This is a genomic window from Pseudomonas sp. HT11 (assembly GCF_044875395.1).
Classification (GTDB): Bacteria; Pseudomonadota; Gammaproteobacteria; order Pseudomonadales; family Pseudomonadaceae; genus Aquipseudomonas.
The window spans coordinates 3,770,937-3,827,643 of sequence record NZ_CP173217.1 but is presented as its reverse complement, the minus strand read 5'-3'; the positions used below and the strand labels follow the sequence as shown (position 1 = coordinate 3,827,643).

Genomic DNA, 56,707 nt, shown 5'->3' with positions numbered 1-56,707 from the left:
TTGGCGAGCTGTACCGGCGCAACGGCCAGTCCCAGCGCGCGCTGGTGATGCTGCTGATCGCCGTCAGCGTCGCGCCACAAGACGGCGTGTTGCTGCGCTCGCTGGTGCTCGCGTTCACCGACAGCGGCGACGCCGGCCGTGCCCTGGGCGCCCTCGATCGTCTGGTGGCGCTGGAAGGCGAGTCCGCCAGCCTGTTGCTGCTGCGCGCCCGCGCGCTGTGGTACGGCGAGCGCAAAGACGAAGCGCGCCAGTGCTTTAAACGCTACCTGGCTGCGCGCAGGGCCGGCGCATGAGTGCCCTCAACCGCCTGAACAACCTGGCGCGCATGGCGGCGCAGCGCACCGACGTGATCATCGTCGCATTCATGCTGATGGCGATTGTGATGATGATCATCCCGCTGCCCACCTACCTGGTGGACATGCTGATCGGCCTCAACATTGCCCTGAGCATCCTGATCCTGATCGTTGCGTTCTACATCGGCCATTCCGTGGAATTCTCCGCGCTGCCGCCGCTGATTCTGCTCAGCACCCTGTTTCGCTTGTCCTTGTCGATCACCACCACCCGCTTGATCCTGCTGCACGGCGACGCCGGCCATATCGTCAAGGCCTTCGGTGACTTTGTGATCGCCGGCCAGGTCGTGGTCGGCATGGTGGTGTTTTTGATCATCACCGTGGCGCAGTTCGTGGTGATCACCAAAGGCGCCGAACGCGTAGCGGAAGTGGCCGCGCGCTTCACCCTGGACGCGATGCCCGGCAAGCAGATGAGCATCGACAACGACCTGCGCAATGGCGACATCGACCAGGCCGAAGCGCGTCGTCGGCGTTCGCGCCTGGAGCGCGAAAGCCAGATGTTCGGCGCGATGGACGGCGCGATGAAATTCGTCAAAGGCGACGCCATCGCCGGCCTGGTGATTCTGGCGGTCAACCTGCTCGGCGGCATGCTGATCGGCATGATCGAACGCGACATGCCGTTTGGTGTGGCGGTGCACACCTACTCGCTGCTGACCGTGGGTGACGGCCTGATCGCACAGATCCCGGCGCTGCTGATTTCGGTGGCGGCGGGCACGGTGGTCACGCGGGTCAACAGCGACGGTGAAGCCGGCGACCTGGGCAGCGAGATCATCAAGCAGCTGGGCGCCAGCTACCGGGCACTGGGCCTGACGGCATTGATCATGATCGGTGTGGGCCTGTTGCCCGGTTTTCCGACCTGGGTATTCCTCGGCTTGTCCGCAGCCTTTGGCGGCGCAGCGTTCGTGATGTACCGTCGGCACACCCGCCAGCCCCAGGGCGAGCTGGAAGCCTTGGCCGAAACCCCGGAGCCGGTGGTCGAGGCGCAGGCCGAACTGGATGACAACCTGCTGCCCGATACTCGCGTGCTGCTCACCCTGGGCAGCGGCGTGTCCCAGAGCGCGCCGCGCCAGTTGCTGCGCCAGCGTGTCGAAGCGCTGTGTCACGACATCCGTACTGACCTGGGCGTGGATGTGCCGGTGCCGGGCATCTACATGGAGGCCAAGGCCACGCCGGGCAGTTTCCGCGTGTCGCTGGAAGGCGTGCCGGTAAGCGAAGGCGAACTGCCGATCAATTGTTTGCTTGTGCAGGACGACCCGGTGCATGTGCAACTGCTGGACATCGCCACCGTGCAAGCCGACTCGCCGCTCAACGGCCGTAATGCCCACTGGGTCGAGCGCCAGCATGAAGAGACCCTGCGCAACGCCGGCATCGGTTTCCTGCTGCCCGCCGAAGTCTTGCGCGGCGTGCTGGAACGCAGCCTGCGCCGCTATGCCGCCGACTTCCTCGGCATCCAGGAAACCCGCCTGCTGCTCGAACGCACCGAAGCCACGTACGGCGAACTGGTCAAGGAAGCCTTGCGCCTGGTCCCCTTGCAGCGCGTTGCCGAGACCTTGCGCCTGTTGGTCGGCGAAGGCGTGTCGATCCGCAATCAGCGCGCCTTGCTCGAAGCCATGGTGGAGTGGGGCGCCCGCGAGACCGATGCCGGGCGGCTGGCCGAACATTTGCGCGCGGCATTGGCGCGCCAGATCAGCCATCAGTACGCCGACCGTAACCGGGTAATCGGTGCACTGGTGCTGGCGCCGGGCCTGGAAGACCAGTTGCGCGCGTCCCTGCGTCGCCAGGAACCGCAGCGCGAATTGATCCCCGAAGACGTCAGCCGCGCCTTGCTCGCGCAACTGCGCCAGGCCTGTGAAAACACCCGCGAGGTCAACAGCGCGGTATTGCTGGTGCACCCGGAGCTGCGGCGCAGCCTGCGCCGTCTGGTGCTGCGCGGTGAACTGGAGCTGGCGGTGCTGTCGTTCCGCGAGCTGGCCACCGAGTACAACCTGCAAGCGCTGGTGACCATCAGCCTCACCGATATTTCCAACCGCCGCGCGCCTGCCGCGGCTTCCGTCACCTCCCTGGCGTCTGCCTCATGATGCGTTTTTGTATGTTGTTGCTGGCTCTGGTCGCCACTGCAAGTCAGGCTCAGGACATTGCCAACGGGGCCTCAGGTTCGATCAACCTGGCGTCCGGTGAAGGGCGCATTCTGCATTTTGTGGCGCCGGTGGATTCGGTACTGGTCGCCGAGCCGAACGTGGCCGACCTGCAGGTGGTGTCGCCGGGCACGATTTATATTTTCGGCAAGGCGCCAGGCACTACCAGCCTGATTGCCCTAGGCAATGACGGCAAACAACTGGCCAGCCTGACCTTGTCGGTCAGCAGCGGTACGGCCGCGGTGACCACGCCGATGCAGGCCTTGCACCCCGGCAATGGCGCGCAGATCAGCGGCGCCGGCAACCGCCTGATTGCCAAGGGCACCGTCGGTTCGGTGGCCGAAGCGACGGACCTTAACGCGCTGCTCAACCCGCAGGGCCAGGGCTTCCAGAGCGCAATCAACACCACCGAATACGCAGGCGCGGCCCAGGTGAACCTGCGCGTACGGTTTGCCGAAGTCTCGCGCTCCGAATTGCTGCACTACGGCGTGAACTGGAACGCGATGTTCAGCAACGGCACCTTCTCCTTCGGCCTGATCACTGGCGGCGGCCTGGCAGCGGCAACGGCCGGTGGCCTGGCAACGGCAGGCACCGGCTCGGGCAATGTGAACATCGACGGCATGCTCGACGCGCTGCAGGCCAACGGCATTTTGCAGATATTGGCCGAGCCGAATATCACCGCCATGACCGGCCAGACCGCCAGCTTCCTCGCCGGTGGCGAAGTGGCGATCCCGGTGCCGGTCAACCGTGACCTGGTGGGCATCGAATACAAGTCGTTCGGCGTGTCGCTGCTGTTCAACCCGACGCTGTTGCCCAACGGTCGCATCGCCCTGCAAGTACGCCCGGAAGTCAGCAGCGTGGTCAGTGGCGGCACCGTGGATTTTGGCAACTTCCATGTGCCGTCCTTCAGCGTGCGCCGCGCCGACACGCGGGTGGAAGTCGGCAGCGGGCAGACCTTTGCGATTGCCGGCCTGTTTCAACGTGAAAGCAGCCAGGACATCGAGAAGCTGCCGCTGCTTGGCGACTTGCCGATCCTGGGCAACCTGTTTCGCTCCAAGCGTTTCCAGCGCAATGAAACCGAACTGGTGATCCTGATTACCCCGTACCTGGTCGAGCCGGTGCGCAGTCGCACGCTCGCCACGCCGCTGGACGCACAACCGGCGACCGCCGCAGCCAGCGGCCCGCGCAGCGGCGGCGCGTTCGGTTTTTACATGAATTGATGAGGGGGCCTGCGATGACTGCTTTGCGTGTGTTGATGCTCTTGCCCCTGGCGCTGATGGGCTGCCAGACCCACTTGGCGCCGGTGTACTACGCGCCGGAGTTTCGCGCGGATGGCTTGCCGAGCCAGTGCCAGCAGCCAGCGGCCAAGGACGCAATCGGGCTGGACGAAGACTTCAAACCGACGCTGCCGCTGGGCTGCGCGAACAATTTGAATTTGATGCAGATGGTCGAGCGCAGACAGGACCTGACCCAAGGCCGCACCACCGGCCCGGCGATGGCCGCCCCCGTTGGCCGCGCCGCGCAGGTCTACATCGAAGGCTTCGACCGCGAGCAGCTGCAACGCCGCAAGGACCAACAAGAAGCCAAAGCCGGCGCCACCGGAGGCCAACAATGACTGTTGAGGGCCACGTTTCCTGTGTTCTGACGAAGTCCTGTGGCGAGCGCGCTTCCTCTGGCAAGCGGACTTCCTGTGGCGAGCGGGCTTGCCCCGCGTTGGGCTGCGAAGCAGCCCCAAAACCAGGCCCTGAGTGCTATCTGAAAGAACGCGGCGAGACTGCAAGGGGCCGCTTCGCAGCCCAACGCGGGGCAAGCCCGCTCGCCACAACAAGCCCACTTGCCACAGCAACCCCGTTCACCTCAACCAGCCCGTTCACCACAACACCCTTAATCACCACGGGATCAACGCGGGTCCACCAACCCCAATTCCTTGGCCTGCGCCACCGGATCACTGATCGCCTTGATCCGCTTGGCCTCCACCACCAATCGCGCACGTTCTGCGGCAGGGATGTCGTCAAGGGGAAGGCTGGCCACCCGCTGCTCATACCCGGCCAACACCATCACCAACAGCTCGTTGCGCTGATGCCGTGGCAATGCGCGCGGCGATTGGGTGACGGGCGCAATGGTATCCAGCGCCTGCTGCGGCTGCCCGCCCAGCGCATAAGCCAGGGCCAGGTTGCACCGGCTGTCGAGGTCGTCGGGCTGCAGGCTCAGGCTTTTGGCGAAGGCGGTTTGTGCGGCACTGGCCTGACCATTCAGTACGTGGGCAATGCCCAGGCGGGTGTAGGCCACCGGCAAGTGATTGATCTCGGCAGCCTGCTCCAACGCCGTGACGGCGCGTTGGGTCTTGCCCAATTGCAGCTGCGCAGTGCCAAGGCCGAGCAGGGCGTCGGCGTTGTGGGCATCAAACCCCAGCGCCTGCTGGAAGGCGCGTTCGGCGCCCAGCGCGTCCTTTGCGTCGAGCCGGGCCTGGCCGAGCTTGAGCCACAGCTCAATGCCGGCACCCGGTTGCTGGGTGGCGCGCTCGTACAACGCAGCCGCGCTGCTGTAGTCGCCGCGCTTGCTCAGGTCGTTGGCCAGTTGCAGGGATTTGTCGGTATCGGTCGCAGGTTTGCTGGAGCAGGCAGCCAGCAGCAAGGTGCTGGCGAGCAGAAATTTGTGGGTCATCGTCACAACTCGTCGGGCGAAGGCGCAGGCCATGTAAGCATATTTTTGATGGCGCTCCTATGCCTGTTCGGTGCGGGTTTTGCCAACGCGGCCGAGGAGCCCGCGTGGTTCTCGCAGCCCTACGCCTACGTGCTGGTCGATCAGGACGTTCGCAGCGCGTTGGAAGAATTCGGTCACAACCTCGACGTGCCGCTGGTGCTTTCCGACAAGGTGCGCGGCAAGGCGCGCAGCACCATCCGCGCGGCCACCGCCGGTGAGTTCCTGCAGACCTTGTGCAGCACCAACGGCCTGACCTGGTACTTCGACGGCAACCTGTTGTACCTCAATGCCAGCGATGAAATCAGCACCAAGCTGTTCAAGGCCAGCGCCCTGAACCTGGACCAGTTGCAGGCCTACCTGAACACCCTCGACGTGTTCGGCCAGCAACTCTCCATGCGCAACGGCCCCGAGGGCGATGAAGTGTTTGTTTCCGGCCCGCCGCCGTACCTGGCGCTGGTGCAACAGCATGTCGACCACCTGCAACCCACGGTCGTGGCCGCCCCGGTGGCGCGCGAGCGCGGGGTGCGGGTGTTCCGTGGCGCGCAAGTCAGTACCGAAACCCCAACCCAGTAAAGGAGCAGCACCATGTCCGTAACGGCCGTAGACAGCAACCTCGCCCCCGGTGGCGCCAGCCCTGAAGCCAAGTTCAACGCCGCGGTGGATAACGCCAAGGCCGCCGAAAAACCGTCGGAGACCAGCGACGCCGAATTCAACGACGCGTTGATCACCCAGGCCGTCACCATCGGCGGTCAGTTCATCATCATGCCGAAGATGCAGGAACTGCTGAACGACGCCATGTCCGATGACGACGAAGAGTAGGGAGCCCCTATGACTATCAGTCTCGCCGCCGGCGCCACGGCCTTGCCGCCGTCCGCCGGTGCGGGGCCCGCCGGGGCCTCGCAGAACCTGTTCGAGCACATGGCCAATACCGCCAAGGGCATGCCCGAAGGCGCCAGCCCGCACCAGATCGGCTCGGGCCTGATGGAGCGCATGAACAGTTTCATCGACCGTACGCGCGCGTTTTCCGAACGCGCCGACGTGCTCACCAATAACCCGTCGGCGCCGCCGCCGGCCTCGGTGGACATCCGCACGGCAAGTGCTTCGCCGCAGGGCGAGCCGGGCAAAAAAGTCGGCGAGCAACAGGTCGACCAGATCGTGCACTCCCTGGGCAAGATGTTCGATTACTCCATCGAAACCCAGATGGTGGTGCGCGGTGCGACGCAGATTTCCGGGTCCGCCAACACGTTGCTCAAGGGTCAATAACGCCATGCCAAGCCCAAACCGCGCGCTGCGCCTGCTGCTGATCGGCCTGCTCGCCAGCCTCTTGCAGGCGTGCAACACCGACCTCTATACCAACCTCAGCGAGCGCGATGCCAACGCCATGGTCGCGGTGCTGCTGCGCGGTGGCATCCCGGCAGAGCGCAAGACCCAGGACAACGGCCAGCTCAAAGTGGTGGTGGACGAGGAGCGCTTTGCCGAGGCCATGACGCTGCTCGACAACGCCGGCCTGCCGCAACAGAGCTTTTCCAACATGGGCGAGGTGTTCAAGGGCAATGGCCTGGTGTCGTCGCCGGTGCAGGAACGCGCGCAGATGATCTATGCGCTGAGCGAAGAACTGTCGCACTCGGTGTCGCAGATCGACGGCATCGTCGCCGCCCGCGTGCACGTGGTGTTGCCCGACAACGACTTGCTCAAGCGCGTGATCTCACCGTCGTCGGCCTCGGTGCTGGTGCGCTACGACCCGGGCACCGACATCAATACGCTGATCCCGCAGATCAAGACCCTGGTCGCCAACGGCATTTCCGGCCTGAGCTACGACGGCGTCTCGGTGACGGCGATCAAGGCCGCCGTCGCCATCAGCCAGAACCCGGCGCAACCGCGGTTGGCGCGCTTCATGGGGCTGTGGTTGCTGGAAGACAACCTGGCGCAGGCACGCGTGATGTTTGGCGGCTTGCTGCTGATTGCCCTCGGCGCGCTTGGGGTATTGGCTCGCCAACACTGGGCGCGGCGTCAGTCCCAGGCGATGTACGTGCTCAAGGAGGGTGAATGAGCCTGGTTGAGCGCTGGCAGGGGCTGCTCGCCGAGCCGCTGCAGTTTGTGCGCGGGCCGAGCCTGGGCGCCTGTTTCGCCGATGAGTTGCCCGATGAAGTGCTGCAGGCCCTGCAAGGCCAGCCGCGTTTTCGTCAGCGTCTGGAGCAGTTGCTGGTCAACCATTATCAGTTGGCGCCGATTGCGCACCTGGTGACGCCGTCCGCCGCCGACCTGGCGGTGTTGCTGTTGTCACCTGCGCAGTTTTCACGCCTGCCACGGTTGTGCGGTGCCATCTGGCATGCCTCGACCCTGAGCCGCGAGATCCGCCGTGAGGTGGTCAACGAACTGCGCGAGGGACTCGGTGCCGAGGTGTTCAGCCAGGCGTTGGCGCAGCGCCAACTTGGCGGCGCCGCAGACCTGCTGCGCGAGCCATCGGAGCTGATTGAGGCCATCGACCGCGACGGCCAAGGCTGTGTTGCCGCCTGGCTGCACGCCCAGCACGCCGATTTGCAGGGCTGGCTGCGCCTGCGCTTCACCTTCCCACAGGGGCACAGCGCACGCTTGCCCCGCGACCTGGAAATCGTTCAAGCCGCTGCTGCGAGCCTTGCGGCCGAGGACAACGCCCATGAGTGAATTACCGAGCCGGCCCACTGCGCGCATCCTGCGTGCTGAAGAAGCAGCGCTGTGGACCGATGGGTTTGCCTTTCTGCAAGCCGCGAAGGAACAGGCCGAACAGATCAAGGCCGACAGCGACCAGTGGCTGCACGCCGCCCGCGCCGAGGGTTTTGAAAGCGCGCGCCAGGCAGGCGCCGAACAAGTCGCGCAGTTGCTGGTGCAGACCCAATCCCAGGTGCAGCACTACTTGAGCAGCCTGGAAGCGTCGCTGGCCGACCTGGCCCTGGGTATTGTGCGCGAGGTGTTGGGTGAGCTGGACAACGCCGACCGCGTCGTGCGTTGCACCCGCCAGGCCCTGAGTGCATTTCGCCAGGACCAGGCACTGACCCTGTGGGTGCCGCCGACCGACGTCGAGGCCTTGCGCCAACGCCTCAAGCACGAAGGCCTGGCGATTGCCGTGGACGCCGATGAGCAGCTGAGCGCCGGTCAGGCGCGCCTCAACAGCCCAGCCGGGTCCGTCGAACTGGGCCTGGAAGCGCAGTTGCAAACCCTGCGCCGCAGCCTGCTGCCCTTTGCCGAAGAAGGTGTGGCATGAACCTGCAACAGCTGCTGCCACGCCTGACTGAACGGTTGGCGCAGGCCCGCCCACGGCCGATGCACGGCACCGTGTTGAGCATTCGCGGTGTATTGCTGCGCGCCAGTGTGGCCGGTGCGAGCATCGGTGAACTGTGTCAACTGCGCGACCCCGGCAGTGGCCGCAGCTTGAGCGCCGAGGTGATCGGCTTTGATGGCGACGAGGCGATTCTGTCGCCGATCGGCTCCATGGAAGGCCTGTCGACCCGCACGCAAATCACGGCGACCGGCGAAACCCTGGGCGTTGCCGTGGGCGATGCGCAACTGGGCCGGGTGATCAGCCCCATGGGCGATTTTCTCGACGGCGATGGCGTCCCGCCGACCCTGGCCTTGCAGCGTTACCCCCTGCATGCCGAGCCGCCCGCACCGTTTTCGCGGCAACTGATCGTGCGTTCGATGGCGCTGGGTATTCGCTCCATCGACGGCCTGCTGACCCTGGCCCAGGGCCAACGCATGGGCATTTTTGGTGAGCCGGGCGTGGGCAAGTCGTCGTTGCTCGCCAGCATCATCCGCAACAGCGAAGCCGATGTGATTGTGATCGGCCTGATCGGCGAGCGAGGCAGGGAAGTGCGCGAACTGCTCGACGTGCAACTCGACGCCCAGGCCCGCGCGCGCACCGTGGCAGTGGTTGCGACTTCGGATCGTCCGGCGGCCGAGCGCGTGCGTGCGGCGTTTGTCGCCACCACGCTGGCCGAGTACCACCGCGACCAGGGCCGCAATGTATTGCTGCTGATGGACAGCCTGACGCGCTTTGCCCGCGCCCAGCGCGAAATCGGCCTGGCCGTGGGCGAACCGCCCACCCGTCGCGGTTATCCGCCGTCGTTTTTCTCGGCCTTGCCGCGCCTGCTCGAACGCGCCGGCCCCGGCCCCACCGGCAGCATCACCGCGCTGTACACCGTGTTGACGGAAGGGGATGCGGCCAGTGACCCGGTGGCCGAAGAAGCCCGTTCAATCCTCGACGGGCATATCGCCCTCAGCGCGGAATTGGCCCAGCGCAACTACTTCCCGGCGGTGGACGTGTTACGCAGCCGCAGCCGCTTGATGGAGCAGGTCGCCGGTGAAGAACACAAACGCCTGGCCATGCGCATACGTGAGCTGATGGCGCGCTACGGCGAAATCGAAATGCTCATCCGCGTCGGCGAGTACTCCGCCGGCAGCGACCCGCTGGCCGACGAAGCCATCAACCGCCATGCGGCCATCGAAGCGTTCCTGCGCCAGAACGCCGACGAGCCGAGCAGCCTGGACCAGACCCTGATCCGCATGCGCCAGGTGTTGGCATGAGATCAATGAACAACAGTGAACTTCAGACCCATGCAAAACCCTGTGGGAGCTGGCTTGCCTGCGATAGCGGTATATCAGCAACACAAGGGCAAGCTGACCCACCGCCATCGCAGGCAAGCCAGCTCCCACCTTTGATTTTCATGGATTTACAGATTGCTGTGCTGGCATCAGAAAGGAGCAACCCCAATGAAAACCGACCAACTGCGCACCCTGCAAACCCTGCGGGTGCTGCGTGAACAACGCGCCGCCAACCAACTGGCCGCCCAACAGCAACGCTGCGCGCAGACCCACGACGTGTTGACCGACGCCAAGGAGCAACTGCGCCTGCACCGTGAAGCGATTGCGGAGGAAGCCCGTCAGGTTTATGCAGCCTTGACTGAGGGCCTGTCGGTGGCCAGCTGGCAGGCGGCTCAGGAGCGTTTGCGCGGCCTGTCGGATGACCAGCAGTTGCTCGAGAACGACGTACGCCACGTGTCCACCACCCTGCAAAGCCAGGAGCGCGAGCGTGACCTGTTTCGCCAGGAACGCCTGAGCCGTCAACGCCAGTCCGAAGCCTGGCAAAGCCTGCTGCAAGGGCGTGAAAGTGATGAACGCCGTGTCGGTGAGTTGCGCGAAGAAGGCACCGGCACATGATCACCGCCCTTGCCGGCCCATTGGCACCCTGGCTGACGCAGTACGACCCGGCGCTGTTGGCGCTGCATAACCAGTTGCACCGTCGCCGTCGCGCCTGGCAGGGCCGATGCGCCGGGCAAGCGTTGCGCGTGAGCTGGGCCGCCCAAGTACAAGGCCTGGGCAATTCGCGCGATGTGTTTTTGCTGCTGGGTCGCGCCCCGGTGCGCCTGCGTCTGTCGTCGGCCGCGCTGGAGCAAGTACTGGTGCCGCTGGCGTTGCAGTTCGATGCGCAATTGCTGCCATCGTTGCCACGCTCGTTGCTGCTGGAACTGGCGGTGCTCGACCTGATCGAGACCCTGGAACCGGTGCTCGGCCACCCGGTGCAGTTAGTCGAGGCCACTGACGATCAGCGCGCGTATGCCGTGCACCTGGCGCTCGAATTGACCTTTGGCAACCAGCCGGCCATGAGCGCGCAACTGGACCTGAGCGAAGGCGCTGCCGTGCTGGTGGCGCAGCTGCTGGCGCAATACGGCCAGATCGAACCCGACCCGCTGCCCGCCCTGCGCCAGACCCTGGCGGTGGTGGCCGGGCGGCAGTGGCTGACCCTGGGCGAATTGCGCAGCCTGCGGCCCGGCGATGTGCTGATGCTGGAGCAGGGCTCGGGCTTGTTGCTCGACCTGGACGGGCGCTTGCAGGCCCGCTGCCAATACCAGGGTGACGAATTGCGGTTGCAGGAAGAACTACAAGCACCCCCTTTGCACATGGAGAACACAATGACTGATGTTGATGCCGCTGCGGCCCTGGATGACTTGCCGCTCAAACTGGTGTGCCAGGTCGGTAGCCTGGAACTGACCCTGGCGCAATTGCGAGAACTGGGTGCGGGCAGCCTGTTGCAGCTCAACACGCCGGGCGTGGATAGCGTTGACCTGATGGTCAACGGGCGTCGGGTCGGCCAGGGCCAACTGGTAAAAATCGGTGACGGCCTGGGCGTGCGCTTGCTGAGTTTTGCCACCCCATGACCGGTTATCAGCCGAACCTGATCGAGATCATCCTGGTCGTTGCGACGATCGGGCTGATCCCGTTGGCAGTGGTCACGCTCACCGGGTTCATGAAGATTTCGGTGGTGCTGTTCCTGATCCGCAACGCCCTTGGGGTGCAGCAGACGCCGCCTAACCTGGTGCTGTACGGCATCGCGCTGATTCTGTCGGTGTACGTGACCACGCCGTTGATTGGCGACATGTACCGCCAGGTCGAGGGGCGCGACCTCAATATCGAGCATGTCGAGCAACTCAAGGACTTGGGCGATGCGCTGCGCCCGCCGCTGCAGGCGCATTTGAAGCGTTTTGCGAATGAGTCCGAGCGCGGTTTTTTTGTGCAGGCCACCGAGACCATCTGGTCACCGGAAGCCCGCGCCGACCTGCGCGACGATGACCTGGTGGTGCTGATTCCGGCGTTTGTCAGCTCAGAGCTGACCCGCGCCTTCGAGATCGGCTTTCTGCTCTACATCCCGTTCCTGGTGGTGGACTTGCTGGTGTCCAACGTGCTGATGGCGATGGGCATGTCGATGGTCTCGCCGAACCTGATTTCGATCCCGCTGAAGATCTTTTTATTCGTGTCACTGAGTGGCTGGTCGCGCTTGATGCACGGTTTGATTCTGAGTTACGGCTGAGGCACGACCCATGGGCCAGGACGTTTTCCTGTCATTGATGAAACAGGCACTGATGACCGTGCTGATGCTCTCGGCACCGGCGCTGGGCGTGGCGATTATCGTGGGCTTGAGCGTGGGACTGTTCCAGGCGCTGACGCAGATTCAGGACCAGACCTTGCCGCAGGTGGTAAAGCTGGTGGCGGTGCTGTTGACCATCGTGTTTCTCGGCCCGGTACTCGCAGGCCAAGTCGCGGAGCTGGGCAGCCAGGTGCTGGATAACTTCCCGCTGTGGACGCGCTGACCGCCCATGGATGCCAGCCTTACCGCGCAGTTTCTGGAGGTTGCCTACCCGGTGATCAGCGCCGCCTCGCTGGCCGCCTGCCGCGCCATGGGGGTGGTGGTGATCACCCCGGCGTTCAACCGCCTGGGCCTGACCGGCATGATTCGCGGCTGTGTGGCGGTGGCCATTTCGATCCCGATGTTCTTTCCGGTGTTCGACGCGCTGACCCGAATGCCCGAGCACGGCAGCGTGTTCATCGCCGGGTTGCTGATCAAGGAGTTCCTGATCGGCATCCTCATCGGCCTGTTGTTCGGCATTCCGTTCTGGGCCGCGGAAGTGGCGGGCGAGTTGATCGACCTGCAACGCGGCTCGACCATGGCGCAGCTGGTGGACCCGTTGTCATCCGGTGAATCCAGAGTGATGGCGACCTTGCTCACGGTGATGTTGATCACGCTGTTCTTCATGTCCGGCGGCTTTATCCTGATGGTCGACGGCTATTACCACAGCTACCAGTTATGGCCGGTGACTTCATTCACGCCGGTGTTTGCCAGCTCGGCGTTGCTGGCGGTGCTGTCGATTCTCGACCAGATCATGCGCGTCGGCGTGCTGATGGTTTCGCCCTTGCTGATCTCGTTGCTGATCACCGACCTGATGCTTGCCTACCTGTCGCGGATGGCGCCGAACCTGCATATGTTCGACTTGTCGCTGCCGGTGAAAAACCTGTTTTTCTCGATCCTGATGGTGATCTACATCGGCTTTCTGATTCCGTTGATGCTCGACCAATTGGCGGAATTTCGCGGCACTGTCGAATTGCTCAAGACCCTGGCCGGTATGGAGTAGCCGATGGCCGATACCAGCGAAGAAAAATCCCAGCCGGCCACGGACAAGAAGCTCAAAGACGCACGCCAGAAAGGCCAGGTCGCCAAGAGCCAGGACCTGGTGTCGGGCATGGTCATCCTGTTTTGCACGCTGTGCATCTCGATCCTGGCGCCGCGTGCCAAGGCCCAGGTCACGGCGCTGATCGACCTCACCGCGCAAATCTACATCGAGCCCTTCGCCACGGTATGGCCGCGGGTGCTCGACCATGCCGAGCAACTGGTCATCGGTATTACCTTGCCGGTGATGGCGGTGACCACCGGCGTGGTGATCCTGACCAATATCATCACCATGCGCGGCTTTGTGTTCTCGGTGGACCCGATCAAGCCCGAGTTCAAACGCATCAACCCGGCCGAGGGTTTGAAGAAAATTTTTGCCTTGCGCAACCTGGTGGAGTTCATCAAGGGGCTGATCAAGGTGCATGTGCTGGCGATCGCGTTTTATGTGATCGGCAAGCATGCATTGCAGGCGCTGATGGAGTCGTCACGCTGTGGCGCGGAGTGCATGGAATCGACGTTTTTCCTAGTGCTCAAGCCGCTGGTGTTCACCGTGTTGTGCGCGTTCATCCTGGTCGGTGCGGTGGACGTGATCATGCAGCGCTGGCTGTTCGGTCGCGACATGAAAATGACCCGCAGCGAAACCAAGCGCGAACGCAAGGACATCGACGGCGACCCGCTGATCAAGAGCGAGCGGCGGCGCCAGCGCAATGAAATGCAGGCGTTGGCGACCAAGCTGGGGCTGGGCAGGGCGTCGATGATGATCGGCACCACCGATGGTTGGGTGATTGGCGTGCGTTATGTGCGCGGTGAGACGCCAGTGCCGGTGATCGTGTGCCGGGCCTCACCGGAGGAGGCGTTGCTGATGTTGCAGGAGGCTTACGACCTGGGTATTCCGCACGCGCCGGACAAGAACCTGGCGGCTGAGATCGCGCGCAAGACTGTGCCCGGTGATCCGGTGCCGGATGCTTCGTTCCAGGCGGTAGCGGATTGGCTGGTCGCGGCGCGGTTGATTTAATCGTCGCGCGGACTACGCTTGTCTGGCGCTTTGGTACGGAGGGAGTATCTGCTCAGCAGGAGCTGAAGGTGTATCTGTCACGGGCGATGGACGCAGGCGTCAACCAATTGGGTGGCACTGCACTGTTCCAACTTTCCCAGGAGATTCACCATGACAGATCAACACCGTGCATTGATCCAGGAGTGGGCCGACAGCTGGTCTACCGCCGACAAAGAGCGGTTTCTCGCGATCTTTTCCGAGGCGACCGTCTATGAAGACAAGGCCGCAGGGCAAATCATGCGAGGGCGCCCGGCGCTGGGCGACTTTTTCGACCTGATCAGAAAGGCATTGCCCGATTTCGAGGTTATCCGCGACTTGATCAGCCTTGGCGAGCGCGGCGGGACGATCCAGTGGCATATGACGGGCACCCATGAGGGCGAGCTGTTCGGCTATCAGGCGACTCACCGCAAGATCAATGTCGACGGCACCTGCGTGATCAGGATCGAGGCCAACAAGATTGTCGAATGCACCGATTACTACGACATGAAAACGCTGTACCGCCAGTTGGGTTTCGACACCAACTGAATGCACCCTGCGAATGGGCCTCCATCCGATGGGGGCCTCATCCGACATGCCTCAGGGCTTGTCTACATCGTGATACTCACCGCCATACCCGTCGCCCACGCGCCAGATGATGTCGTGGTTGACGGGGCCTGTCAGATCAAAATCAAAAGCAAAGCACTGAGTGGTAGAAACAAAAGCGGATCAAAAGCACAGCAACACATTTCTATCTGAAGCACAGAGATCCAAATGTGGGAGCGGGCTTGCTCGCGAATGCGGTGGTTCAGTCAGCGCATGTGTCACTGGCACACCGCCTTCGCGAGCAAGCCCGCTCCCACAAGTTGACCGAGTTCAGCCTTCACCACTGCACTGCTTTTGCTCTTCTGTGGGAGCTGGCTTGCCTGCGATGCAGACAACTCGGTCTGTCAGGTACACCGGGTTGATGCCATCGCAGGCAAGCCAGCTCCCACATTGAATTGGGTTTAGCTTCAAGGATCAGGTCGGCTGTCAGGCCGCCGTGCTTTGCTTTTGATTTTGATCTTAGGCGCCCCGTTAAACCACGCTGCAAAGCCTGCGTGAGGGCACACCGAGCCTAGGCGAGGTGCCGAGTGGTGGGGCAAGAGCCCTTTGGTTACTTTGGGCTTTCCAAAGTGACCCGCCGTAAGGGCGCAACCCAAAGCGGCCATCACCCAAATACCGGCTATGCCCTCAGCGATGCTGAAACCTGGGCAGAGAAGCAATGCGTGACTTGGGCTCCTGCAACCGCGCCAGGTCCGTGGCAATCTGCGCCCGCCAGAAGTGCGCACCGGCCAGCTGTGCATCCACCCACGCCTGGCGCAGCAGCACCGTGGCCTTGTCCACCGACCCGTAGTTGCCTTGGCGCAGTGTCAGTTGGGCCTTGATCCGCAGCATCTGCGGCACAAACCAGCGCTCATGGCGGCCGATAGCCAATTGCAGCGTCTCCTCCAACACCTCCAGCGCGAGTTTTTCCAGGCCCAGGCGCGCCAACCCCAAAGCGTATTCACAACGAAACAGGCTGTAGAGCTGACCATCGCCCTGGCCCTGCAGGTGCTGCAGGGCTTGGCCTAGTTGCGGCACGCCTTCTTCCGGCGAGCCCTGGCGGATCAGCAGGATGCTCTCGAAACACAGGCGAAATTGCCGCCAGATATGCAAGTCCTGGCGGGTGGTGCTGTCTTGCAGCAGGCCCAGGTAATAACGCATTTTCGGCAGGTTGGACGCCAGCAGCGCCAGAGGGATCGCCCCCAGGCACAGGGTGTACCAGAGGGTCGCCGGGTGATCGAGTGACACAGCTTCATCGACGCAGGTGCCGATCAGCCGCAGGGCCGGGTCGACGTCGCCTTCCATCAGTTGCACTTTCGCCTTGAGGCAGCGTGCGGCGATGCGCTGATCAAACAGCGCGTCGATGATGTGCGAGCGCGGGGCCGACGGTGAACCCAGGGCTTCGTCGATATTTTGTCGGGCGCCCGCCAGGTCGCCCATGTGAAACAGCACCACCGCCCGCATGCGTTTGCCCAGCAGTTGCTGGTTCCCGCTGTTGTTCAACGCAATGTAGCGCTCGGCCAACTCCAGCGCTTCGGCGTACTGGTTACACGCGCAACGGTCACCCCAGAGCCCCCACAGCGCGCGAAGTTTGTGCTCGGCATCGCCGAGTTCGCGGCCGTCCTCGCGCACCTGGCGCCACGCTTCCCGCAACGGGCCGCCCGTGCCGTCGGTGAGCATCAGCGCGCTGGCCAGCGCGGTGTTCAGCAGCATGCGTTGGCGCGCCGGCAACGGGGTGCTGGCGTCGCTGGCCAGGCCCAGGTCAACCCAGCTGCGGCATTCACTGACCAGCGACAGGCGCAGCCATAACGGTACGCCGCCCAACGTCAGTTCAATCCCCAATGGCAGGTTGCCGGTCGTTGAGTAGGCCCAGTCGAGTGCCGAGCGCACCGTGTTGATCTCGGGGCCATACAGCGCGACCCAGGTTTGCGGTGACAGGCCATCCAGGGTCTGCCCGGCTTCCTGCAACACCCCAAGGGCATAGCGCGCATGGCGTTCGGCGGTGGCGTTGGTTTCGCCCTGTTCGGCGAGCTTTTCCAGGGCATAGGCGCGGGTGGTCTCCAGCAGGCGATAACGTTTGAGCAACTGCGATTCGCCGGCGAGCAGCAGTGACTTGTCCATCAGGCTTTCGAGCAAGGGCAGAGCATTGCGCGGGCCGAGGGCGCTGCTGGCAGTCATGGCCTTGACGGCATCAAGGGTGAAGGAGCCGGTGAAGACCGCCAGTTGGCGCAGCATCGCCTGCTCGTCGCCGCTGAGCATCGAATAGGTCCAGTCCAGGGTCGCGCTCAGTGAGCGATGGCGGGCGAGGGCGGTGCGCCGGCCGGTCATTTGCAGGCGGAAGCTGCCGTCCAGCAGGCCGACCAGGTCCTGGATGCCAAAGGTGCGTACCCGCGCGGCCGCTATTTCGATGGCCAGCGCGTTGCTGTCGAGCTTGCGGCAGATGGCGCTGACGGCCGCCACGTCGGCGTCGTTGAAAACAAAGTCGGGGTCGAGGGCGCGCACGCGCTCCACAAACAGGCGCACGCCGGACCATTTCAGGGCTTCGACGGCGCTGAGTGTCCTGTGTTCGTCGGGCACTTGCAGCGGCGCCAGGTCGTGCACGCGCTCGCCCTCGGCGCGCAGCGGCTCGCGGCTGGTGGTCAGCACGTAGCATTGAGGGGCACTGCGCAAGAGGGTTTCCACGGCATCGGCGGTGGCCGGCAACACGTGTTCGCAGTTGTCCAGTACCAGCAACAGGCGGCGGTCGGCCAGGGTGGCGGCGATGCTGCGCAATGGCTCGTCGCTGACGGTCTGGATGCCCAGGGCGCTGGCGAGCATGCCGGTGACCCATTGCCCGCTGGTGGCCGGCGCCAGGTCGACGAAGCAGGTGTCCAGCTTGAGTTCGTTGGCTAATTGATGGGCCACGGCCATGGCGACGGTGGTTTTGCCGATGCCGCCAGGGCCGGTGATGGTCAAGAACCGCTGGGTCAGCACCTGGTCGGCAAGGCTGTCGACCAACTCATCGCGGCCAATCACCTCGCAGGACGGCGGCGCGACAGAGGGCTCATGGACGCGCGCGTGGGGCACCGGCAGATGGTCTTCACCGGCCGCCTGCACGGTCACCGGCGCCACGAAGCGATAGCCGCGGCCCGGCACCGTGACGATATAGCTGAAGTTGCCATCGTCGCCCAAGGCTCGGCGCAGCGCGACGATCTGCGCGCGCAGGTTGCATTCCTCCACCACCACCTTGGGCCAGGCGAACGAGATCAGCTCGGCTTTCTCCAGCAGTTCGCCGGCGCGGGTGGCCAGGGCAATCAGCAAACACAGGGCGCGGCTGCCCAAGGTGACGGGCTCACCGTTTCGCAGCAATACGTGCTGGCGTGCGAGTAACAGGAAGGGGCCAAAACCAAGGGCGCTTTCGGCGCACGCCGGGGCCAGGGGTTCTGCGTCCATGAAGGACACTGCGTGGTTCTTGCTCGAGCTCATCAATTCGTCCTTTTTATAGTCAGGCTTGTTATTGGCGATCAGGCCATTCGCCCTTTTGGGTACAGATGTGCAGCAGCAGTCTTGGAAAGTTGATGTCGATCAAAAAGTCGAAAAGGTCGCCCTCCTTTGGGGCGTTGTCGTTTTTATTGGCGTGCCACGGATTGTGTTTCAGTTGATGAGACTGTCTCAAAGCTGAAACATTTTATTACCAGAAACAGGGATAAAGCAGAATGTATGCCAGTTGGCATGTAACAAAGATGACAACAACCGCATGAAATTTATGGTGATTTTTAGGGTCATCGAGGTCACCTGAAGGGCTTCGTTCGGAAAGGCGAATATTTCTAATTGTGTCGTTCGGGATGCCGAATAATTTGGCGTCTATCTGGCGGTTAATTATTCACTGTGTATCGCTGTGTATCCGCGCACCACCTTGATACACCGGCATGACGTTCTGTCGTGTTTGCGACACAGAGCGGATACACGCCTGGCGTTAACGCTGTTCACCAGCCGGCGCTGGCGGTCAGGCACCGCGACGTTGAAGACGGTGTTCCCGCATAACCCCGACGTGTATGGCGGCGCCAGTTCACCTCGCGCTTGCGGCAGGTGCAGGCGTTGGAGCTTGACGCTTTGCTGCATGTGCAGGGCGACGGCCGTTGTGCCCGGTTGTGTGAATTTTTGGTGGCGCGCCTGGGCGAGGAAGCAGGCGTGGTCCAGGCCGGTTGGTTGGGCGGTGAGTTGATAGTGGGGGCTGTGGCGAGTGAATAACCTGTGGCGAGCGGGCTTGCCCCGCGTTGGGCTGCGAAGCGGCCCCAAAGGCTGCCGACCGGGTTTGTCAGGTACACCGCGGCGACTGGAGGGGGAGCGCTTCGCACTCCAACGCGGGGCAAGCCCGCTCGCCACGAGGCGGTGGTAAACATGAAAACTCTGACAGCCAGGCAATTGGCCACTGAAAAAATCCGCATCTGCCCGTACTCTAGGGGCCTTTGTTACCAGCGCCGGATTGTTCATGTCTTCTGTTGCCGATGGGTTGCCCTTCAATAAACGCCTGCCGGCCGTGATCGCCCTTTCTTTGGGGATCGGCATGGCGACCCTCGACACGGCCATCGTCAACACCGCGCTGCCCACATTGGCCGAAGGCATCGGCACCGACTCGGCCTCGGTGATCTGGGTGGTCAACGCCTACCAACTGGCGATTATCGCCACGGTGCTGCCATTCGCTTCGTTGAGTGATGTGTGGGGGCACCGTCGGGTATACCTCGGTGGGTTGCTGTTGTTTATTGTCTCGTCGCTGTTGTGCGGGCTGGCCGGGTCGTTACTGACCCTGACGGCCGCGCGTGTGGCGCAAGGCCTGGGCGCGGCAGCGGTCATGAGCGTGAATACCGCGTTGCTGCGGCATATCTACCCGGCAAAAATGCTCGGGCGCGGCCTTGGCTATAACTCGCTGGTGGTGGGGCTGGCGTTCACCCTCGGGCCGACTGCCGCGTCGGCGATTCTGTCGGTGGCCAGCTGGCACTGGCTGTACCTGATCAACGTGCCGTTGGGCCTTTTGGCCCTGGGGCTGGGCCTGCGGTCATTGCCGACACTGCCCATGACCGGTCACGCGTTCGACCGCCTCGCCGCGCTGCTGTGTGCCGGGTTGTTCGCCTTGCTGGTGCTTGGCCTGGGCACGGCGGTGCACGGCGTTCAGGGCGCATTGACCCTGGGCCTGATCGCCGTGGCGCTGGTCTGCGGTGCGTTACTGTTACGCCGCCAGGCCGGACACCCGGCGCCGATGCTGGCCCTGGATCTGTTCAAGCGCCCGGTGTTTGCGCTGTCTTCCCTTACGGCGATCTGTGCGTTCAGCGCCCAGGGCCTGGCATTTGTGTCATTGCCGTTTCTGTTGCAGACGGTGCTTGGTCATAGCCAGGTGGAAACCGGTTTTCTGATGACGCCGTGGCCGGCCGTTGTTGCGGTCATGGCCCTGGTCGCAGGGCGCCTGGCAGACCGTGTGTCGCTGGGCGTGTTGTGCGGCATCGGCCTGTTGCTGCTCAGTGCGGGGATGGCGGCGCTGGCCACCCTGGGCAGCGGCGCGTCGGCCTTTGATATCGGCTGGCGCATGGCGCTGTGCGGCGCCGGGTTTGGCTTTTTTCAATCGCCCAACCTCAAGGCGATCATGACCAGCGCACCCTTGGCCCGCAGCGGCGGGGCCAGCGGCATCGTGGCGATCTCGCGGCTGCTGGGGCAAACGCTGGGGGCGTCATTGGTGGCGTTGTGTTTTCACCTGTCCCTGGGCAGTGGCCCGCAATACGCGCTGTGGTTGGGGTGCGTGTTTGCGTTGGTGGGCAGTGTGGCCAGCGGTTTGCGTTTGTTGCCCTATGGGAAAAAGGCGTGATTGGGCGTTGTAAAGTCCGCCATGGGAAGGCTAACGTGGCGGCCTGAATATTTCAGGATGTTTCAGATTTATGTCCAGCCTGGCCCAACGCACTGCCGATACCACGTCCCGACGCGCCGCGCTGACCCTCGCGTTATGCCTGCCCAGCGACGTGTTGCTGTACTTGCTGTTGCCGATGGAGTCCCAGGCCTTTGGCATCACGCTGGCGCAGGCCGGGGTGTTGTTGGCAGCCAACCGCCTGGTGCGGATTTTTGGCTATCGGCATGTGCTCAATTTCTATGCGCGCAACGGTGACCGGCTGACGTGCATGATTGCTGCCGGCGCGGCGACGGTGTGCGCCCTGGGCAACTCGCTGCTGTCAGGGTTCGCTGCGCTGCTGGGCCTGCGGCTGATCTGGGGCCTGTGTTTTGCCGCGTTGAACCTGTCGACCCAAGTGTTGGCAACGTCCGAGCCCGCTGGCGCAGCCCGCCGCGCGGGGCGTTCACGCGCGATGATCGCCCTCGGGCCGATGCTGGCGCTGCCGCTGGGTGGCTGGTTGACCTTATGGGCCGGCCCACGTCCGATCTTTGTGATGCTTGCCGGCTGCTGCCTGGCGGGCTTGTGGGTGGCGCGTGGCTTGCCCACCGCCGGGCATGATTTGCACAGCACCGGGCGGCGCTTCAAGTGGCCCGACAGTGTGGCGACCTGGTCGTTTATCGAGGGCGTGGCGCTGGACGGGCTGTTTATTTTTGGCCTGTCGATCCAGGCACAAAAGATTCTCGGCGGCGATGCGGTGCTGATCGCCGGCGGCTTGATGGCCTTGCGGTATGCCTCGGAAATGCTCCTGAGCCCCCTGGGCGGCCGGGCGGCGCAGCGCTTTGGCGCCACGTCGATGCTGTTGCTGTTTTCATTCTTGAGTGCTCTGGCCCTGACGGCGTTCGGCAGTTATTGGGTGATCGTCGGCGCGGCGGCGGTATTGGTGCTGCGCGCGCTGCAACTGCCGCTGGTGACCACCCTGGTGGCCGAGCGCAACCCGGGCTCGATGCGCGTCTCGGCACTGGCCTCGAATGCGGTGTGGCGCGATGTCGGCGCGGGCCTCGGGCCGTTGCTGGCGGGCCTGTTGCTGCCGGTGGCGTCAGCGCCGTGGGTGTTCGGCCTGGCGGGCGCGGCCATCGCGGTGAGCGCGGTATTTTGCTGGCGCACCCAGGTTTCCAACTGACGCGGTGAGGGTGTGTGTGTCCCTCCAAGAAGCTTTCGTGCGGGGGCTGGATGAACAGCGCATCGGCGTGCTGGCTTAGAGGCTTTTAAGGCTGTCCAGCCATGCGGGGTCCAGGCGGGTTTGCTCGGTGTCGATGCCCAGTGCCTGCATCTTCGCCTGGTGGGCGTCGATCTCGCCGAGCAATTGCGCCTGGGCACTGGAGTTGGCGTCCAGCGCATGCATCTGCGTAAGCCCCAAGTGGTAAAAACGCAGCAGCTTGATCGCCGTCGGGTCGTTGGCTTGCACGCCTTCGGTGACCTTGTGCATCACGTTGGTGACGCTCATCAAACTGCGCTTGAGCTGCCAGCCATACACCGCCGGCGCGAGCCAGGGCTGGGTCCAGAACGGCCCGCGCACCAACGCGACGGTGATCAGCACCCCGGCAAACACACCGCCGACATTGAAGCGAAAGTTGTCACCGCCAGGTTCACCGAACAGCATGACCGCCAGGCTCGACAGCAGCATTGCCAGGGCCACGAACAGCACGGCAATGATCAGGGTGCTGCGGCGGGTCTGCTGGCGGAAGGTGGCGGGGTCGCAGGGTTTGAGCTCGAACATCCGGGTCTGGTCTCAAGAGGGGCGGGGTGGCATCTTCGCATGCTTTGCGCAATCAAGTTGAACGATGGCTTGCCGCGGTTTCTCTACATCTGTGTAGCCCCCGTGAGGTAAACCATCATGCCCGAATACAAACAGCCGCCGCCCGGCACCCCTGACCCTGATCGCACACCCGGTGAAGAGGAGCGCGACAACGATGCGTTACGCCCCAACGACCCGGCGCAGCGCCAGGACGACGATGTGGAACAGGTCGAGCAAGACCTCGAACACCTTCACGACAAAGCCCGCCCGCTTTAAAACCAGGAGATCGCCGTGAGTAATCCCCCGAAAGGCCCGCGTTCAGACGAGCATGGCAGTGGCAAGGACGAGCTGGGTTTTGACCCGGATTCCCCGGATGTAGCCGACCCGCAAGTCGACCCCATCGGCCCTGCGATCGCGCCGTTGGACAAGGAAAAACAGCCGAAAAAAAGCCGCCCTATGATCCGCTGGGCGACTTGAAAACTAACTAAAGAAACACAAAAAGCCCCGCCATTGCGGGGCTTTTGCTTATTTGGGCGGCACCCAGGTGACGTCGGTAATACCGAACTTTTCCGCCCAGGGCCGGGTGGTTTTTTTCACCTGTTCGTGACCCACACGCCCAATGCGGCTGACATGGGCGATGTCGGCATCCACCGCTGCCCAATGCCACGCCTCGGCGTTGTTCATCACCTCCGCGCGCACCACAAAGGACTTCGGTTGGCCGTGCAGCTGGTAATTAATGGTGTAGATTTTTGCGGTACTCATGTTGCCTCCCTGTCTTGTTATAGATGGATCGGTGAGTGTTCAAAAAGGTTCAGTCAAAATGACAAGTCGCACACTGGCCCTGCATAGTGAGCGCTTCGCCCCGCGCTCAAGGATCGCGCCATGCCCCGCTTGACTCATCGCCAGCTTTATCTGCAACGCCTGGGCTACGACACGCCGCCGCCGCCGACCCTGCAAACCCTGCAGCAATTGCAGCTGCGCCATGTGTGCACGTTCGCCTTTGAAAGCCTGTCGACGTTGCTGCGCTGCCCGGTGCCGATCGACTTGCCGAGCATCGAGCAAAAGGTTCTGCTCGATGGGCGTGGCGGGTATTGCTTCGAGTTGAACCACTTGTTTCTCGCGCTCTTGCAGGATTTGGGTTTCGAGGCGCGCGGTCTCACCGGCTGGGTAGTGATGGGCGGGCCGGTAGATGCGCGCACCGGGCGCACCCATCGCCTGAGCCTGGTCACCCTGGAAGGCGTGCGCTATGTCTCCGACGTCGGCTTCGGCGGCATGGTGCCGAGCAGCCCCTTGCAGCTGGACACCGAGGCGACCCAGGCCACTGCCCACGAACCCTATCGGCTGACGTGCAATGGCGCCGATTACACCCTGTGGGCCAAGGTGGGCGAGGAGTGGCGTGGCTTGTATGTGTTTGACCTGCAGGTGCAGGCGGATAGGGACTATGAAATCGGCAACTGGTACGTGTCGACGCACCCGGATTCGGTGTTTGTCGGCCAATTGAAAGCTGCGCTGCTCGCGCCGGGTAAACGCTACACATTGAATAACGCCCACTACGCGGTCCACTGCCTGGATCAGCCCAGTGAAAAGCGCGCAATCGAGAGTGTCGATGAGCTGCTGGCAGTGCTGCATGGCACCTTGGGTATTCGCCTGCCGGTGCATCCTCTTCTTCGCGAGAGCCTTAATGGCCTAGTGATGGCGGCTTCCAAAGAAGCTTGAGATAGAGCCTGCGCTGAACCGTTTTTTCTCCAAATCGACGCAAATTAATTCGAACCTTTCGCGAAAGCCGAGGTTCGAAGCGATTCCTGAATAATTTGCTCACCAGACAAGGAGATGTAAAACGATGTCCAAGCTATTCGGAAAATTCCTCAAGGGCTCCTCGCTGTTGGCGCTGGTCGCTGCGCCTGCCGTGGTGTTCGCCGCTGCACCGACGGGCCCGATTTCGGTTTTCGGTCTGCAGGGCAGCTACAACGACTTCAAACTCGAAGGCGGCAGTGACAGCGACAAGGACCACATGCCTGAAGCGGGCCTGTTCTACAACTTCGGCAACAAGCTCACCGCTGAATCCGGCTTTATCTACCAGGCCGGGATCGAAGCCAAGTACGGCGAAAAGAGCGACAACAAACTCAAGGAAGGCCAGGCTGACCTGGACCTCGGCTGGCGTGCCGCGCTCGACGCGCGCAACTTTGTCGACGTGATTGTGGGTGGCGGCTACAGCTGGACCCGCTACGAGCCGGACACCAATGACTACGACGTCAAGCTCACCAACAAGTCGCCGTTCGCCAAAGCTGCCCTGGGTTACAACCACCAGTTCGATGACATGACTCTGCGCGTCGAAGCCGGTGCCCGTCGTACCATCGACGGCCGTGCCAAGCTCAAGGTCGATGGCGTGGGCAGCGACACCGTGGACCTCAAGGACCGCACCAACCCTTACGCTGAAGTCAGCCTGCTGATGAACCAGAAAGGCGACCTGCCAGTGATGGCGGGCCTGTACTACACCCGTACCGAATACAAGCTTGACGACGACTCCTATGTCGCCGACAACACCAAGCTCAAGCGTGACGAGTACGGTTTCAAGGTCGGTATCGCGTTCTAAGCGAACCGCTGGATGCGGGGTGGCCAACGCCCCGCATTCGACTGCCCCACCAAGCCCCCTTTGTGTCCGCCAAAACCCTCAGCGCCGTGGCGTTGCTGCCTTAGTGTGCAAGCAGCTTCCACAGCCTAAAAAGAGAGGGTGGCCATGCGCTGCGTTGCTTTATTGCTGGCCGTCCTCGGCCTGCTCACCGCCTGTAACGACACGCCCAAACATCCCCCCCGAACGCGCCACTGCGGCCCACGCAGAGTGAGTATGTGCTGTTGCAGTTTGGGGACTTGCTGGCGGTGCGCGGCGCAAAGATAGTTGAGACTTGGCCAGTTCATGGCTGACTCAGGTGGCAGGCTTGCGCTGAGTACGGGTGCGTTGCTGCCCTGAGACAGGCACTCAAGCGCTCCCGACTGACGGCTATTGTCAGAGATTTCCTACAAGAGTACAAATGTACTCCATGACGACCCTGACCCCCCGCCGCACTGCCATCCTGACCTTCATCCGCGACCGTATCGCGCAGCAAGGCCAGCCCCCCAGCCTCGCCGAGATCGCCGAGGCGTTCGGTTTTGCCTCCCGCAGCGTTGCGCGCAAGCACGTGGTGGCCCTCACGGAAGCCGGTTACATCGAGGTCAACCCTAACCAGGCCCGGGGCATCCGCCTGCTCAACCAGCCGGCACGCCCCGAATGGCTGGATGTGCCCGTGCTCGGTCGCGTCGCCGCCGGTTTGCCGATTGGCGCCGACGCCGAAGTGCACAACCGTCTGCAACTGGACCCCGCCACCTTTGCGAAAACCCCGGATTACCTGTTGCGGGTGCAGGGCGATTCGATGATCGAAGACGGCATTCTCGACGGCGACCTGGTCGGCGTACGTCGCAGCGCCGAAGCCTTGAACGGCCAGATTGTGGTGGCGCGTCTGGACGGCGAGGTCACCATCAAACGCTTCGAGCGCCATGGCGAGCATGTGCGCCTGCTGCCGCGTAACCCCGCTTATCAACCCATCGAGGTAGGCCCCGATCAGGACCTGGCCATCGAAGGGGTGTTCTGCGGCCTGGTGAGGCAAGGCTGATGGGCGCCGTCGTTGCTCTGGACTCGCTGTTCAATGGCGGCCGAGTCTGGAAGGGCCGGCCGGTTGCGCCGCCGGCCAGCGTGCACCCCACCGGGCTGGCGGCGCTGGACGCGGTGCTGCCCAGCGGCGGCTGGCCGGAGGCGGCCCTGAGCGAAATCCTGATGGCCAAGGAAGGGGTCGGCGAGTTGCAATTGGTGCTGCCGACCCTGGCGCGCTTATCAACGGCAGGGGAGCGCATCGTGCTGGTCGCGCCGCCTTACACGCCGTACCCGCACGCCTGGCAGAACGCCGGGGTGGATTTGCGCCAGCTTTCGGTGATCCAGGCCGAGGAGCGCGATACCTTGTGGGCCGTCGAACAATGCCTGCGTTCCGGCAGTTGCGGCGCCGTGCTGTGCTGGCCGCGCAAGGCCGATGACCGCGCCTTGCGCCGTTTGCAGGTGGCGGCCGAAACCGGGCAGACCCTGGCGTTTGCCTGGCGCTCTTTACACGAGGCAATCAATGCCTCGCCCGCCGCCTTGCGCCTGGCCGTTGAGGCAAAACCTGCGCAAGTGCGGGTGCTCAAGTGCCGGGGCGGGCTGGCCCATCCGGCGCCGATTGCGCTGGCGGGGCACTGAGGTTGCCATGCGCTGGGTGTGTATTGTCTTCCCGCAATTGGCGCTGGACGGGGTGCAGCGTGTGCATCCCGAGCCCGATCAACCGCTGGTGCTGCTGGCCGGCACACCGCAGCGCCGCGTGTTGCAAACCGTCAATGCCGCCGCCCGCGCGCTGGGCCTGCGCCCCGGGCAATCGCTGACGGCTGCGCATGCGCTGGCCAAGACCTTCGCCAGCGCCGAATACGACCCCGCAGAAATCGAGCGCTGGCAGCAGTTTCTGGCGGCCTGGGCCTATCGGTTTAGTTCTCAGGTCAGTGTGTATTACCCGCGCGCCTTGCTGTTCGAGATCGAATCGAGCCTGGGCCTGTTCGGGCCGTGGCCGCAGTTCGAGGCGCGGTTGCGCAACGAGCTGACCGCGTTGGGGTTTCGCCACCGTATCGTCGCCGCGCCCAATCCGGCGGCGGCGCGGGTGCTGGCCAATATCTACGATGGCCTGGCCGTGGCCGATGATCACGCGCTGCACCAAGCCCTGGCGCCACTGCCTGTCGACCGTTCAGGCCTCGACCCGCAAGCCGCCACCGCCTTGTCACGCATGGGCCTGCGCACGCTGGCCCAGGTGCAGGCTTTGCCCCGCCACACGCTGGCGCGGCGCTTTGATGCCGGCTTGCTCAAGCACCTGGATGCGCTGAGCGGGCAGCGGCCGCTGCCACTGGCGTTCTATCAGCCACCGGAGCAGTTCGATGCACGCATCGAGCTGAATTTCGATGTGCAATCCCACCAGGCCTTACTGTTTCCGTTGCGCCGCCTGACCGGTGACCTGTCGGCCTTCCTCTGCGGTCGCGACAGCGGCGTGCAGCGTTTCGACCTGCACCTGGAACACGCCCAGGCGCCTGACAGCGTGATCAAGGTCGGCCTGCTCAGCGCCGAGCGCGAACCGGCGATGCTGTTCGAACTGGCCCGTGGCCGTCTGGAGCAGGTGCAAGTCACCTCGCCGGTACGCGGCTTTCGCCTGGTGGCCCAGGACCTGCCGGTGTTCGTGCCGCAGCGCCAGGACTTGTTCGACGACCGCCCGCAACAGACGTTGCCCTGGGAGCAACTGCGCGAACGCCTGCGCGCACGCCTGGGCGATGAGGCTGTGCAAGGCCTGCGCTTTCATGCCGACCACCGCCCCGAATGCGCCTGGCAAGCCGCCGCCGATAGCCGCGCGTGCCCCACCTTGAACAAGGTGCAGCGCCCGGGCTGGTTGCTGCACGAGCCGACCTTGCTGGCCGAGCAGGGCGTACAGATTCTGATGGGCCCGGAACGCATCGAATCCGGTTGGTGGGATGGCGCCGATATTCGCCGCGACTATTACCTGATCCAGACCCGCGCCGGGCAGCAAGGCTGGGCCTATCGCACCGTCGGGCAAAGCGATGGGTTGTGGCTGCAAGGCTGGTTTGCATGAGCTACGCCGAGCTGCATTGCCTGTCCAATTTCAGTTTCCAGCGCGGCGCGTCGAGTGCGCTGGAGTTGTTCGAGCGCGCCAAGCGCCAGGGCTACAGCGCCTTGGCGATCACCGACGAATGCACCTTGTCGGGCATCGTGCGCGCCTGGCAGGCGGCGAAGGCGGTGGACATGCCGCTGATTATCGGCAGCGAGGTGCGCATCGAGAACGGCCCCAAACTGGTGTTGCTGGTAGAAGACCTCAGTGGCTACCAGCACTTGTGCCGGCTGATCACCCTGGCCCGACGCCGTGCCGAAAAAGGTCGTTATCGCCTGCTGCAGGAAGACTTCGACCAGCCTCTGCCTGGCCTGCTGGCGCTGTGGGTTGCCGAAGACAGCGACACCCAGGCCTCGATCCAGTGGCTGCGGCGTACCTTCGCCGATCGCCTGTGGCTGGCGGTGCACCTGCATTGCGGCCAGAACGATGCGCGCCACCTGGAGCAGCGCCTGGCTCTGGCCGCCAGCCTGCACATCAAGGCGGTGGCCTGCGGCGATGTGCACATGCATGCGCGCGGACGCCGCGCCCTGCAAGACACCATGACCGCCATCCGCCATCACGTCACGGTGGCCGACGCCGGCACACGCCTGCACCCCAATGGCGAGCGGCATCTGCGCAGCCTCGACGCCCTCGGCGCGCTGTACCCGCAGGCCTTGCTCGATGAAACCCAGGCCATTGCACGGCGCTGCACGTTCGACCTCAGCCAATTGCGTTACCACTACCCGCGCGAGCTGGTGCCCGCCGGCCAGAACGCGAAATCCTGGTTGCGCCAGCTCACCGAAGAAGGCATTGCCCAGCGCTGGCCTGAGGGTGTCGACGCCAAGACCTTGCAGCAGATCAACCATGAGTTGGCGCTGATCAGCGAGCTGGGTTACGAAAGTTATTTCCTCACCGTGCACGACATTGTGCGCTTTGCCCGCAGCCGTTCGATCCTGTGCCAGGGCCGGGGCTCGGCGGCCAACTCGGCGGTGTGTTTTGCCTTGGGCATCACCGAGATCAACCCGAGTCTGATGAGCATGCTGTTCGAGCGCTTCCTGTCTAAGGAGCGCAACGAGCCGCCGGATATCGACGTCGACTTTGAACACGAACGCCGCGAAGAAGTGCTGCAATACGTGTTCCAGCGCTACGGCCGCACCCGGGCGGCCTTGACGGCGGTGGTCAGCAGCTACCACGCGGCCGGCGCAGTGCGCGATGTGGCCAAGGCCCTCGGCTTACCGCCGGACCAGATCAACGCCCTGGCCGAATGCTGTGGGCGCTGGAGTGACGATGCGCCGCCCCTGGAGCGCCTGCGCGAAGGCGGCTTCGACCCGCAAAGCCCGCTCCTGCGCCGCGTGCTCACGCTGACGCAGCAGTTGATCGGCTTCCCCCGGCACTTGTCCCAGCACCCGGGCGGTTTCGTGATTTCCGAATACCCGCTGGACACGCTGGTGCCGGTGGAAAACGCCGCCATGGCCGAGCGCACCATCATCCAGTGGGACAAGGACGACCTCGACGCCGTCGGCCTGCTCAAGGTGGATATTCTGGCCCTGGGCATGCTCAGCGCGATCCGCCGCTGCTTCGATTTACTGCGCCGGCATCGCAACCTGGACCTGGCGCTGGCGACGATTCCCAAGGAAGACGCCGCCACCTACGCGATGATCAGCAAGGCCGACACCATTGGCGTGTTCCAGATCGAGTCGCGCGCGCAGATGTCGATGCTGCCCAGGCTCAAGCCGCAAAAATTCTATGACCTGGTGATCGAGGTCGCCATCGTGCGGCCGGGGCCGATCCAGGGCGGGATGGTGCACCCGTATTTGCGCAGGCGTAATAACGAAGAGCCGACGACGTATCCCTCACCGCAACTCGAGGCGGTGCTGGAACGCACCTTGGGCGTGCCGCTGTTTCAGGAACAGGTCATGCAGATCGCCATGGTCGCCGCCGACTATGGCCCCGGCGAGGCCGACCAGTTGCGCCGTTCCATGGCCGCCTGGAAACGCCACGGCGGGCTGGAACCGCATCAGGAGCGCCTGCGCACCGGCATGCTCAAGAACGGTTACAGCGAGGCATTTGCCGCGCAAATCTTCGAGCAGATCAAAGGCTTTGGCAGCTATGGTTTTCCCGAGTCCCACGCGGCCAGCTTTGCCTTGCTGACCTACGCCAGTTGCTGGCTCAAATGCCATGAGCCGGCGGCCTTTGCCTGTGCACTGATCAACAGCTGGCCCATGGGCTTCTACAGCCCGGACCAGATCCTGCAGGACGCGCGGCGGCATCGCTTGCAGATCCGCCCGGTGGATGTGCTGGCCAGTGACTGGGATTGCAGCCTGGAACCCATCGACGGCCAGCAACCGGCGATCCGCATGGGTTTGCGCATGATCTCGGGGTTTCGCGAGGAGGACGCGCGGCGCATCGAAGCGGCCCGCCAGCGCGGTACGTTCAGCGACATTGCCGACCTGGACGAACGCGCCGGGCTGGATGCTCGCGCCCAGGCGTTGCTGGCGGACTCGGGCGCCTTGCGCGCGTTGGCCGGCAACCGGCACACGGCGCGCTGGGAAGTGGCCGGGGTGCATAAACAGCTGGGGCTGTTCGCTGGCCTGCCCAGCCCCGACGAAGCGGCGGTGGCGCTGCCGGCACCAACGGTTGGCGAAGACCTGCAGGCCGACTACGCCACGGTCGGCACCACCCTTGGCCCGCATCCCTTGGCGTTGCTGCGTGATGAGCTGCGTAAACGCCGCTGTCGCAGTTCCCTCGAGCTGATGGCGGTGGCGCATGGGCGCAACGTCAGCGTCGCGGGGCTGGTCACTGGCCGGCAACGCCCGGGCACCGCCAGCGGGGTCACCTTCGTTACCCTGGAAGATGAGTTCGGCAACCTCAATGTGGTGGTCTGGCGTGACTTGGCCGAGCGTCAGCGTCAGGCGTTGGTCGGTTCGCGCCTCTTGAAAGTCGACGGGCGCTGGGAGGCGGTAGGCGAGGTGCGGCACTTGATTGCCGGGCGCCTGACCGATCTGACGCCGCTGCTGGATGGGATTAACGTGCGCAGCCGGGATTTTCACTGAAGGGAGTTGCCCAGGCCTTCTCGGATAAGCTATATGCAATGAAACGAATTATTGCAGGCAGGCTCCAAGTTTTTATCAGCGTAACTGCATCACTCATCCATCCTTCTCTTCGCCACGAGCCCATAGATGCAATTTTTATCCAACACCCATGGCTGCGAAGGCTGGGGCGGTGAAATGGCCCAGCGGATCCGCGCCTTCGACTGGTCGACCACCGACCTGGGCCCGATCCACGCCTGGCCGAAGAGTCTGGTCAGCGCCGTGCAGATGCTATTGGCATCCCCCATGCCGATGGTGATGCTGTGGGGGCGGCTTGGGTACATGATCTACAACGACAGCTACTCGATATTTGCCGGCGGCCGGCATCCGTTTCTGTTGGGCACGCCCGTGGAGCTGGGCTGGCCGGAAGTGGCCGAGTTCAACCGGCATGTCGTGGACACCTGTTTGGCGGGCGGCACGTTATCGTTCAACAACAAGGCACTGGTGCTGCTGCGCAATGGCAAGCCGGAAGATGTCTGGATGGATCTTTACTACAGCCCCGTCGCCGGCGATGACCAACAACCGGCCGGTGTGCTCGCGATTGTGGTAGAGACCACCGGCCACGTGAACTCCGAGCGCTTGCGCCAGGAATTGACGCATAACCTGGAGCAACGCGTGGCGGCCGAAGTGCAGGCGCGCTCCTCGGCCGAAGCGCAATTGCGTCAGTCGCAAAAACTTGAAGCTATCGGCGGCCTGACCGGTGGCGTGGCCCACGACTTCAATAACCTGCTGCAAGTGATCGCCGGCAACCTGCACCTGCTGGCCCGGCACGAACCCGAGAATGCCCAGGTACAGCGCCGTGTCACGGCCGCCATCGCAGCGGTGGAGCGCGGCGCCAAACTGTCGTCGCAACTGCTGGCCTTTGCTCGACGCCAGCCGTTGTCGCCGGCTGTTTACAACCCCCAGCGCATTTATGCAGGTTTGGGTGAATTACTGCAGCGCGCGTTGGGCGAAACCATCCATATCGATGTGCAATTGCCCCAGGATTCCTGGTGCATCAACGTCGACCGCAACCAGTTGGAAAACGCCTTGCTCAACCTGGCGATCAATGCCCGCGATGCCATGCAAGGCGAGGGCGTGATCCGCATCACCGGCGATAACATCATCCTCAACCCCGACGACTGTGCGGGCAAGAGCGTCCTGCCTGGCGAATATGTGCGCCTGGCCGTCACGGATATCGGCGTGGGCATGTCGTCGGCGGTCCTGGCGCGGGTGTTCGAACCGTTCTTTACCACCAAGCGTGAAGGTCATGGCACCGGCCTTGGCCTGAGCATGGTGTTTGGTTTTGTGCGGCAAAGCGGCGGCCATGTCGAGGTGTGGAGCGAGGAGGGCAAGGGCACGGTGGTGCAGATGTACTTTCCGCGCAGCCTCGGCGCCGAGGACCCGGACAGCCACCCCGTTGAGGCTGTGCCGCACGCGGGCGGCCAGGAAACCATTCTGGTGGTCGAGGACAACGTCGATGTACGGGTGACGGTGGTGGAATTGCTCGAGCAGTCAGGCTACACCGTGCTCACCGCCGAAGACGGCGACCGCGCGATGCAAGCGCTGCAGGGCGGCGTGCAGCCGGACCTGATTTTTACCGACGTGGTCATGCCCGGCCGGGTCAAAAGTACTGACTTGGCCGACTGGGCCCGCGCCCAGGTACCGCCGGTGGCGGTGCTGTTCACCTCCGGGCACACCCGCGACATTCTCTCCAGCAATCATCTGCTGAGCCCCGACATTCATCTGCTGAGCAAGCCCTACAGCCCCGAATCCCTGACACAACGGGTGCGCAGCGTGCTCACTGTTCGATAAGGTCTTTCATGACTTCACAGCGCAACATCCCTCCTGTCACCGGCCAGCACCTTGGCTTTGTGCGAGTGCGCGGCGCTCGCGAACATAACCTGCGAAACGTCGATGTCGACATTCCGCGGGACGCCCTGGTGGTGTTCACCGGCGTCTCGGGCTCCGGCAAATCATCCCTGGCGTTTTCCACGGTGTACGCCGAGGCCCAGCGTCGCTATTTCGAATCGGTAGCGCCTTACGCACGGCGCCTGATCGATCAGGTGGGCGTGCCGGATGTGGATTCCATCGAAGGCCTGCCGCCGGCCGTGGCCCTGCAGCAGCAGCGCGGCACGCCGAGTGCGCGTTCTTCGGTGGGCAGCGTCACGACCTTGTCGAGCCTGATCCGCATGTTGTACTCGCGTGCCGGCAGTTATCCGCCGGGCCAGGCCATGCTGTACGCCGAGGACTTTTCGCCTAACCTGCCCCAGGGCGCGTGCCCGCAGTGCCATGGCCTGGGCCGGGTGTATGAGGTGACCGAGGCGCTGATGGTGCCCGATCCGTCGTTGACCATTCGCCAGCGTGCGGTGGCGTCGTGGCCGTTGGCGTGGCAAGGACAGAACCTGCGCGACATCCTTGTGACGCTCGGCTATGACGTGGACATTCCCTGGCGCGACCTGCCGAAAAAGCAGCGCGACTGGATCCTGTTCACCGAAGAAACCCCGACCGTGCCGGTGTACGCAGGCTTCACGCCCGAACAGACCCGCGCGGCCTTGAAGCGCAAGCTCGAACCCAGTTACCAGGGCACCTTCAGCGGCGCGCGGCGCTATATCCTGCACACCTTCACCCACACCCAAAGTGCGCTGATGAAAAAGCGCGTCTCGCAGTTCATGCAGGGCAGCGCCTGCCCCCTGTGCGAGGGCAAACGCCTGACCCGCGCGGCGCTGTCGGTGAAATTTGCCGGGGTGGATATCGGTGAGCTGTCGCAACTGTCGCTGTCGCAGTTGGCCGAGTTGCTGCGGCCGGTGGCGGCGGGGCAGGACAAGATGAAGCTGTCGGTGGAAAAACGCCTGGCCGCCCAGCGCATCGCCGAGGATTTGCTTGAACGCGTGAGCACCCTGATCGAGCTGGGCCTGGGCTACCTGTCCCTGGAGCGCAGTACGCCGACGTTGTCATCCGGCGAGCTGCAGCGCCTGCGCCTGGCCACGCAATTGGGCTCGCAATTGTTCGGCGTGATCTATGTGCTGGATGAACCATCGGCGGGTCTGCACCCGGCGGATGGCGAAGCGTTGTTCACTGCGCTGGAGCGTTTGAAAGCCGCAGGCAATTCGCTGTTTGTGGTTGAGCATGACCTGGAAACCATGCGTCGCGCCGACTGGCTGATCGACGTGGGGCCGGCTGCCGGCGAGCACGGCGGGCAAGTGCTGTACAGCGGCCCGCCAGCGGGCCTGGCGGATATCGAGGCGTCGCAGACGCGCGAATATCTGTTTGCCGAGCGGCGCCCACCGAGCCAGGCGCGCCGTGAGCCCACCGGTTGGTTGAAGCTCGAAGGCGTGACGCGCAACAACCTCAATGACCTGAGCGTGGACTTCCCACTGGGATGCTTCACGGCGGTGACGGGTATTTCGGGCTCGGGCAAATCCAGCCTGGTCAGCCAGGCGCTGCTGGAACTGGTGGGCGCGGGGTTGGGCCGTGTGGTGGAAGCCGACGAAGAGCCCAGCCTGGAAGACGACACCCCGCAAACCAGCGGCGGGCGTATCACTGCGGGTCTGGAGTCGATCCGGCGCCTGGTGCAGGTGGACCAGAAACCCATCGGCCGTACGCCGCGCTCCAACCTTGCGACCTACACCGGGCTGTTCGACAACGTGCGCAAACTGTTCGCCGCCACGCCGGCGGCGAAGAAGCGCCACTATGACGCCGGGCAGTTCTCCTTCAACGTCGCCAAGGGCCGCTGCCCCAATTGCGAGGGTGAGGGGTTTGTGAGTGTCGAGTTGCTGTTCATGCCGAGCGTGTACGCGCCGTGCCCGACTTGTCACGGTGCGCGCTACAACCCTGAGACCCTGGCGATCAAATGGCAGGGGTTGAGCATTGCCCAGGTGCTGGGGCTGACGGTGGAGCAGGCGGTGGCGGTGTTTGCCGAGCAGCCCGGTGTGCTGCGCTCGTTGCAGGTGTTGCGCGATATTGGCCTGGGGTATTTGCGGTTGGGCCAGCCGGCCACCGAGCTGTCCGGCGGTGAGGCGCAGCGCATCAAGCTGGCGACCGAGCTGCAACGCAATGCGCGCGGCGCCACGTTGTATGTCCTGGACGAGCCTACCACCGGGTTACACCCACGCGATGTGGACCGCTTGCTCAGCCAGCTGAATCATCTGGTCGAGGCGGGGCATACGGTGGTGGTTGTGGAGCACGAGATGCGCGTCGTGGCGCAGAGTGACTGGGTAATCGATATCGGGCCGGGGGCCGGCACGCAGGGCGGGAAGGTGGTGGCCAGTGGCACGCCGCAGAAGGTGGCCAAAAGCAAGGTCAGCCGTACTGCGCCGTTTCTGGTGCGAGAACTGACTTAACTGCCAATCAGGTCAAAATGCGCAAGCGGGCCAGCCGCTTGCGCATTTTTTATCAGGCGTTAGCCATTTGCTCCTTGGCCAGCTTCACCACGTTCTCTGTGGTAAACCCAAACTTTTCCTGCAGCTTGGCCAAGGGTGCCGAGGCGCCAAAGGTGCTCATCACCACTTTGGCGCCGGTCTGCCCGACGTAACGGTCCCACCCCAGCGGGCCGGCTTGTTCCACGACGACCCGGGCTTTCACCGCCGGCGGCAACACGCTGTCGCGGTATGCCTGGTCCTGTTCTTCGAACAGTTCCCAGCTGGGCATCGACACCACCTGCGCGGCAATACCTTCGCTTTTCAACTGCTCATAAGCCGCAACCGCCAGGCTGACTTCACTGCCTGTCGCCAACAGCAGGACTTTGGGGTTATCCGCGCCCGCCAGGACATAAGCGCCCTTGGCCGCACCGGACGCCGCCGCGTATTTCGTACGGTCCAGGGTGGGCAGCGCCTGACGCGACAACACCACACAACTTGGCCGATGGGTCTGCGCCAGTGCGACCTTCCACAGCTCCAGGGTTTCGTTGGCGTCGCCGGGGCGCAGAGTCAGCAACCCCGGCGTTGCGCGCAGTTGCGTCAGGTGCTCGATGGGCTGGTGCGTCGGGCCATCTTCGCCGACGCCAATCGAGTCGTGGGTAAACACAAACACCACCGGCAACTCCATGATCGCCGCCAGGCGGATCGGCGGTTTCATGTAGTCGCTGAACACCAGGAAAGTCGAGGTGTACGGTCGCAGGTACGACAGCGCCATGCCGTTGGCAATCGCGCCCATGGCGTGCTCGCGGATGCCGAAGTGCAGGTTGCGCCCGCTGTAATCATCGGCACTGAACCGCCCGGCGCCATCAAAGGTCAGGTTGGTCTTGGTCGATGGCGACAAGTCTGCGGAGCCGCCGAGCAGCCACGGAACCTGTTGAGCAAAGGCATTCAATACCTCGCCACCGGCTGCACGGCTGGCGACGCCTTTGGCGTCGGTGTCGAAGCTGGGCAGCTCATCCTGCCAATGCTCGGGCATTTCGCCTGCGCGCATGCGGCGCAGTTCATCGGCCAGTTCCGGTTCGTACTTTTCCAGCTGCGACACGTGGCGGGTCCATTCTTCATACTGCGGCTGGCTGCGTTCAAGCAGCGCATCGCGCAGCACGGTGCGGACCTCGTCGGGCACCAGGAAGCTGGAATCCTCGGGCCAGCCGTAGGCAGCCTTGGTCAGACGGATCTCATCAGCACCCAGCGGTTCGCCATGGGCGGCGGCGGTGTTGTGTTTGTGTGGCGAGCCGTAGCCGATCACGCTGTCGACCACGATCAGGGTCGGTGCGCCGGTGTTGGCCTTGAAGGTTTCCAGGGCGCTGCTCAAGGCCTGCAAATCATTGGCATCGGTGACGTGCAGGGTGTGCCAGCCGTAGGCCTGGAAGCGCTTGATCACATCTTCACTGAATGCCAGTTCGGTATGGCCCTCGATGCTGATGGTGTTGTTGTCGTAGATCCAGCACAGGTTGTCCAGCTTCAGGTGCCCGGCAATCGAGGCCGCTTCGCTGCTGATGCCTTCCATCATGTCGCCGTCGCCGCACAGGTTGTAGACGCTGTAATCGAACAGTACGCTGCCGTCGCGGTTGAAACGCTGGCCCAGCCAACGCTCGGCCATGGCCATGCCGACACTGTTGGCGCACCCCTGGCCAAGGGGGCCGGTGGTGGTTTCAACGCCGGTGGTCATCCGGTATTCAGGATGGCCCGGGGTCTTGGAACTCATCTGCCGGAACTGCTTGATATCGTCCAGGCTGATTGCCGGCTGGCCGGAGCGCTTGCCGTGAGCATCAATCTCCACCACACCGGCCAGGTGCAGCAGCGAATACAGCAGCATTGACGCGTGCCCCACTGACAACACAAAACGGTCGCGGTTAGGCCAGTCGGGATGCTGCGGGTGATAACGCAGGAAGCGGCTCCACAACGTGTAGCCCACTGGCGCCAGGCCCATCGGCGTGCCGGGGTGGCCGGAGTTGGCCTTCTGCACGGCGTCCATGGCCAGGGTGCGAATCGTGTTGATGCATTGGGTGTCGACAGCAGTGGCAGCGTGTTTCATGAAACCGTTCTCCCTCGGGTGGCGATCTACAGTGGAGGGCAGGGCGTGGCAAAGGTTTGATCGCATCGCCCGCATTACGACGAACGGGGAAGTAATGACCCCGGACATGACAAGACCCCTCGCAATGGGCTAGCTTCAAACGCGTAGGCCATTGATCAACTTGCGGAGGTACTCCATGCCAGTGAAACACGACCTGTATCAGGATCTGGGTTTGACCAAGGAAGTCGTTCACGAACGCAGGAGGGGCGATGACCGTTTGAACACGCTGCTCGAGCAATACGACGCCGCCGACAAGGAGGTGCTGGCGTTCGAGTCTTCAGGCGGGGCTGACGAAGAACTGGAGAAATTGAAGAAGAAGCGCCTGCTGGTCAAAGACAAGATTGTGCAGCAGTTGGCGTAGTTGCAGTCCGCGCTCCTACAGGGCGCGAACATATTTGTTCAGAATTGTCTGAGGGACAGGGCGCTTTTCACTGTCTATCATGCGCACCGCCCACCCGGCTCTGGGGACTGTTGCGGCGCAAGGATTGCGCTGGTGAGCCGGGTGGGCACTCTCATTTCATGCCTGCAGCGCCTGGATGCATTCATCCATCGAGCGCTGTTGCGTCTCGCTGTACAGCTTCAGCTCATCAATCGTTCGGCAGCCCAGTGCTTTCTCGAATTCGGCCTGGTTCGAATTCGCCGCATAGTGACTCTGCGCCGCATCGCCAAGATTGGACTGAAAGATCCCCGCCGCACTCACCGGTAGAAAATCCTCATACACCAGCGGTTCCACGTCCACATGGCCGGCAGCAATGCGCGCCTGGAGTGTGGCCGGTTGATTGGCTTGGCCGCGCGCCGCCAGGCCTTGCTCAGTGACGAAATAGCGAAAGTACGCCAGCCCTTGCTCGCGCATCTGGGTGTGGTTGTCGGGGAAGGCCTCGAAGTGCTGCTCCATCAATTGCACATACCGCGCGGCGTTGGCCTCATTCGGGAAGGCGCCCAATTCGTCGCGCGCAGCGTTCAGCAACTGGTCGTACAGGGCGCGGCCTTTGGGGGTCAACGCGACGCCGCGTTGTTCGATTTCGCCGAAGCGCGCGCTGTGGCTGCCCTTCGCGTCGGTAAAGGCGATCGGCTCGTCCAGCGCCTTGAAGCTGGTCTGGCGGAGCAGGATCGGGCAGTGGCGACGCGGTGGCCCTTCGATCACGGCCTTGGGGGTGATGCCTTTGCCGGGCATGGCGGCCTGCACCTGGTCGATGTCCAGGGTGCGCGGGGTCAGGTGGTTGATGTGCGGGCCCTTGAACGCAACCACGTCGGCGATCAGGCGATGCTGGTCGCTCAGTTGCTGGTATTGCGCGCCGGTGACCGTGGCGGTGTGGTGCCAGCGAAAGGTTTCCAGGGCTTGGCGGATAAATGCATCGGCGTCTTGGGCGTTGAGGCCGCCGTCGCGCTCCGCTTGTTCGATCAACGCCATGGCGCCCGGGGTGAAAATGTTGCGTTTGGCCAGGGCGTTTTCGGCAAAGGCGCGCAGCTCAGGGTTTTCAATCAGTTCCAAACGCAGCAGTGAAGTAAAGACACGGAACGGGCTGGCCTGCAGTGAGCGTTCATGCACGGCGCGAAACGCAGTGGAATGCACCGGCACGCCCGCGGGCGTCAGGTCGTAGTAGCCCACCGGCTGCATGCCCATCACGGCAAACAGACGGCGGATGGTTGCCAGTTCCATGGCTGTGCCCAGGCGAATGGCGCCGTGGCGTTCCATGTCCAGACGCTCGATTTCACCCGTGCGCTGCAACTGCCGGGAAAGCCCCGAATCACCGGCCAACACCCGGCTATTGGTCTCGGCCACCAGGGCCATCAGCGCCCCGTACAGCGGAACTTCATCTCGGTACATGTCGGACATGGCTTTGGAAAAGCCTCTGCGGATGTCGTCGGGGCTGACATGTGCGGTAGTGGGCATAGAAAAATTCCTGATGGCTAGGGGCGTGAACTTGGCCTATCGCTGGATTTTGTTGAGCTTGAGCCAGTGTTGCAAACGAAGAATCCTCTGGACTTCATTCTGCAAATGAATGAGATGACGTGAATATGACAAAAACCCCTGGCGGCGAAATTTCATTTTCACAGGCACTTTTCTAACAAATTCTTCACGAGGAGCGCTGCGGTGCTCATGAAACAATCGTCACGTTTGTAGGGATGAAAACGCCGTTTTGCACACAACGCACATAAAAAAATGTTTAGGGGCCGTCACGCATGAAAATTTCTACACTGGCGTTATCCATCACCGCTGCATTGCTCGCGCAACACGCCTGCGCGGATGACTTCGGGCTCGGTTCTCTGGGCACTGGCACAGGTCACAGTGGCTTTCTTGAAGACAGCCACGCCGCCATCAGTTCGCGGACCATGTACTACAGCGCAGACAACCGTTCGGGGACCAACAACGATCTGCGCGAAGCTGCGACACTGCTGCGCTTCGACTACAAATCCGGCTACACCCAAGGCACCCTTGGTGTCGGTTTCGACGTCATGGCGTTCGGCGCCTTGCGTCTTGATGGTGGCGACGGCCACGCCGCAGGCGCAGGCCTGGCGGGGAACGGCAACAGCTTCTTCCCGACCAAGAACAACGGCACAGAACCGGCCGACAGTTTTGGTCGCGCCGCCGGCAACGTGAAATTCCGTATTTCCCAGACCGAGTTGCACGTCGGCGGTGGTTTGGCCCCGGTGCTGCCTATTCTGGTCTCCAACGACAGCCGTGTTGCGCCACAGACCTTTGACGGCGGCATCCTCACCTCCAGCGACATTCCGAACGTAACCTTCACTGGCGGTGAGCTGAACAAGGCCGAAGGCCGTGCGTCCAGCAACTCCACAGGCCTGAGTGTGGCCGGCGGTACGCGCGACAGCAACAGCTTCAAGTTCGGTGGTGTGGACTACAAACCGTTCGGCTCGTCCGACAACGCCATCGCGAAAAACCTGACGCTGCAGTACTACTACGCCAACCTGCAAGACTTCTACAAACAGAACTATTTCGGCCTGGTCCACGTATTGCCGCTGGGCAATGACCAATCGTTCAAGACTGACCTGCGCTACTTCGACAGCACCAGCGACGGCAAGAATGGCGAAAGTGGTTATGCGTTCAACAACAACGGTGGCTACGCCAAGCACGCCGGTGAAGTGGACAACAAAACCTACAGCGCCGCGTTCACTTACCAACTGGGCGGCAGCAGCCTGATGCTCGGCCACATCGGCGTGAGCGACGACGGCGGCTTCGTCTGGGTCAACCAGGGCAGCCTCGCCGACCCACAGCAACAAGGCGCGGGCGGCAGCGACTTCTACCTGTTCACCGACGCCGTGGTTGGCCAGTTCTCCCGTGCGGGCGAGCAAGTCAACTTCGGTCAGTACTCGTATGACTTCAAGGCCTACGTACCCGGCCTGAAAGCTTCCGTGGCTTACCTGGACGGTACGGACATCAAGTCCAAAGTCGCCGGCGGCCCTGACCAGAAAGAAAATGAAACCGACTTCCGCCTGGATTACGTCGTGCAGGCAGGCCCGCTCAAAGGCTTCGGCACCACCTTCCGGACCGGTACTTATCACGGTCACAACACCGGCACTGCGGATCAGGATCAAACCCGCCTGATCTTCAACTACACCTACGCGATCTTCTAAGCACGCTCGCACTTTTACCGCGTTGAAAAAACCGAGGCCGCCTGATCAGCGGCCTCTTTTTTTGCCTGGGTGGAGGAGACTTCATGTGCATCCGAGCGTGGATGGGTTCTACACTGCCCGTCACTGTGTCAGTGATGGAGGACCCAATGACGGCCGCACCCGTAACCAACATCCTTGAAACGATTGAAGGCCAGCGCCTGGCGACGCCAGAGGCCGAGCGTTGGCGCGAGTGGGGCCCGTACTTGAGTGAACGCCAATGGGGCACGGTGCGCGAAGACTACAGCGCAGACGGCGATGCCTGGGCCTACTTCCCGCATGACCACGCGCGCAGCCGCGCCTATCGCTGGGGCGAAGATGGCCTGGCCGGTTTCAGCGACAAGGCGCAACGCTGGTGCCTGGGCCTGGCGCTGTGGAACGAGCGCGACGCAATCCTCAAGGAACGGTTGTTCGGCTTGAATAACGCCGAGGGCAACCACGGTGAAGACGTCAAGGAACTGTACTTTTTCGTCGACGGTGTACCCAGCCATGCCTACATGCGCATGCTCTACAAATACCCGCATGCGGCCTTTCCCTATGCCGACCTGACCACCGAGAACGCGCGCCGTGGGCTAGCGGATGCCGAGTACGAAATCCTCGACACGGGCGTGTTCGAAGACAACCGCTACTGCGATGTCAGCGTCGAATACGCCAAGCATCAGCCCGACGATATTTTCATGCGCGTCACCGTGCATAACCGCTCGGACCAGCCGACGCGCCTGCAGGTGCTGCCCCAGGTGTGGGCGCGCAATGACTGGAGCTGGACCCTGGATGCGCCCAAGCCGCAGTTGCGCCTGGACGGCGAACAGGTGCTGGCCCGTCATCACGAGCTTTCCGATCGCCACCTCAGCGCCTGGGGCCAGGACGGCGTGGAGTGGCTGTTCTGCGAAAACGAGAGCAACTATCAGCGCCTGGACGGGCAGCCGGCACCCGGGCCGTTCAAGGATGGCATCAACGATTACGTGGTGGCTGGCGTGCAGTCGGCGATTCGCCGCGATGCGGGCACCAAGGTCGCCGCACGTTTCATCCTCGAACTGGCGGGCCTGGAAAGCAAAATCCTGTACCTGCGGTTTGCGCCCACCGATGCGCCCCAGATCAACGCGCGCAAGCTGTTCGAACAGCGCCGCGAGGAAGCCGATCAGTTCTACGCAGCCTTGCAACACGGCATCTCCGATGCGGACGCGCGCAATGTGCAGCGCCAGGCCCTGGCGGGTTTGCTGTGGTCCAAACAGCTCTACTATTTCGACGTGAACCAGTGGCTCGACGGCGACCCTGCCCAACCGGCGCCACCGCCGGAGCGCCTGCACATCCGCAATACCCATTGGCGGCACCTGTCCAACTTCGACATCCTCTCCATGCCCGACACCTGGGAATACCCGTGGTACGCCTCCTGGGACCAGGGCTTCCAGGCGGTGGCGATTGCGCTGATTGATCCCGGGTATGCCAAGCAGCAGTTGCTGCTGTTGGTGAAGGACCGCTTCATGCACCCCAACGGCCAACTGCCGGCGTATGAATGGCGTTTTGACGATGCCAACCCGCCGGTGCATGCCTGGGCCAGTTGGCGGGTGTATCAGCAGGACAAGGCGTTGACGGGTGTCGGCGACATGGATTTTCTTGAGCGGATTTTCCACAAACTGCTGTTGAATTTTTCCTGGTGGGTCAACCGCAAGGATGCCGAAGGCCGCAACCTGTTCCAGGGCGGGTTCCTGGGCCTGGACAACATTGCCTTGTTCGACCGCTCGGCGACCTTGCCGCCGGGTTACCAGCTGGATCAGGCCGACGGCACGGCGTGGGTCGCGGCCTACGCGCTGGACCTGATGCGGATCGGGCTGGAGCTGGCAAAGCGCAATGTGGTGTACGTCGATATTGCGGTGAAGTTTTTCGAGCACTTCCTGTACATCGCCGGCGCCATCAACCGCGTCGACGACAGCGCCGAAGGGCTGTGGGATGAGCAGGATCTGTTCTTCTACGATGTGCTGCACCGCCCCGACGGCCAGAACGAACCGGTGCGCTTGCGTTCCATCGTCGGCCTGATGCCCTTGTTTGCCGTGCTGGTGCTGGAGCAGCGCGAACATGAAGGCCTGGAAGGCTTGCGTGAGCGGCTGCTGGGGTTCATGCATCACCGACCGGACTTGGCCAAGTTGGTGTCGCGCTGGAACGAGCCGGGGCAGGGCAATCGCCTGTTGCTGGCGCTGTTGCGTGGCGAACGGACCAAGGATTTGTTGCGCCGCATGCTGGATGACCAGGAGTTTCTGTCAGGCTTTGGTGTGCGGTCCTTGTCCAAGGCGTTTGCCCAGGAGCCACTGGCGCTGAAGATGAACGGCGACACCTTGTGCGCGCGTTACCAGCCGGGCGAGTCGGACTCACGGTTGTACGGCGGCAATTCGAATTGGCGCGGGCCCTTGTGGATGCCGGTGAACTACATGCTGATCGAATCGTTGCGCGAGTTTCATCGGTACTACGCGGACAACTTCTCGGTGGAGTACCCGACGGGGAGTGGTTATCTGGCGTCCCTTGAAGAAGTTGCAGACGGCCTCAGTCAGCGTCTGACGCGATTGTTTCTGAGGGATGAGGACGGGCTGCGTCCATCGATGGCGGGGTATGCGCAGCTGGAAGCGGACCCGGCCAGTCGTGATCTGGTGCTGTTTCATGAGTATTTTCACGGGGAGACCGGGCGCGGCCTGGGCGCCTCGCACCAGACGGGCTGGAGTGCGTTGGTGGCGCTGCTGTTGCAGCCTCGTTAGGGCACGCTCCATGGCTGGGCGCACGGGGCGTCTCGGATCACGATTGGAAGGGCAGGCTGCCTCGGCTGGGCGGTTGATCTTGAGCTTAGGTGCCCCCTGCTCAACAAGCGGATTTATCCAACGACCCGACGCCTCACAAGGCAAACGGAATCGTCAGCTTGGCCTACAGCATGTCGCAACTGCGTGGGTGGATTGATCCGTTGGCCCTCGCGAGCCACTCGCTGTTCTGGACTGAGGGTTCACCGCGCGTGGCGCCATCGGTGTGGGTGGGTTGAGGGGTTGCCGGGCAGCGAGACCGTTGCCGAGATGCTTGGCGGCCGCTAGATACTAGCCAACCGCCCCGAACCTGTCGGAGCTTGATTTGTCAGCGTATAGTTTGTTGGCCCGCGCGCACTCGGTCGAGTGACCTGGCTGTGGGAACTTTCCTAAAACGCAACCACCATACGGCGGCCCTTAACGGGGAGATACCGGACGCGGCAGCAAACGGAAGCGGAATTTTCCGTGATTGGAAGTGGATAAAAGCACTGCAAGCGAGCAGGGCAAAAGCACATCTACCTGATGTACTGAAATCCAAATGTGGGAGCGGGCTTGCTCGCGAAGGCGGTGGGTCAGCCAGCTCATGTGTCACTGACACAACGCCTTCGCGAGCAAGCCCGCTCCCACAAGTCGACCGAGTGCATCTGCCAGCACCGCACTGCTTTGCTTTTCTGTGGGAGCTGGCTTGCCTGCGATGCAGACAACTCGGTGTATCAGGCATAACCAGTAGATGCCATCGCAGGCAAGCCAGCTCCCACATTTGATTGAGTTCGGCCTCCAGGATCAGGTCGGCTGCCAGGCCGTCTCGGCCTTGCTTTTGATCTAACCACTCCAACCGAGTACATCTGCCAGCACCGTACTGCTTTGCTTTTCTGTGGGAGCTGGCTTGCCTGCGATGCAGAAAACTCGGTGTATCAGGCATAACCAGTAGATGCCATCGCAGGCAAGCCAGCTCCCACATTTGATTGAGTTCGGCCTCCAGGATCAGGTCGGCTGCCAGGCCGTCTCGGCCTTGCTTTTGATCTAACCACTCCAACCGAGTACATCTGCCAGCACCGCACTGCTTTGCTTTTCTGTGAGAGCTGGCTTGCCTGCGATGCAGACAACTCGGTGTATCAGGCGTTGCCAGTAGATGCCATCGCAGGCAAGCCAGCTCCCACATTGGAATTGGGTTCAGCTTCAAGGATCAGGTCGGCTGTCAGGCCGCCGTGCTCTGCTTTTGATCTTGATCTGCTTTTGACTTTGATCTTAGGCGCCCCGTTAAACCACGCTGGCCGAACGCAGGTAGTACGGAGCGGGTAAACCGGCGGGACGCCGGTTTAGCCGCGACCGGCCCTAACCCAAATAACGGATAGGTACCAAGAGACACCTTGCCCAATACATTCCCCCAGAACGCAAAAACGGCGCCCGAAGGCGCCGTTCTGTTTACTGCATAGTCCTAAGCGATCAAACGCCCAGTACCGCGTGCTGCACCAGGGTGAGCAATGGTTGTGGGTACACACCCAGGAAGAACGCGAGCAGGGCGATAGCCAGCAGCATCACGCCACCGGCTTTCTGTTCCCAGTGCAGCTCGGCGTCCACACGGCGCAGGTTTGGCTCGATCAGGTACAGGGTGACCATCACGCGCAGGTAGTAGAACACGCCGATGGCGCTACCCAGCACTAGGGACGCCACCAACCACCATTCGTGGGCTTGGACACCGGTCGCGACGATGTAGAACTTACCGATAAAGCCTGCGGTCAGCGGGATACCGGCCAGCGACAGCATCATCACGGTGAGCACGGCAGTCAGGTACGGACGGCGCCAGAACAGGCCGCGGTATTCGTACAGGGCATCGGCATCACGGCCTTTGTACGGCGAGGACATCAGTGTGATCACACCGAACGCGCCGAGGCTGGTGATGACGTAGGTGACCAGGTACACGCCGATGGCTTCCACGGCCAGGCCTTTGCTCGCCACCAGGGCGATCAGCAGGTAGCCGAAGTGGGCGATGGACGAATAACCGAGCAGACGCTTGAGGTTGTTCTGGGTCAGGGCCAGCAGGTTACCGAACAGGATCGACGCAATGGCGATCACGGTCAGCACGTTGCTCAGCACGCCGGTGTTGGCAGCAGGCGAGATCTGGAACAGACGCACCATCACCGCAAACACCGCAACCTTGGAGGCCGTGGCCAGGAACGCCGCCACCGGCGCCGGGGCGCCTTCGTACACGTCCGGGGTCCACAGGTGGAAAGGCACCAGGGACAGCTTGAACGCCAGGCCGATCAGCATCATCGCCAGGCCCAGTTGGGCGATCGGCGCCGGGCTGTTGCTGGCGGCCAGGGCGTGACCGATACCGGTGAAGCTCAGGCTGCCGGCTTCTGCGTAGAGCAGGGCCATACCGAACAACAGGAACGCGGAACCGGCGGCCGACAGCACCATGTACTTGATGCCGGCTTCCAGGGAGCGCTTGTTGAAGAAGGCGTAGGCCACCAGGCCGTAAGTCGGGATCGACAGCAGCTCCAGGCCGATGAACAAACCGGCCAGGTGCTGCGCGCTGACCAGCACGATACCGCCGGCCGCAGCCAGCAGGATCAGCAGGTACAGCTCTTCCTTGTTGCCCGGGTAGCCCGTGCCGCCTTCGCCGAGGTAGGCGTGGGCGAGGGTCACGCACGCCAGGGTGGCGACGAGGATCAACGCGATATACAGCAGCGCGAAGTCATCGATCATCATCAGCGGGGTGACCGCCAGTGGCGCAACCTTGAGTGCCGGGATAATCGACAGCAGGGCCAGGTTCAAACCGGCACAGGACAGCAGGAACGTTTGCGAGTGATTGCGGCGCCAGGCGATCGCCAGCATCACCACCACAATGGTGAGGCTGGTGATCAGCAGCGGCGCAAGCGCGATAAAGTGTTGGATCGTGAATTCCATAGCGCTCTTACCGTGCCGAAGCGAGTTGAGTGAAGGCGGTGCCGAACCACTGCTGCACGCCATGCATCGTCGCGGCAGAAGTGTCCAGGAACGGTTGCGGGTACACGCCGATGTAGATCAGCAGCACCGCAAGGCCGAGCACCATGATCAGTTCGCGAGCATCCATGCCGTGCAGGACGGTGTCGGACTTGGCCGGACCGAAGTACGCACGGTGGATCATGATCAGCGAGTAGACCGAACCGAATACCAGGCCGGAGGTAGCGATGGCGCTGATCCACGGCGTGTGCACGAACGAACCCATCAGGATCAGGAACTCGCCGATGAAGTTACCGGTGCCCGGTAGGCCCAGGGACGCGGCGGCAAAGAACAGGCTGATCGCCGGCAGGTACGCGATGCGCGACCACACGCCACCCATTTCACGCATGTCACGGGTGTGCAGGCGCTCGTACAGCTGACCACTCAGGATAAAGAGGGCAGCGGCCGAAACACCGTGGGCCAACATCTGGATCACTGCGCCTTGCAGCGCCAGTTGGCTGCCGGAGTAGATGCCGATCAGTACGAAGCCCATGTGGGAAACGGACGAGAAGGCAATCAGACGCTTGATGTCGGTTTGTGCGAAGGCCAGGAACGCACCGTAGAAGATCCCGATCAGACCCAGGGTCATGGCGATCGGCGCAAACTCGGCCGAAGCATTCGGGAACAGCGGCAGGGCGAAACGCAGCAGGCCGTACGCAGCGGTTTTCAGCAGGATACCGGCCAGGTCCACAGAACCTGCGGTCGGCGCCTGGGCGTGCGCGTCAGGCAGCCAGGAGTGGAACGGCACCACCGGCAGCTTCACCGCGAACGCGATGAAGAAGCCCAGCATCAGGATGTACTCGGTGGTCAGCGACATCTTGGTTTTCAACAGGTCGGCGTAGTTGAAGGTAATCACGCCGGTGTTGTTGAAGTTGACCAGTACCAGACCCAGGATCGCCACCAACATGATCAGGCCGGAAGCCTGGGTGAAGATGAAGAACTTGGTCGCCGCGTAGATCCGGGTTTTCTTGCCGTCCGAAGAACTGTGACCCCAGAGCGCGATGAGGAAGTACATCGGCACCAGCATCATTTCCCAGAAGAAGAAGAACATGAACAGGTCCAGCGCCAGGAACACGCCGACAACGCCGCCCAGAATCCACATCAGGTTCAAGTGGAAGAAGCCCACGTGACGCTGAATTTCTTTCCAGGAGCAGAGTACCGAGAGGATACCCAGCAGGCCGGTCAGCAGGATCATCAACAGCGACAGGCCGTCGAGGGCCAGGTGCACATTGATGCCGAAGCGCTGGATCCACACGTGCTTGAATTCAAGCGCGAAGGTGGGATCGACACCCGGTGCCGGAGCAAATGAATAGTCGCCATGCGCCCACAGCCAGAGGCCGAGTGCGAGTTCCAGGGACATGGTCAGCAACGCAATCCAGCGGGGGAGGGTGGCGCCGAAGCGTTCACCCATCCAGCAGAGCAGGCCGCCGATAAAGGGGATCAGGATTAGCCAGGGCAGAATCATGACGGGCTCGTTTCCTTTCGCAAGTTCGCAAAGTACGCAATGTTCATAGTCAGACCGCTACCACAACGATGGCGCCGATCACCAGCACGGCACCGACGGCCATGGAAGCTGCATACCAACGCAGTTGGCCAGTCTCGCTGCGGCTCAGGGCGGTGTGACCGGCCTTGGCGGCACGCGGGATCAAACCGATGGTCTGGTCGAGCGGGTCTTTGCGCAGTACATGGCTGATCGCAAGGTAAGGCTTGACGAACAGTTTGTCGTAGATCCAGTCGAAGCCCCAGGCGGCGAACCACCAGGCCGACAGGAAACGGCCAATGCCGCTGTTGGCAACCGCCGTCACGAAACGACGCTTGCCCAGGAACAGCAGCGCCGCCAGCAGGATACCGGCGATGGCGATGGCGCCGGAGGCGATTTCAAGGCTGTGCTTGGCAGCGCCGCCGGCATGGCCAGCGCTTTGCGGCAGTACGCCGGCCAGTGGCGGGGTGATCATGGCGCCGACGAAGGTCGACAGGATGATCAGCACCGACAGTGGCAGCCAGTGGGAAATGCCGTGGCCTGCGTGGGCTTCAGTCTTGGCTTCACCGTGGAAGGTGATGAAGATCAGGCGGAAGGTGTACAGCGAGGTCATGAACGCACCCACCAGGCCGGCGTACAGCAGGCCGTGGTTACCGCTGGCAAAGGCTTCCCAGAGGATTTCGTCTTTCGAGTAGAAACCTGCGGTCACCAGTGGCAGGGCCGACAAGGCCGCGCCGCCGACGATGAAGCTGGCGTAGGCCAACGGCAGTTTCTTCCACAGGCCGCCCATCTTGAAGATGTTCTGCTCGTGGTGGCAGGCAACGATCACCGCACCGGAAGCAAGGAACAGCAGGGCCTTGAAGAAGGCGTGGGTCATCAGGTGGAAGATCGCGCCGTCCCAGGCACCCACGCCCAGGGCCAGGAACATGTAGCCGATCTGGCTCATGGTCGAGTAGGCGAGGATACGCTTGATGTCGGTCTGAACCAGGGCAGCAAAACCTGCCAGTACCAGGGTCACGCCACCCACCAGGCCCACCAGATGCAGAATCTCTGGCGCCAGGGTGAACAGGCCGTGGGTACGGGCAATCAGGTAGACACCGGCGGTCACCATGGTTGCGGCGTGGATCAGTGCCGAAACCGGGGTAGGGCCGGCCATCGCGTCCGCCAGCCAGGTTTGCAGCGGCAGCTGCGCAGATTTACCGACCGCGCCACCCAGCAGCATCAGGGTCGCCAGGGTGATCCAGAAATCACCGACCTGGAATTTCTGCGGCGCCAGCACCAGCAGTTCCTGGATGTTCAGCGTGCCCACTTGTTGGAACAGGATGAACAGGCCGATGGCCATGAACACGTCGCCAATGCGGGTAACGATGAACGCCTTGAGTGCCGCGTTACCGTTGTTGCGGTTGCTGTAGTAGAAACCGATCAACAGGTACGAGCACAGGCCCACGCCTTCCCAGCCGAAGTACAGGAACAACAGGTTATCGCCCAGCACCAGGAACAGCATGCTGGCGATAAACAGGTTGGTGTACGAGAAGAAGCGCGAGTAGCCCGCTTCACCGCGCATGTACCAGGACGCGAACAGGTGGATCAGGAAGCCCACACCCACCACCACGCCGAGCATGGTGATCGACAGGCCGTCGATGTAGATCGCGAAGTTGGGCTTGAAGCCCTCAACCGACATCCACTGCCACAGGACCAGGGTGTAGTGGCCGCCTTCGGGCGGTGCCACGTTGAATTGCCAGATGACGTAGGCGGCGACAATTGCCGACAGGCCAATGGAACCCACACCGATCAGGGCAGACAGGTTTTCCGACCAGCGTCCACGGGAGAACGACAGCAGCAGGAAACCGATCAGGGGAAATACGAAAGTCAGAAAGATTATGTTCATCCGCGCATCTCACTGGCAGCGTCGATATCAAGCGTGTGGAAGCGACGATACAGTTGCAGCAGGATCGCCAGGCCAATACTGGCCTCGGCGGCTGCCAGGCTGATCACCAGAATGAACATGACTTGTCCATCCGGCTGGCCCCAACGGCTACCCGCCACGATGAAGGCCAGTGCCGCAGCGTTCATCATGATTTCCAGGCTCATCAACACGAACAAAATGTTACGGCGAACCATCAGGCCGACCAGGCCAAGGCAGAACAGGATGCCGGCGACCGCCAGACCATGCTCCAAAGGGATAGCAGGCATCGTCATTGCTCCTTGGCTTCGTTGCGGCCCAAGTGGAAGGCGGTGATGGCTGCAGCGAGCAGCAGCATCGAAGCCAGTTCGACCACCAGCAGGTACGGGCCGAACAGGCTGACGCCCACGGCTTTGGCGTCTACGGTGGTGTGGCCGATGGCCTGGCCGCTCTGGTGAGCGAACAAGACATACAGCAGTTCACCCAGCAGCAGCGCTGCGAGGATGACCGGGCCAAGCCAAATGCCGGGCTTGAGCCAGACGCGTTCCTGGGCGACCGAAGCCGGCCCCAGGTTGAGCATCATCACCACAAACACGAACAGCACCATGATGGCGCCGGCGTAGGCGATCACTTCCAGGACACCGGCGAACGGCGCGCCGAGGCTGAAGAAGGTCATGGCCACGGCGATCAGCGAAATGATCAGGTAGAGCAGGGCGTGCACGGGGTTGGTGTTGGTGATCACGCGAAGCGTGGACACCACTGCAATACCCGACGCGAAATAGAAAGCGAATTCCATCTTTCTTCCTTAAGGCAGCAAGCTCTTCACGTTGATCGGCTCGGCTTCGTTTTGTGCGGCGCCCTTCGGCTTACCGGCAACGGCCATACCTGCAACACGATAGAAGTTGTAATCAGGGTTTTTACCGGGACCAGAGATCAGCAGATCTTCTTTCTCGTACACCAGGTCCTGACGTTTGAACTCGGCCATCTCGAAATCCGGTGTCAGCTGGATCGCGGTGGTCGGGCAAGCTTCCTCGCAGAGGCCGCAGAAAATGCAGCGCGAGAAGTTGATGCGGAAGAAGTCCGGGTACCAGCGACCGTCTTCGGTTTCAGCTTTCTGCAGGGAGATGCAACCCACCGGGCACGCCACGGCGCACAGGTTGCAGGCTACGCAACGCTCTTCGCCATCGGGGTCGCGGGTCAGCACGATACGGCCGCGATAGCGCGGCGGCAGGTACACCGCTTCTTCCGGGTATTGCAGGGTGTCGCGTTTGCGAAAGCCATGGCCGAAAACCATCACCAGGCTTCGCAACTGGGTACCGGTACCCTTAACGATGTCGCCAATATATTTGAACATGGGTCAAATCCTCACTGAACCGCGCCGGCTGGCGTGTTCAACAACACAACAGCAGCCGTCACCAGCAAATTGATCAGGGTCAGCGGCAGGCAGAATCTCCAGCTGAAATCCATCACCTGGTCATAGCGTGGGCGCGGAATAGAAGCGCGCAGCAGGATGAACAGCATGATGAAGAACGCCGTCTTCAAGAAGAACCAGAAGAACGCCAGTTGCGGCAGGATGTTGAACGGGCCGTGCCAGCCGCCGAAGAACAGCGTGACCAGCAATGCCGAGATCAAGATGATGCCGATGTATTCACCGACGAAGAACATGCCCCATTTCATGCCGGCGTATTCAATGTGGTAACCGTCGGCCAGTTCCTGTTCCGCTTCCGGCTGGTCGAACGGGTGACGGTGAGTCACGGCGACGCCAGCGATGAAGAAGGTACAGAAGCCAAAGAACTGCGGAATGATGAACCACAGGTTCTGCGCCTGGTACTCGACGATGTCGCGCATGTTGAACGAGCCGACCTGCACCACGATGCCCATCAGCGCCAGGCCCATGAACACTTCGTAAGACACGGTCTGGGCCGAAGCCCGCAAGCTGCCCAGCAGGGCGAACTTGTTGTTACTCGACCAACCGGCGAACAGCACCGCGTAGACCGACAGACCGGCCATGGCGAAGAAGAACAGCAAGCCGATGTTCAGGTCCGCGACGCCCCAGGTCGGGGTGATCGGGATAACGGCGAAGGCAATCAGCAAGGCGCTCATGGCCACGACCGGTGCCAGGGTGAAGATCACCTTGTCGGCAAACGGCGGGGTCCAGTCTTCCTTGAAGAACATTTTGAGCATGTCGGCAGCGATCTGGAACATGCCGAATGGGCCAACGCGGTTAGGACCGTAACGGTCCTGCCACCAGCCCAGCAGGCGACGTTCGACGAAGCTGAGCAGGGCGCCCGCAACGACCACGGCCAACAGGATCACGATGGCCTTGACGACCGAGATGATCACGTCGATCACTTCAGGGGTGAACCAGGTCATTGCGCTGCCTCCTGCAGACCGTCAACGGTTTGGCCAAAGATCGCAGGCGGAATGCCTGCAAGGCCTTTAGGCAGTGCAACCAGGCCCGCGCCCAACTCGTCATTGATGCGCAGCGGCAGACGCAGAGTCTTGCCACCGACGTTCAGGCTGAGCAGGGCACCGTCGTTGACGCCCAGGCGGTCGGCTTCGGATTTGGCCACGGACACGTAAGCGGCCGGGATGCGCTCCTGAACCGGTGCGGCTTTGGAAGAGGTCTCTTCGCTGCCGAACAGGTGGAAGAACGGCACAACCTGCCAGGTGCCCTGGGCCGGGTTGAACGGACGCGGTACGGCGGTGAACCAGTTCAGCGAGTCACCGGTGCTTTCGATCAGGCGCGTGCCCGGGTCGCCAGCACGGATGTGACCACCCACTTCGTCCTGGAACTTGTTCCAGGCCTGTGGCGAGTTCCAGCCCGGCGACCAGGCAAACGGCACCTGCTGACGTGGCTCGACCGAACCCGAGTAACCTTCCATGGAGAAGGCGAACGCGGTGTCAGGGTCTTGCGGTGTGCGCGGTTCGTGCACGCTGATGTCGGCGCGCATGGCGGTACGACCGGAGTAACGCAGCGGTTCACGGGCCAGTTTCAAGCCCTTGATGCGGAACGAGGCAGACGGTGCAGCATCAACGATACGTGCAAGCTGCGGGGCGCTTGCGGCGGCCGCTGCGGTGACGTGGTCAAGCTGGGTCCAGTCGATCGGCTGGTTCAGCAGGGTGGCGCGCAGGGCATGCAGCCAGCGCCAGCCTTCGTGAACCAGGATGCTGGCGTCCATGTATTTCGGATCGAATACCTGGAAGAAGCGCTGAGCGCGGCCTTCCTGGCTGACCAGCGTACCGTCGCCTTCGGCGAAGGTGGCGGCGGGCAGCACCAGGTCGGCACGTTCGCTGGTGGCGGTCTTCTGGTGGTCGGCAACGATCAGCACTTTGGCCGCATCCAGCGCGGCGTCGACCTTGGCCGAATCCGTGCGGGTGTACAGGTCGTTTTCCAGTACCACGATGGCGTCGGCTTGACCGTCAGTCACGGCTTGCAGCGCGGCGTCCAGGGACTCGCCGCCGAGCATGGCCAGGCCGAGGCTGTTGGCTTCCGGCACGACCAGGCTGATGGAACCGTTCTTGTCGCGCAGCTTCAAGGCTTTGGCGATGTTGGCAGCCGCTTCGATCAGTGCTTTGGAACCCAGCGAGGTGCCGGCAATGATCAATGGACGCTTGGCGGCCAGCAGGGCGTCGGCGATGCGCTGGGCCAGTTCACCGGCTTCGGTGTCCAGGCCTTCGACGGCAGGCGCGCTGGCGTCCAGGGCGTGAGCCACGGCGAAACCGATGCGGGCCAGGTCGTCAGGTGCGGCGTGGACGCATTCTTCGGCGATGTCGTCGAGCTTGGTTTCAGCAAGGCTTGCGATAAACAGTGGGTTCAGCGCGTGCTGGCCGATGTTTTTCACCGCAGCGTCGAGCCAAGGCTGAACGCGCATGGCATCGGCCATGTCTTCGGCTTTGCCTTTGACCGACTGACGCAGCGACAGCGCGATACGCGCGGCGGTCTGGGTCAGGTCTTCACCGAGCACGAAGATCGCGTCGTGGTCTTCGATGTCACGCATGTTCGGCACCGGCAACGGGCTGTCGTTCAGCACTTGCAGGACCAGGCGAATGCGCTCCAGCTCAGCGGCTTCGATACCGCAGTAGAAGTGCTCGGCGCCGACCAACTCGCGCAACGCGTAGTTGCTTTCGAGGCTGGCGCGTGGCGAACCGATACCGACGATGTTGCGGCCGCGCAGCAGCTCGGCGGCTTTATCCAGCGCATCGTCCAGGCTCAGCTTGGCGCCATCGGCCAGCAGCGGCTGGCGCGGGCGGTCTTCGCGGTTGACGTAGCCATAGCCGAAACGGCCACGGTCACACAGGAAGTACTGGTTGACCGAACCGTTGAAGCGGTTTTCGATGCGACGCAGTTCGCCGTAACGCTCGCCCGGGGAAATGTTGCAACCGCTGGAGCAGCCATGGCAGATGCTCGGCGAGAATTGCATGTCCCACTTACGGTTGTAGCGCTCGGAGTGAGTCTTGTCGGTGAACACACCGGTCGGGCAGACCTCGGTGAGGTTGCCGGAGAACTCGCTTTCGAGCACGCCATCTTCAACGCGACCGAAGTACACGTTGTCGTGAGCGCCGAATACGCCCAGGTCGGTGCCGCCGGCGTAGTCTTTATAGAAGCGTACGCACCGGTAGCAGGCGATGCAGCGGTTCATTTCGTGAGAAATGAACGGGCCGAGGTCCTGGTTCTGGTGGGTACGCTTGGTGAAGCGATAACGGCGCTCGTTGTGGCCGGTCATCACCGTCATGTCTTGCAGGTGGCAGTGACCGCCTTCCTCACAGACCGGGCAGTCGTGGGGGTGGTTGGTCATCAGCCATTCGACAACGCTGGCGCGGAACGCCTTGGATTCTTCATCTTCGATGGAGATCCAGGTGTTGTCGGTGGCTGGCGTCATGCAGGACATGACGATACGACCACGGGTGTCGTTCTCGTCGGTGTACTGCTTGACCGCACACTGGCGGCAAGCACCAACGCTACCAAGGGCTGGGTGCCAGCAGAAATAAGGGATGTCGAGGCCTAGTGAGAGACATGCCTGTAACAGGTTGTCTGCCCCATCGACTTCGAGCGCTTTGCCGTCTACGTGGATAGTGGCCATGGTTCAAAGTTCTTCGTTGGCCCGTTGTCAGCGGGCGTGGCTAATGGAATCTTGTTATTCATGTGCATCTACACAGCCATAAAGGCGTCAGCACATGAGAAAGCGAAGAGCACGGGCCCTTCGCCTTTTTAAGCGTTACGCACCAACCATGGTTGGTGTGACCACCTGATTCAGATCGCCGGCGCGCGCAGGTGCGATGCCAGCCTCGAATTCAGAGCGGAAGTATTTGATTGCGCTGCCCAATGGTTCCACGGCGCCCGGTGCGTGAGCACAGAAGGTCTTGCCTGGGCCGAGGAAACCGACCAGACCCAGCAGGGTCTCGATGTCGCCTGGCTGGCCTTCGCCTTTCTCGATCGCCATCAAGAGCTTCACGCTCCAGGGCAAACCGTCACGGCATGGGGTGCAGAAGCCGCAGGATTCGCGGGAGAAGAACTGCTCCATGTTGCGCAGCAGCGAGACCATGTTCACGGTGTTGTCCACCGCCATCGCCAAGCCGGTCCCCATACGGGTGCCGACCTTGCCGATGCCGCCGGCATACATTTGTGCGTCCAGGTGCTCAGGCAGCAGGAAACCGGTGCCGGCGCCGCCTGGCTGCCAGGCTTTCAAGGTGTAGCCGTCGCGCATGCCGCCGGCGTAGTCCTCGAACAGCTCGCGTGCGGTCACGCCGAACGGCAGCTCCCACAGGCCAGGGTTCTTGACCTTGCCGGAGAAGCCCATGAGCTTGGTGCCCATGTCTTCACTGCCTTCGCGGGCCAACGATTTATACCAGTCCACGCCGTCGGCGATGATCGCCGGCACGTTGCACAGGGTTTCCACGTTGTTTACGCAGGTCGGCTTGCCCCACACGCCTACGGCGGCAGGGAAGGGCGGCTTGGAGCGCGGGTTGGCGCGGCGGCCTTCGAGGGAGTTGATCAGTGCGGTTTCTTCACCGCAGATGTAACGCCCGGCGCCGGTGTGCACGAACAGTTCGAAGTCAAAACCGGAACCCAGGATGTTCTTGCCCAACAGGCCTGCAGCCTTGGCTTCTTCCACGGCACGGGTGAGGTGCTTGGCGGCGGTGGTGTATTCGCCACGCAGGAAGATGTAGCCCCGGTAGGTTTTCAGCGCACGGGCGCTGATCAGCATGCCTTCGATCAGCAGATGGGGCAGTTGCTCCATC

Annotated in this window: 47 protein-coding genes and 3 pseudogenes (2 of these 50 only partly in view); 35 read left to right on the top strand and 15 right to left on the bottom strand. The window is 62.7% G+C overall.

Annotation, left to right across the window (positions count from 1 at the left end; translation table 11 throughout):
- The 4 genes in view from ABWL43_RS17560 to ABWL43_RS17545 are tightly spaced (at most 14 nt apart) and all read left to right on the top strand, a layout consistent with a single transcriptional unit that may run on beyond the window.
- Nucleotides 1-293, top strand: the 3' portion of a protein-coding gene (locus tag ABWL43_RS17560; protein WP_404483311.1) for a tetratricopeptide repeat protein. 43 nt of this gene lie to the left of the window's left edge; the window shows 293 of its 336 coding nt (coding positions 44-336); its start codon lies beyond the left edge, outside the window; the stop codon is at nt 291-293.
- On the top strand, nt 290-2,428 hold the full coding sequence (gene sctV, locus ABWL43_RS17555) for a type III secretion system export apparatus subunit SctV (protein ID WP_404483309.1): 2,139 nt from the start codon (nt 290-292) through the stop codon (nt 2,426-2,428). The genes ABWL43_RS17560 and sctV overlap by 4 nt, the downstream gene beginning before the upstream one ends.
- The gene (locus tag ABWL43_RS17550; RefSeq protein WP_404483307.1) at nt 2,425-3,705 is read left to right on the top strand and encodes a type II and III secretion system protein family protein; all 1,281 of its coding nucleotides are present in this window, start codon (nt 2,425-2,427) and stop codon (nt 3,703-3,705) included. Before sctV ends, ABWL43_RS17550 begins: the two co-directional genes overlap by 4 nt.
- Before the next feature lie 14 nt (nt 3,706-3,719).
- Complete coding sequence (locus tag ABWL43_RS17545; protein ID WP_106578757.1) at nt 3,720-4,100, top strand: hypothetical protein; 381 nt, start codon at nt 3,720-3,722, stop codon at nt 4,098-4,100.
- Between the two features lie 284 nt (nt 4,101-4,384).
- Here the strand turns inward: ABWL43_RS17545 and ABWL43_RS17540 are convergent, their stop codons facing one another.
- On the bottom strand, nt 4,385-5,149 hold the full coding sequence (locus tag ABWL43_RS17540) for a tetratricopeptide repeat protein (RefSeq protein ID WP_369303175.1): 765 nt from the start codon (nt 5,147-5,149) through the stop codon (nt 4,385-4,387).
- Nucleotides 5,150-5,197: 48 nt separating this feature from the next.
- Between ABWL43_RS17540 and ABWL43_RS17535 the strand changes: the two genes are divergently transcribed.
- The 14 genes from ABWL43_RS17535 (at nt 5,198) to ABWL43_RS17470 (ending at nt 14,742) form a co-directional block, all read left to right on the top strand.
- Entirely contained in the window at nt 5,198-5,761 is a 564-nt protein-coding gene (locus tag ABWL43_RS17535; RefSeq protein ID WP_119739907.1) for a type III secretion protein, read from the top strand.
- 12 nt (nt 5,762-5,773) lie between these two features.
- Nucleotides 5,774-6,007 carry a hypothetical protein gene (locus ABWL43_RS17530; protein ID WP_404483304.1) on the top strand — a complete coding sequence of 78 codons (234 nt, stop codon included), beginning with the start codon at nt 5,774-5,776 and terminating at the stop codon, nt 6,005-6,007.
- A gap of 9 nt (nt 6,008-6,016) precedes the next feature.
- Nucleotides 6,017-6,451, top strand: coding sequence for a hypothetical protein (locus ABWL43_RS17525; protein ID WP_145164086.1), 435 nt, complete (start codon nt 6,017-6,019; stop codon nt 6,449-6,451).
- A gap of 4 nt (nt 6,452-6,455) precedes the next feature.
- A complete protein-coding gene (gene sctJ, locus ABWL43_RS17520; protein WP_106578752.1) occupies nt 6,456-7,238 on the top strand; it encodes a type III secretion system inner membrane ring lipoprotein SctJ in 783 nt (260 codons plus the stop codon).
- The gene (locus ABWL43_RS17515; protein WP_404483302.1) at nt 7,235-7,852 is read left to right on the top strand and encodes a type III secretion protein; all 618 of its coding nucleotides are present in this window, start codon (nt 7,235-7,237) and stop codon (nt 7,850-7,852) included. Before sctJ ends, ABWL43_RS17515 begins: the two co-directional genes overlap by 4 nt.
- Nucleotides 7,845-8,429: a type III secretion system stator protein SctL gene (gene sctL, locus ABWL43_RS17510; protein WP_242199432.1), complete on the top strand. Its 585-nt coding sequence runs from the start codon at nt 7,845-7,847 to the stop codon at nt 8,427-8,429. The genes ABWL43_RS17515 and sctL overlap by 8 nt, the downstream gene beginning before the upstream one ends.
- A complete protein-coding gene (locus ABWL43_RS17505; protein ID WP_404483300.1) occupies nt 8,426-9,748 on the top strand; it encodes a FliI/YscN family ATPase in 1,323 nt (440 codons plus the stop codon). Before sctL ends, ABWL43_RS17505 begins: the two co-directional genes overlap by 4 nt.
- 186 nt (nt 9,749-9,934) lie before the next feature.
- Entirely contained in the window at nt 9,935-10,381 is a 447-nt protein-coding gene (locus ABWL43_RS17500) for a hypothetical protein (RefSeq protein ID WP_145164095.1), read from the top strand.
- Complete coding sequence (gene sctQ, locus ABWL43_RS17495) at nt 10,378-11,379, top strand: type III secretion system cytoplasmic ring protein SctQ (RefSeq protein ID WP_404483298.1); 1,002 nt, start codon at nt 10,378-10,380, stop codon at nt 11,377-11,379. The genes ABWL43_RS17500 and sctQ overlap by 4 nt, the downstream gene beginning before the upstream one ends.
- The gene (gene sctR, locus ABWL43_RS17490; RefSeq protein WP_017137580.1) at nt 11,376-12,029 is read left to right on the top strand and encodes a type III secretion system export apparatus subunit SctR; all 654 of its coding nucleotides are present in this window, start codon (nt 11,376-11,378) and stop codon (nt 12,027-12,029) included. The genes sctQ and sctR overlap by 4 nt, the downstream gene beginning before the upstream one ends.
- A gap of 10 nt (nt 12,030-12,039) precedes the next feature.
- Nucleotides 12,040-12,309 (top strand): type III secretion system export apparatus subunit SctS, encoded by a 270-nt coding sequence (gene sctS / locus ABWL43_RS17485; protein WP_003208314.1) that lies wholly within the window; start codon nt 12,040-12,042, stop codon nt 12,307-12,309.
- A 6-nt stretch (nt 12,310-12,315) separates the two neighbouring features.
- Complete coding sequence (gene sctT, locus ABWL43_RS17480; protein WP_404483295.1) at nt 12,316-13,128, top strand: type III secretion system export apparatus subunit SctT; 813 nt, start codon at nt 12,316-12,318, stop codon at nt 13,126-13,128.
- 3 nt (nt 13,129-13,131) lie between these two features.
- Nucleotides 13,132-14,178, top strand: a complete 1,047-nt coding sequence (locus tag ABWL43_RS17475) for an EscU/YscU/HrcU family type III secretion system export apparatus switch protein (protein WP_262207680.1) — start codon at nt 13,132-13,134, stop codon at nt 14,176-14,178.
- A gap of 150 nt (nt 14,179-14,328) precedes the next feature.
- The gene (locus ABWL43_RS17470) at nt 14,329-14,742 is read left to right on the top strand and encodes an ester cyclase (protein ID WP_145164102.1); all 414 of its coding nucleotides are present in this window, start codon (nt 14,329-14,331) and stop codon (nt 14,740-14,742) included.
- Between the two features lie 684 nt (nt 14,743-15,426).
- Here the strand turns inward: ABWL43_RS17470 and ABWL43_RS17465 are convergent.
- Nucleotides 15,427-18,243: an ATP-binding protein gene (locus ABWL43_RS17465; RefSeq protein WP_404483293.1), complete on the bottom strand. Its 2,817-nt coding sequence runs from the start codon at nt 18,241-18,243 to the stop codon at nt 15,427-15,429.
- Between the two features lie 567 nt (nt 18,244-18,810).
- Here ABWL43_RS17465 and ABWL43_RS17460 point away from each other — a divergent pair.
- The 3 genes and pseudogenes from ABWL43_RS17460 to ABWL43_RS17450 form a co-directional block, all read left to right on the top strand.
- Nucleotides 18,811-19,008: pseudogene (locus ABWL43_RS17460) on the top strand (DUF2063 domain-containing protein); the annotation flags it as partial.
- A 241-nt stretch (nt 19,009-19,249) separates the two neighbouring features.
- A complete protein-coding gene (locus ABWL43_RS17455; RefSeq protein ID WP_404483291.1) occupies nt 19,250-20,614 on the top strand; it encodes an MFS transporter in 1,365 nt (454 codons plus the stop codon).
- A 70-nt stretch (nt 20,615-20,684) separates the two neighbouring features.
- A complete protein-coding gene (locus ABWL43_RS17450; RefSeq protein ID WP_106579913.1) occupies nt 20,685-21,812 on the top strand; it encodes an MFS transporter in 1,128 nt (375 codons plus the stop codon).
- Nucleotides 21,813-21,887: 75 nt separating this feature from the next.
- On the opposite strand, the gene ABWL43_RS17445 is transcribed toward ABWL43_RS17450, so the two are convergent.
- Nucleotides 21,888-22,409, bottom strand: a complete 522-nt coding sequence (locus ABWL43_RS17445) for a DUF3087 domain-containing protein (RefSeq protein WP_404483289.1) — start codon at nt 22,407-22,409, stop codon at nt 21,888-21,890.
- A gap of 117 nt (nt 22,410-22,526) precedes the next feature.
- On the opposite strand from ABWL43_RS17445, the gene ABWL43_RS17440 reads away from it, so the two are divergent.
- Together ABWL43_RS17440 and ABWL43_RS17435 are read left to right on the top strand one after the other, a co-directional pair.
- Nucleotides 22,527-22,703, top strand: coding sequence for a hypothetical protein (locus ABWL43_RS17440; RefSeq protein WP_178119767.1), 177 nt, complete (start codon nt 22,527-22,529; stop codon nt 22,701-22,703).
- Nucleotides 22,704-22,718: 15 nt separating this feature from the next.
- Nucleotides 22,719-22,915: pseudogene (locus ABWL43_RS17435) on the top strand (DUF6021 family protein).
- A gap of 37 nt (nt 22,916-22,952) precedes the next feature.
- Here the strand turns inward: ABWL43_RS17435 and ABWL43_RS17430 are convergent.
- Entirely contained in the window at nt 22,953-23,189 is a 237-nt protein-coding gene (locus ABWL43_RS17430; RefSeq protein ID WP_106579910.1) for a DUF6555 family protein, read from the bottom strand.
- Between the two features lie 120 nt (nt 23,190-23,309).
- Between ABWL43_RS17430 and ABWL43_RS17425 the strand changes: the two genes are divergently transcribed.
- The 9 genes and pseudogenes from ABWL43_RS17425 to uvrA all read left to right on the top strand — a co-directional run bounded on the left by ABWL43_RS17425 (nt 23,310) and on the right by uvrA (nt 35,537).
- Nucleotides 23,310-24,143: an arylamine N-acetyltransferase gene (locus tag ABWL43_RS17425; RefSeq protein WP_404483286.1), complete on the top strand. Its 834-nt coding sequence runs from the start codon at nt 23,310-23,312 to the stop codon at nt 24,141-24,143.
- A gap of 124 nt (nt 24,144-24,267) precedes the next feature.
- Nucleotides 24,268-25,020, top strand: a complete 753-nt coding sequence (locus ABWL43_RS17420; protein ID WP_145166135.1) for an outer membrane beta-barrel protein — start codon at nt 24,268-24,270, stop codon at nt 25,018-25,020.
- Between the two features lie 230 nt (nt 25,021-25,250).
- A pseudogene (locus ABWL43_RS17415) lies at nt 25,251-25,349 on the top strand (hypothetical protein); the annotation flags it as partial.
- Between the two features lie 107 nt (nt 25,350-25,456).
- Nucleotides 25,457-26,074, top strand: a complete 618-nt coding sequence (gene lexA, locus ABWL43_RS17410; RefSeq protein ID WP_106579904.1) for a transcriptional repressor LexA — start codon at nt 25,457-25,459, stop codon at nt 26,072-26,074.
- Nucleotides 26,074-26,688 (top strand): translesion DNA synthesis-associated protein ImuA, encoded by a 615-nt coding sequence (imuA, locus tag ABWL43_RS17405; protein ID WP_106579903.1) that lies wholly within the window; start codon nt 26,074-26,076, stop codon nt 26,686-26,688. Before lexA ends, imuA begins: the two co-directional genes overlap by 1 nt.
- A 7-nt stretch (nt 26,689-26,695) precedes the next feature.
- Entirely contained in the window at nt 26,696-28,111 is a 1,416-nt protein-coding gene (locus ABWL43_RS17400) for a DNA polymerase Y family protein (RefSeq protein WP_262207387.1), read from the top strand.
- Nucleotides 28,087-31,179 carry an error-prone DNA polymerase gene (locus tag ABWL43_RS17395; RefSeq protein ID WP_404483283.1) on the top strand — a complete coding sequence of 1,031 codons (3,093 nt, stop codon included), beginning with the start codon at nt 28,087-28,089 and terminating at the stop codon, nt 31,177-31,179. The genes ABWL43_RS17400 and ABWL43_RS17395 overlap by 25 nt, the downstream gene beginning before the upstream one ends.
- Before the next feature lie 126 nt (nt 31,180-31,305).
- Nucleotides 31,306-33,009, top strand: coding sequence for an ATP-binding protein (locus tag ABWL43_RS17390; RefSeq protein ID WP_262207385.1), 1,704 nt, complete (start codon nt 31,306-31,308; stop codon nt 33,007-33,009).
- An 8-nt stretch (nt 33,010-33,017) separates the two neighbouring features.
- Nucleotides 33,018-35,537 carry an excinuclease ABC subunit UvrA gene (uvrA, locus tag ABWL43_RS17385; protein WP_404483281.1) on the top strand — a complete coding sequence of 840 codons (2,520 nt, stop codon included), beginning with the start codon at nt 33,018-33,020 and terminating at the stop codon, nt 35,535-35,537.
- Between the two features lie 52 nt (nt 35,538-35,589).
- On the opposite strand, the gene tkt is transcribed toward uvrA, so the two are convergent.
- Complete coding sequence (gene tkt, locus ABWL43_RS17380; RefSeq protein WP_404483279.1) at nt 35,590-37,647, bottom strand: transketolase; 2,058 nt, start codon at nt 37,645-37,647, stop codon at nt 35,590-35,592.
- Nucleotides 37,648-37,822: 175 nt separating this feature from the next.
- Here tkt and ABWL43_RS17375 point away from each other — a divergent pair, with 175 nt between their 5' ends.
- Nucleotides 37,823-38,047 carry a DUF465 domain-containing protein gene (locus ABWL43_RS17375; protein ID WP_145166142.1) on the top strand — a complete coding sequence of 75 codons (225 nt, stop codon included), beginning with the start codon at nt 37,823-37,825 and terminating at the stop codon, nt 38,045-38,047.
- Between the two features lie 156 nt (nt 38,048-38,203).
- Here the strand turns inward: ABWL43_RS17375 and ABWL43_RS17370 are convergent, their stop codons facing one another.
- Complete coding sequence (locus ABWL43_RS17370; protein ID WP_242199458.1) at nt 38,204-39,580, bottom strand: VOC family protein; 1,377 nt, start codon at nt 39,578-39,580, stop codon at nt 38,204-38,206.
- 290 nt (nt 39,581-39,870) lie between these two features.
- Here ABWL43_RS17370 and ABWL43_RS17365 point away from each other — a divergent pair, with 290 nt between their 5' ends.
- Nucleotides 39,871-41,280: an OprD family outer membrane porin gene (locus ABWL43_RS17365; protein WP_404483277.1), complete on the top strand. Its 1,410-nt coding sequence runs from the start codon at nt 39,871-39,873 to the stop codon at nt 41,278-41,280.
- 146 nt (nt 41,281-41,426) lie between these two features.
- Nucleotides 41,427-44,060, top strand: coding sequence for an MGH1-like glycoside hydrolase domain-containing protein (locus ABWL43_RS17360; protein ID WP_145166145.1), 2,634 nt, complete (start codon nt 41,427-41,429; stop codon nt 44,058-44,060).
- Between the two features lie 1,482 nt (nt 44,061-45,542).
- On the opposite strand, the gene nuoN is transcribed toward ABWL43_RS17360, so the two are convergent.
- From nuoN to nuoF, 9 genes are all read right to left on the bottom strand, one after another.
- Nucleotides 45,543-47,006 (bottom strand): NADH-quinone oxidoreductase subunit NuoN, encoded by a 1,464-nt coding sequence (nuoN, locus tag ABWL43_RS17355; protein ID WP_145164678.1) that lies wholly within the window; start codon nt 47,004-47,006, stop codon nt 45,543-45,545.
- A gap of 7 nt (nt 47,007-47,013) precedes the next feature.
- Entirely contained in the window at nt 47,014-48,546 is a 1,533-nt protein-coding gene (nuoM, locus tag ABWL43_RS17350) for an NADH-quinone oxidoreductase subunit M (protein WP_106579875.1), read from the bottom strand.
- A 49-nt stretch (nt 48,547-48,595) separates the two neighbouring features.
- Nucleotides 48,596-50,449, bottom strand: coding sequence for an NADH-quinone oxidoreductase subunit L (gene nuoL, locus ABWL43_RS17345; RefSeq protein WP_404483274.1), 1,854 nt, complete (start codon nt 50,447-50,449; stop codon nt 48,596-48,598).
- Complete coding sequence (gene nuoK / locus ABWL43_RS17340; protein ID WP_003219560.1) at nt 50,446-50,754, bottom strand: NADH-quinone oxidoreductase subunit NuoK; 309 nt, start codon at nt 50,752-50,754, stop codon at nt 50,446-50,448. Before nuoK ends, nuoL begins: the two co-directional genes overlap by 4 nt.
- 2 nt (nt 50,755-50,756) lie before the next feature.
- On the bottom strand, nt 50,757-51,260 hold the full coding sequence (nuoJ, locus tag ABWL43_RS17335) for an NADH-quinone oxidoreductase subunit J (protein ID WP_017137519.1): 504 nt from the start codon (nt 51,258-51,260) through the stop codon (nt 50,757-50,759).
- A gap of 9 nt (nt 51,261-51,269) precedes the next feature.
- Nucleotides 51,270-51,818: an NADH-quinone oxidoreductase subunit NuoI gene (gene nuoI / locus ABWL43_RS17330; RefSeq protein WP_003174725.1), complete on the bottom strand. Its 549-nt coding sequence runs from the start codon at nt 51,816-51,818 to the stop codon at nt 51,270-51,272.
- An 11-nt stretch (nt 51,819-51,829) separates the two neighbouring features.
- Nucleotides 51,830-52,837 carry an NADH-quinone oxidoreductase subunit NuoH gene (nuoH, locus tag ABWL43_RS17325; protein WP_053256843.1) on the bottom strand — a complete coding sequence of 336 codons (1,008 nt, stop codon included), beginning with the start codon at nt 52,835-52,837 and terminating at the stop codon, nt 51,830-51,832.
- Nucleotides 52,834-55,548 carry an NADH-quinone oxidoreductase subunit NuoG gene (gene nuoG, locus ABWL43_RS17320; protein WP_242199461.1) on the bottom strand — a complete coding sequence of 905 codons (2,715 nt, stop codon included), beginning with the start codon at nt 55,546-55,548 and terminating at the stop codon, nt 52,834-52,836. The genes nuoH and nuoG overlap by 4 nt, the downstream gene beginning before the upstream one ends.
- Nucleotides 55,549-55,683: 135 nt before the next feature.
- Nucleotides 55,684-56,707, bottom strand: the 3' portion of a protein-coding gene (gene nuoF / locus ABWL43_RS17315) for an NADH-quinone oxidoreductase subunit NuoF (protein WP_106579872.1). Its footprint extends 335 nt past the window's final position; the window shows 1,024 of its 1,359 coding nt (coding positions 336-1,359); the start codon falls outside the window, past its right edge; its stop codon occupies nt 55,684-55,686.

Excerpts from the sequence above, each read along its gene's own strand:
- sctJ (WP_106578752.1), top strand. The coding sequence starts at position 6,456 with ATGCCAAGCCCAAACCGCGCGCTGCGCCTGCTGCTGATCGGCCTGCTC.
- ABWL43_RS17425 (WP_404483286.1), top strand. The coding sequence starts at position 23,310 with ATGCCCCGCTTGACTCATCGCCAGCTTTATCTGCAACGCCTGGGCTAC.
- ABWL43_RS17445 (WP_404483289.1), bottom strand. The coding sequence starts at position 22,409 with ATGTTCGAGCTCAAACCCTGCGACCCCGCCACCTTCCGCCAGCAGACC.
- ABWL43_RS17545 (WP_106578757.1), top strand. The coding sequence starts at position 3,720 with ATGACTGCTTTGCGTGTGTTGATGCTCTTGCCCCTGGCGCTGATGGGC.
- imuA (WP_106579903.1), top strand. The coding sequence starts at position 26,074 with ATGGGCGCCGTCGTTGCTCTGGACTCGCTGTTCAATGGCGGCCGAGTC.
- ABWL43_RS17375 (WP_145166142.1), top strand. The coding sequence starts at position 37,823 with ATGCCAGTGAAACACGACCTGTATCAGGATCTGGGTTTGACCAAGGAA.
- ABWL43_RS17400 (WP_262207387.1), top strand. The coding sequence starts at position 26,696 with ATGCGCTGGGTGTGTATTGTCTTCCCGCAATTGGCGCTGGACGGGGTG.
- sctR (WP_017137580.1), top strand. The coding sequence starts at position 11,376 with ATGACCGGTTATCAGCCGAACCTGATCGAGATCATCCTGGTCGTTGCG.
- nuoJ (WP_017137519.1), bottom strand. The coding sequence starts at position 51,260 with ATGGAATTCGCTTTCTATTTCGCGTCGGGTATTGCAGTGGTGTCCACG.
- nuoH (WP_053256843.1), bottom strand. The coding sequence starts at position 52,837 with ATGACCTGGTTCACCCCTGAAGTGATCGACGTGATCATCTCGGTCGTC.
- ABWL43_RS17465 (WP_404483293.1), bottom strand. The coding sequence starts at position 18,243 with ATGAGCTCGAGCAAGAACCACGCAGTGTCCTTCATGGACGCAGAACCC.
- ABWL43_RS17370 (WP_242199458.1), bottom strand. The coding sequence starts at position 39,580 with ATGCCCACTACCGCACATGTCAGCCCCGACGACATCCGCAGAGGCTTT.
- ABWL43_RS17455 (WP_404483291.1), top strand. The coding sequence starts at position 19,250 with ATGTCTTCTGTTGCCGATGGGTTGCCCTTCAATAAACGCCTGCCGGCC.
- nuoK (WP_003219560.1), bottom strand. The coding sequence starts at position 50,754 with ATGCCTGCTATCCCTTTGGAGCATGGTCTGGCGGTCGCCGGCATCCTG.
- ABWL43_RS17420 (WP_145166135.1), top strand. The coding sequence starts at position 24,268 with ATGTCCAAGCTATTCGGAAAATTCCTCAAGGGCTCCTCGCTGTTGGCG.
- ABWL43_RS17450 (WP_106579913.1), top strand. The coding sequence starts at position 20,685 with ATGTCCAGCCTGGCCCAACGCACTGCCGATACCACGTCCCGACGCGCC.
- ABWL43_RS17540 (WP_369303175.1), bottom strand. The coding sequence starts at position 5,149 with ATGACCCACAAATTTCTGCTCGCCAGCACCTTGCTGCTGGCTGCCTGC.
- ABWL43_RS17505 (WP_404483300.1), top strand. The coding sequence starts at position 8,426 with ATGAACCTGCAACAGCTGCTGCCACGCCTGACTGAACGGTTGGCGCAG.
- lexA (WP_106579904.1), top strand. The coding sequence starts at position 25,457 with ATGTACTCCATGACGACCCTGACCCCCCGCCGCACTGCCATCCTGACC.
- ABWL43_RS17360 (WP_145166145.1), top strand. The coding sequence starts at position 41,427 with ATGACGGCCGCACCCGTAACCAACATCCTTGAAACGATTGAAGGCCAG.
- uvrA (WP_404483281.1), top strand. The coding sequence starts at position 33,018 with ATGACTTCACAGCGCAACATCCCTCCTGTCACCGGCCAGCACCTTGGC.
- ABWL43_RS17440 (WP_178119767.1), top strand. The coding sequence starts at position 22,527 with ATGCCCGAATACAAACAGCCGCCGCCCGGCACCCCTGACCCTGATCGC.
- sctQ (WP_404483298.1), top strand. The coding sequence starts at position 10,378 with ATGATCACCGCCCTTGCCGGCCCATTGGCACCCTGGCTGACGCAGTAC.
- sctS (WP_003208314.1), top strand. The coding sequence starts at position 12,040 with ATGGGCCAGGACGTTTTCCTGTCATTGATGAAACAGGCACTGATGACC.
- nuoN (WP_145164678.1), bottom strand. The coding sequence starts at position 47,006 with ATGGAATTCACGATCCAACACTTTATCGCGCTTGCGCCGCTGCTGATC.
- sctL (WP_242199432.1), top strand. The coding sequence starts at position 7,845 with ATGAGTGAATTACCGAGCCGGCCCACTGCGCGCATCCTGCGTGCTGAA.
- ABWL43_RS17535 (WP_119739907.1), top strand. The coding sequence starts at position 5,198 with ATGGCGCTCCTATGCCTGTTCGGTGCGGGTTTTGCCAACGCGGCCGAG.
- ABWL43_RS17470 (WP_145164102.1), top strand. The coding sequence starts at position 14,329 with ATGACAGATCAACACCGTGCATTGATCCAGGAGTGGGCCGACAGCTGG.
- ABWL43_RS17390 (WP_262207385.1), top strand. The coding sequence starts at position 31,306 with ATGCAATTTTTATCCAACACCCATGGCTGCGAAGGCTGGGGCGGTGAA.
- nuoI (WP_003174725.1), bottom strand. The coding sequence starts at position 51,818 with ATGTTCAAATATATTGGCGACATCGTTAAGGGTACCGGTACCCAGTTG.
- ABWL43_RS17550 (WP_404483307.1), top strand. The coding sequence starts at position 2,425 with ATGATGCGTTTTTGTATGTTGTTGCTGGCTCTGGTCGCCACTGCAAGT.
- ABWL43_RS17430 (WP_106579910.1), bottom strand. The coding sequence starts at position 23,189 with ATGAGTACCGCAAAAATCTACACCATTAATTACCAGCTGCACGGCCAA.
- tkt (WP_404483279.1), bottom strand. The coding sequence starts at position 37,647 with ATGAAACACGCTGCCACTGCTGTCGACACCCAATGCATCAACACGATT.
- nuoL (WP_404483274.1), bottom strand. The coding sequence starts at position 50,449 with ATGAACATAATCTTTCTGACTTTCGTATTTCCCCTGATCGGTTTCCTG.
- nuoG (WP_242199461.1), bottom strand. The coding sequence starts at position 55,548 with ATGGCCACTATCCACGTAGACGGCAAAGCGCTCGAAGTCGATGGGGCA.
- ABWL43_RS17525 (WP_145164086.1), top strand. The coding sequence starts at position 6,017 with ATGACTATCAGTCTCGCCGCCGGCGCCACGGCCTTGCCGCCGTCCGCC.
- sctV (WP_404483309.1), top strand. The coding sequence starts at position 290 with ATGAGTGCCCTCAACCGCCTGAACAACCTGGCGCGCATGGCGGCGCAG.
- sctT (WP_404483295.1), top strand. The coding sequence starts at position 12,316 with ATGGATGCCAGCCTTACCGCGCAGTTTCTGGAGGTTGCCTACCCGGTG.
- nuoM (WP_106579875.1), bottom strand. The coding sequence starts at position 48,546 with ATGATTCTGCCCTGGCTAATCCTGATCCCCTTTATCGGCGGCCTGCTC.
- ABWL43_RS17530 (WP_404483304.1), top strand. The coding sequence starts at position 5,774 with ATGTCCGTAACGGCCGTAGACAGCAACCTCGCCCCCGGTGGCGCCAGC.
- ABWL43_RS17475 (WP_262207680.1), top strand. The coding sequence starts at position 13,132 with ATGGCCGATACCAGCGAAGAAAAATCCCAGCCGGCCACGGACAAGAAG.
- ABWL43_RS17365 (WP_404483277.1), top strand. The coding sequence starts at position 39,871 with ATGAAAATTTCTACACTGGCGTTATCCATCACCGCTGCATTGCTCGCG.
- ABWL43_RS17515 (WP_404483302.1), top strand. The coding sequence starts at position 7,235 with ATGAGCCTGGTTGAGCGCTGGCAGGGGCTGCTCGCCGAGCCGCTGCAG.
- ABWL43_RS17500 (WP_145164095.1), top strand. The coding sequence starts at position 9,935 with ATGAAAACCGACCAACTGCGCACCCTGCAAACCCTGCGGGTGCTGCGT.